General features: G+C 35.4%; 53 protein-coding genes (1 of these 53 running past the window's edge). 22 read left to right on the top strand and 31 right to left on the bottom strand.

Features of this window, described 5'->3' with window-relative positions; all coding sequences use genetic code 11:
• The first annotated feature begins 430 nt into the window (after positions 1-430).
• The 4 genes from udk to scpA are packed head-to-tail and all read left to right on the top strand — an operon-like array spanning position 431 to position 4,932.
• A complete protein-coding gene (udk, locus tag ACZIX2_RS06895) occupies positions 431-1,039 on the top strand; it encodes a uridine kinase (protein ID WP_463339357.1) in 609 nt (202 codons plus the stop codon).
• Between the two features lie 18 nt (positions 1,040-1,057).
• Positions 1,058-1,387, top strand: coding sequence for an FtsB family cell division protein (locus tag ACZIX2_RS06900; protein WP_463339358.1), 330 nt, complete (start codon positions 1,058-1,060; stop codon positions 1,385-1,387).
• Between the two features lie 12 nt (positions 1,388-1,399).
• Complete coding sequence (locus ACZIX2_RS06905) at positions 1,400-2,767, top strand: methylmalonyl-CoA mutase subunit beta (protein ID WP_463339359.1); 1,368 nt, start codon at positions 1,400-1,402, stop codon at positions 2,765-2,767.
• A gap of 38 nt (positions 2,768-2,805) precedes the next feature.
• Positions 2,806-4,932: a methylmalonyl-CoA mutase gene (scpA, locus tag ACZIX2_RS06910; protein ID WP_463339360.1), complete on the top strand. Its 2,127-nt coding sequence runs from the start codon at positions 2,806-2,808 to the stop codon at positions 4,930-4,932.
• A 70-nt stretch (positions 4,933-5,002) separates the two neighbouring features.
• Here the strand turns inward: scpA and ACZIX2_RS06915 are convergent, their stop codons facing one another.
• From ACZIX2_RS06915 to dapF, 5 genes are all read right to left on the bottom strand, one after another.
• On the bottom strand, positions 5,003-5,662 hold the full coding sequence (locus tag ACZIX2_RS06915) for a peptidoglycan-binding protein LysM (protein ID WP_463339361.1): 660 nt from the start codon (positions 5,660-5,662) through the stop codon (positions 5,003-5,005).
• A gap of 71 nt (positions 5,663-5,733) precedes the next feature.
• Positions 5,734-6,651 (bottom strand): DUF2279 domain-containing protein, encoded by a 918-nt coding sequence (locus tag ACZIX2_RS06920; RefSeq protein ID WP_463339362.1) that lies wholly within the window; start codon positions 6,649-6,651, stop codon positions 5,734-5,736.
• Position 6,652: 1 nt separating this feature from the next.
• The gene (gene mltG / locus ACZIX2_RS06925; protein WP_463339363.1) at positions 6,653-7,684 is read right to left on the bottom strand and encodes an endolytic transglycosylase MltG; all 1,032 of its coding nucleotides are present in this window, start codon (positions 7,682-7,684) and stop codon (positions 6,653-6,655) included.
• Positions 7,685-7,694: 10 nt separating this feature from the next.
• On the bottom strand, positions 7,695-8,228 hold the full coding sequence (locus ACZIX2_RS06930; protein ID WP_463339364.1) for a GNAT family N-acetyltransferase: 534 nt from the start codon (positions 8,226-8,228) through the stop codon (positions 7,695-7,697).
• Positions 8,229-8,240: 12 nt separating this feature from the next.
• Positions 8,241-9,023 carry a diaminopimelate epimerase gene (gene dapF / locus ACZIX2_RS06935; protein ID WP_463339365.1) on the bottom strand — a complete coding sequence of 261 codons (783 nt, stop codon included), beginning with the start codon at positions 9,021-9,023 and terminating at the stop codon, positions 8,241-8,243.
• A gap of 135 nt (positions 9,024-9,158) precedes the next feature.
• On the opposite strand from dapF, the gene ACZIX2_RS06940 reads away from it, so the two are divergent.
• Together ACZIX2_RS06940 and ACZIX2_RS06945 are read left to right on the top strand one after the other, a co-directional pair.
• Positions 9,159-10,559, top strand: a complete 1,401-nt coding sequence (locus tag ACZIX2_RS06940; protein WP_463339366.1) for a S1C family serine protease — start codon at positions 9,159-9,161, stop codon at positions 10,557-10,559.
• Positions 10,560-10,844: 285 nt separating this feature from the next.
• Positions 10,845-12,293 carry a glyceraldehyde-3-phosphate dehydrogenase gene (locus tag ACZIX2_RS06945; RefSeq protein WP_463339367.1) on the top strand — a complete coding sequence of 483 codons (1,449 nt, stop codon included), beginning with the start codon at positions 10,845-10,847 and terminating at the stop codon, positions 12,291-12,293.
• 216 nt (positions 12,294-12,509) lie between these two features.
• Here the strand turns inward: ACZIX2_RS06945 and ACZIX2_RS06950 are convergent, their stop codons facing one another.
• Positions 12,510-12,968, bottom strand: a complete 459-nt coding sequence (locus tag ACZIX2_RS06950; RefSeq protein ID WP_463339368.1) for an Lrp/AsnC family transcriptional regulator — start codon at positions 12,966-12,968, stop codon at positions 12,510-12,512.
• 203 nt (positions 12,969-13,171) lie between these two features.
• On the opposite strand from ACZIX2_RS06950, the gene ald reads away from it, so the two are divergent.
• On the top strand, positions 13,172-14,302 hold the full coding sequence (gene ald / locus ACZIX2_RS06955) for an alanine dehydrogenase (RefSeq protein ID WP_463339369.1): 1,131 nt from the start codon (positions 13,172-13,174) through the stop codon (positions 14,300-14,302).
• Positions 14,303-14,398: 96 nt separating this feature from the next.
• Entirely contained in the window at positions 14,399-14,599 is a 201-nt protein-coding gene (locus tag ACZIX2_RS06960) for a hypothetical protein (RefSeq protein ID WP_463339370.1), read from the top strand.
• Positions 14,600-14,706: 107 nt separating this feature from the next.
• Here the strand turns inward: ACZIX2_RS06960 and ACZIX2_RS06965 are convergent, their stop codons facing one another.
• The 12 genes from ACZIX2_RS06965 to ACZIX2_RS07020 all read right to left on the bottom strand — a co-directional run bounded on the left by ACZIX2_RS06965 (position 14,707) and on the right by ACZIX2_RS07020 (position 25,388).
• Positions 14,707-15,282: a hypothetical protein gene (locus ACZIX2_RS06965; protein ID WP_463339371.1), complete on the bottom strand. Its 576-nt coding sequence runs from the start codon at positions 15,280-15,282 to the stop codon at positions 14,707-14,709.
• Between the two features lie 119 nt (positions 15,283-15,401).
• On the bottom strand, positions 15,402-16,043 hold the full coding sequence (locus ACZIX2_RS06970; protein ID WP_463339372.1) for a hypothetical protein: 642 nt from the start codon (positions 16,041-16,043) through the stop codon (positions 15,402-15,404).
• Between the two features lie 260 nt (positions 16,044-16,303).
• Positions 16,304-16,894, bottom strand: coding sequence for a hypothetical protein (locus ACZIX2_RS06975; RefSeq protein WP_463339373.1), 591 nt, complete (start codon positions 16,892-16,894; stop codon positions 16,304-16,306).
• Between the two features lie 60 nt (positions 16,895-16,954).
• Entirely contained in the window at positions 16,955-17,686 is a 732-nt protein-coding gene (locus ACZIX2_RS06980; protein ID WP_463339374.1) for a hypothetical protein, read from the bottom strand.
• Between the two features lie 289 nt (positions 17,687-17,975).
• Positions 17,976-19,397: an SDR family oxidoreductase gene (locus ACZIX2_RS06985; protein WP_463339375.1), complete on the bottom strand. Its 1,422-nt coding sequence runs from the start codon at positions 19,395-19,397 to the stop codon at positions 17,976-17,978.
• Positions 19,398-19,526: 129 nt separating this feature from the next.
• The gene (locus ACZIX2_RS06990; protein WP_463339518.1) at positions 19,527-20,210 is read right to left on the bottom strand and encodes an SDR family NAD(P)-dependent oxidoreductase; all 684 of its coding nucleotides are present in this window, start codon (positions 20,208-20,210) and stop codon (positions 19,527-19,529) included.
• A gap of 6 nt (positions 20,211-20,216) precedes the next feature.
• Complete coding sequence (locus tag ACZIX2_RS06995) at positions 20,217-20,501, bottom strand: TIGR03643 family protein (RefSeq protein WP_463339376.1); 285 nt, start codon at positions 20,499-20,501, stop codon at positions 20,217-20,219.
• 14 nt (positions 20,502-20,515) lie between these two features.
• Entirely contained in the window at positions 20,516-22,000 is a 1,485-nt protein-coding gene (locus tag ACZIX2_RS07000; RefSeq protein ID WP_463339377.1) for an FAD-binding domain-containing protein, read from the bottom strand.
• Position 22,001: 1 nt separating this feature from the next.
• Positions 22,002-23,306, bottom strand: coding sequence for a DASH family cryptochrome (locus ACZIX2_RS07005; RefSeq protein ID WP_463339378.1), 1,305 nt, complete (start codon positions 23,304-23,306; stop codon positions 22,002-22,004).
• The gene (locus ACZIX2_RS07010) at positions 23,261-23,416 is read right to left on the bottom strand and encodes a DUF2256 domain-containing protein (protein WP_463339379.1); all 156 of its coding nucleotides are present in this window, start codon (positions 23,414-23,416) and stop codon (positions 23,261-23,263) included. Before ACZIX2_RS07010 ends, ACZIX2_RS07005 begins: the two co-directional genes overlap by 46 nt.
• On the bottom strand, positions 23,413-24,726 hold the full coding sequence (locus tag ACZIX2_RS07015) for an ABC1 kinase family protein (protein WP_463339380.1): 1,314 nt from the start codon (positions 24,724-24,726) through the stop codon (positions 23,413-23,415). Before ACZIX2_RS07015 ends, ACZIX2_RS07010 begins: the two co-directional genes overlap by 4 nt.
• Complete coding sequence (locus ACZIX2_RS07020; protein ID WP_463339381.1) at positions 24,726-25,388, bottom strand: TetR family transcriptional regulator C-terminal domain-containing protein; 663 nt, start codon at positions 25,386-25,388, stop codon at positions 24,726-24,728. The genes ACZIX2_RS07015 and ACZIX2_RS07020 overlap by 1 nt, the downstream gene beginning before the upstream one ends.
• Positions 25,389-25,505: 117 nt before the next feature.
• Here ACZIX2_RS07020 and ACZIX2_RS07025 point away from each other — a divergent pair, with 117 nt between their 5' ends.
• The 8 genes from ACZIX2_RS07025 to ACZIX2_RS07060 all read left to right on the top strand — a co-directional run bounded on the left by ACZIX2_RS07025 (position 25,506) and on the right by ACZIX2_RS07060 (position 33,844).
• On the top strand, positions 25,506-26,417 hold the full coding sequence (locus ACZIX2_RS07025) for a TIGR01777 family oxidoreductase (protein ID WP_463339382.1): 912 nt from the start codon (positions 25,506-25,508) through the stop codon (positions 26,415-26,417).
• 209 nt (positions 26,418-26,626) lie between these two features.
• The gene (gene dctA / locus ACZIX2_RS07030) at positions 26,627-27,904 is read left to right on the top strand and encodes a C4-dicarboxylate transporter DctA (protein ID WP_463339383.1); all 1,278 of its coding nucleotides are present in this window, start codon (positions 26,627-26,629) and stop codon (positions 27,902-27,904) included.
• A gap of 137 nt (positions 27,905-28,041) precedes the next feature.
• Complete coding sequence (locus ACZIX2_RS07035) at positions 28,042-29,457, top strand: APC family permease (protein WP_463339384.1); 1,416 nt, start codon at positions 28,042-28,044, stop codon at positions 29,455-29,457.
• Between the two features lie 161 nt (positions 29,458-29,618).
• Complete coding sequence (locus ACZIX2_RS07040; protein WP_463339385.1) at positions 29,619-30,239, top strand: MBL fold metallo-hydrolase; 621 nt, start codon at positions 29,619-29,621, stop codon at positions 30,237-30,239.
• A gap of 86 nt (positions 30,240-30,325) precedes the next feature.
• Complete coding sequence (locus ACZIX2_RS07045; RefSeq protein ID WP_463339386.1) at positions 30,326-30,880, top strand: Crp/Fnr family transcriptional regulator; 555 nt, start codon at positions 30,326-30,328, stop codon at positions 30,878-30,880.
• A gap of 78 nt (positions 30,881-30,958) precedes the next feature.
• Positions 30,959-31,726 (top strand): MBL fold metallo-hydrolase, encoded by a 768-nt coding sequence (locus ACZIX2_RS07050; protein WP_463339387.1) that lies wholly within the window; start codon positions 30,959-30,961, stop codon positions 31,724-31,726.
• A 340-nt stretch (positions 31,727-32,066) separates the two neighbouring features.
• On the top strand, positions 32,067-32,849 hold the full coding sequence (locus ACZIX2_RS07055; RefSeq protein ID WP_463339388.1) for a DUF2490 domain-containing protein: 783 nt from the start codon (positions 32,067-32,069) through the stop codon (positions 32,847-32,849).
• A gap of 338 nt (positions 32,850-33,187) precedes the next feature.
• Entirely contained in the window at positions 33,188-33,844 is a 657-nt protein-coding gene (locus tag ACZIX2_RS07060) for a lipocalin family protein (protein WP_463339389.1), read from the top strand.
• Positions 33,845-33,975: 131 nt separating this feature from the next.
• On the opposite strand, the gene ACZIX2_RS07065 is transcribed toward ACZIX2_RS07060, so the two are convergent.
• Together ACZIX2_RS07065 and ACZIX2_RS07070 are read right to left on the bottom strand one after the other, a co-directional pair.
• Positions 33,976-36,186 (bottom strand): heavy metal translocating P-type ATPase, encoded by a 2,211-nt coding sequence (locus ACZIX2_RS07065; RefSeq protein WP_463339390.1) that lies wholly within the window; start codon positions 36,184-36,186, stop codon positions 33,976-33,978.
• A 113-nt stretch (positions 36,187-36,299) separates the two neighbouring features.
• On the bottom strand, positions 36,300-36,860 hold the full coding sequence (locus ACZIX2_RS07070; RefSeq protein ID WP_463339391.1) for a helix-turn-helix domain-containing protein: 561 nt from the start codon (positions 36,858-36,860) through the stop codon (positions 36,300-36,302).
• A 199-nt stretch (positions 36,861-37,059) separates the two neighbouring features.
• Here ACZIX2_RS07070 and ACZIX2_RS07075 point away from each other — a divergent pair, with 199 nt between their 5' ends.
• A complete protein-coding gene (locus tag ACZIX2_RS07075; protein WP_463339392.1) occupies positions 37,060-42,225 on the top strand; it encodes an AAA domain-containing protein in 5,166 nt (1,721 codons plus the stop codon).
• Between the two features lie 15 nt (positions 42,226-42,240).
• Here ACZIX2_RS07075 and ACZIX2_RS07080 read toward each other — a convergent pair whose 3' ends face one another.
• From ACZIX2_RS07080 to ACZIX2_RS07110, 7 genes are all read right to left on the bottom strand, one after another.
• Positions 42,241-43,536: a cryptochrome/photolyase family protein gene (locus tag ACZIX2_RS07080; protein ID WP_463339393.1), complete on the bottom strand. Its 1,296-nt coding sequence runs from the start codon at positions 43,534-43,536 to the stop codon at positions 42,241-42,243.
• On the bottom strand, positions 43,536-43,997 hold the full coding sequence (locus ACZIX2_RS07085) for an SRPBCC family protein (protein ID WP_463339394.1): 462 nt from the start codon (positions 43,995-43,997) through the stop codon (positions 43,536-43,538). The genes ACZIX2_RS07080 and ACZIX2_RS07085 overlap by 1 nt, the downstream gene beginning before the upstream one ends.
• A gap of 192 nt (positions 43,998-44,189) precedes the next feature.
• Positions 44,190-44,630 (bottom strand): sterol desaturase family protein, encoded by a 441-nt coding sequence (locus ACZIX2_RS07090; protein ID WP_463339395.1) that lies wholly within the window; start codon positions 44,628-44,630, stop codon positions 44,190-44,192.
• A 26-nt stretch (positions 44,631-44,656) separates the two neighbouring features.
• Positions 44,657-45,496: a phytoene/squalene synthase family protein gene (locus ACZIX2_RS07095; protein ID WP_463339396.1), complete on the bottom strand. Its 840-nt coding sequence runs from the start codon at positions 45,494-45,496 to the stop codon at positions 44,657-44,659.
• 80 nt (positions 45,497-45,576) lie between these two features.
• Complete coding sequence (locus tag ACZIX2_RS07100) at positions 45,577-47,046, bottom strand: phytoene desaturase family protein (RefSeq protein ID WP_463339397.1); 1,470 nt, start codon at positions 47,044-47,046, stop codon at positions 45,577-45,579.
• 83 nt (positions 47,047-47,129) lie between these two features.
• On the bottom strand, positions 47,130-48,026 hold the full coding sequence (locus ACZIX2_RS07105; RefSeq protein ID WP_463339398.1) for a MerR family transcriptional regulator: 897 nt from the start codon (positions 48,024-48,026) through the stop codon (positions 47,130-47,132).
• Between the two features lie 63 nt (positions 48,027-48,089).
• The gene (locus ACZIX2_RS07110; RefSeq protein ID WP_463339399.1) at positions 48,090-49,049 is read right to left on the bottom strand and encodes an ion channel; all 960 of its coding nucleotides are present in this window, start codon (positions 49,047-49,049) and stop codon (positions 48,090-48,092) included.
• A gap of 154 nt (positions 49,050-49,203) precedes the next feature.
• Here ACZIX2_RS07110 and ACZIX2_RS07115 point away from each other — a divergent pair, with 154 nt between their 5' ends.
• Positions 49,204-50,091 carry a dienelactone hydrolase family protein gene (locus ACZIX2_RS07115; RefSeq protein ID WP_463339400.1) on the top strand — a complete coding sequence of 296 codons (888 nt, stop codon included), beginning with the start codon at positions 49,204-49,206 and terminating at the stop codon, positions 50,089-50,091.
• A gap of 21 nt (positions 50,092-50,112) precedes the next feature.
• Complete coding sequence (locus ACZIX2_RS07120) at positions 50,113-50,958, top strand: sulfurtransferase (protein ID WP_463339401.1); 846 nt, start codon at positions 50,113-50,115, stop codon at positions 50,956-50,958.
• 48 nt (positions 50,959-51,006) lie between these two features.
• On the opposite strand, the gene carB is transcribed toward ACZIX2_RS07120, so the two are convergent.
• Positions 51,007-53,859 carry a carbamoyl-phosphate synthase large subunit gene (carB, locus tag ACZIX2_RS07125; protein WP_463339402.1) on the bottom strand — a complete coding sequence of 951 codons (2,853 nt, stop codon included), beginning with the start codon at positions 53,857-53,859 and terminating at the stop codon, positions 51,007-51,009.
• A 119-nt stretch (positions 53,860-53,978) separates the two neighbouring features.
• On the bottom strand, positions 53,979-54,140 hold the full coding sequence (gene rpmH / locus ACZIX2_RS07130) for a 50S ribosomal protein L34 (protein ID WP_008464848.1): 162 nt from the start codon (positions 54,138-54,140) through the stop codon (positions 53,979-53,981).
• Between the two features lie 165 nt (positions 54,141-54,305).
• Between rpmH and ACZIX2_RS07135 the strand changes: the two genes are divergently transcribed.
• Positions 54,306-54,821, top strand: coding sequence for a DUF2892 domain-containing protein (locus ACZIX2_RS07135; RefSeq protein WP_463339403.1), 516 nt, complete (start codon positions 54,306-54,308; stop codon positions 54,819-54,821).
• Between the two features lie 35 nt (positions 54,822-54,856).
• On the opposite strand, the gene ACZIX2_RS07140 is transcribed toward ACZIX2_RS07135, so the two are convergent.
• Entirely contained in the window at positions 54,857-55,537 is a 681-nt protein-coding gene (locus ACZIX2_RS07140) for an alpha/beta hydrolase family protein (protein WP_463339404.1), read from the bottom strand.
• 225 nt (positions 55,538-55,762) lie between these two features.
• Between ACZIX2_RS07140 and ACZIX2_RS07145 the strand changes: the two genes are divergently transcribed.
• Positions 55,763-56,047, top strand: a complete 285-nt coding sequence (locus tag ACZIX2_RS07145) for a GNAT family N-acetyltransferase (RefSeq protein WP_463339405.1) — start codon at positions 55,763-55,765, stop codon at positions 56,045-56,047.
• Between the two features lie 38 nt (positions 56,048-56,085).
• Here ACZIX2_RS07145 and ACZIX2_RS07150 read toward each other — a convergent pair whose 3' ends face one another.
• Entirely contained in the window at positions 56,086-57,363 is a 1,278-nt protein-coding gene (locus ACZIX2_RS07150) for a hypothetical protein (RefSeq protein ID WP_463339406.1), read from the bottom strand.
• A gap of 163 nt (positions 57,364-57,526) precedes the next feature.
• Here ACZIX2_RS07150 and ACZIX2_RS07155 point away from each other — a divergent pair, with 163 nt between their 5' ends.
• A protein-coding gene (locus ACZIX2_RS07155; protein WP_463339407.1) for a TolC family protein crosses the window boundary here: on the top strand, positions 57,527-57,671 show its 5' portion. It continues 1,256 nt past the right edge of the window; 145 of the gene's 1,401 nt are visible here — the first part of the coding sequence; the start codon lies at positions 57,527-57,529; the stop codon falls past the right edge of the window.

A 57,671-nucleotide genomic window follows, 5' to 3' on the forward strand; every position in this document is an offset into this window, starting at 1 on the left:
GTTTTTATATTCGGCATGCTAACATGGATGACACTTGAAATTATTTACGATTGGGAAGGCACAAAAAAAAGTTTTATTGAAGGATGGCAAGCCGCTGAAACCAATCAAAAATAAAATAACATCAAACCTGTTGTCCATCTTAACAGGTTTGTTTGTATTTACCTATAAAAAACCTGTCAAAAAGTGCTTTTTTGAAATAAAAGTCACATACTCCACTTTAGTTTCACTACAAACTTCGGTACTCTATAACAAAGAATACCACTCCACCAGGGGCTAAAAGGCAAAAATTGACCTTCTCGTAATCATCACAAAAAAAGCCTAAACACACCAAAATAGATAGTAGAACAATCCTTAAAAAATAGTCTCTAAAAAGAAATTCGTATCTCTTTAAATTCTTATTTTTGTATCAAAGATTCAAAACAAAAATATCATGCTCATTATTGGAATTGCTGGAGGAACGGGATGTGGAAAAACAACGGTTGTTCATCAAATTATGAATCAGTTACCTGATGCCGAAGTTGGCATTATTTCTCAAGATTCATACTATCGTGAAAACAAAAACATGAGCTACGAAGAGCGCGCTAATATCAATTTTGATCATCCTAGAGCGATAGACTTCGAATTGCTAGTAACCCATCTCAATGCATTAAAAAAAGGAGAAATCATCCACCAACCGGTTTACTCTTTTGTAAAACACAATCGAACGGATGATACAGTAATTACCCATCCACGAAAAGTAATGATTGTGGAAGGAATTTTAATTTTCACCAACCCAGAATTGAGAGATTTATTTGACATCAAAATATTTGTTCATGCCGACTCTGACGAACGTTTGATTCGAAGAGTACGAAGAGATATTACCGAAAGAGGTCGTGACATGGAAGAAGTTTTAAGTAGGTACCAACACACTCTTAAACCCATGCATGAACAATTTATTGAACCTACCAAAGCGTATGCCGATATCATAATTCCGAATGACAAATTCAACACCGTTGCTATTGATGTGGTTCGGGCTGTAATCAATCAAAGAATCCTTTAATTCCTTGTATAAAAACCTATGACAAATCCCTATAAAGAAAAAAAATGGTTTCAGTTACTGAGCAATAAATACATTTGGATCAGTGTGTTTTTTGTCATTTGGATGACCTTTTTAGACAATTATTCGTTTTTTGACCATCAGGAGTTGGATAAAGAAATTGAGAAACTAGAAGAAAATAAAAAATACTATCAAGAGGAAATTAAAAAAGACCAACAGAGCATTCAACAATTAAAAAATTCTGAACAAATTGAAAAATACGCTCGTGAAAAATATTTTATGAAAAAAGAAAATGAAGATATTTATATTATAGAATTCGAAAACGATAGCCTAACTGACCCATTACCTTAAACCAAATACATTATGGCCCAAAACTTGTTTGAAGATTTCCTTCCTGTTTCAGCCAAACAGTGGAAACAAAAAATTCAATATGAACTCAAAGGTGCCGATTACAACCAAACCGTGATTTGGAATACAGCCGAAGACATTCAAATCAAACCCTTTTACAATTCAGAAGACAGTAGTAATCCGCTACAAACCCACAAACCAACCTCTGGATTTTCGATTTGTCAAAATATTTTTGTCCACGACTTGAACAAATCTATCACTCGAGCTCAAGACGCTTTGAATCGAGGGGCAACTAGCCTTTGTTTTACTATTGAAAACGAGACCTTAGATGTGGAAAAATTGCTCAACTCCCTTCCTTTACAAAACATCGTCGTCTATTTTCATTTTCAATTTTTATCAATCGATTTCGTTAAAAGAATTGAGGCTATTGCCAAAATAAACCAAGCCCGCATTTATTGTAAAATTGACCCAATAGGTCACTTAGCCAAAGACGGAAATTGGCTCAATACTTCTGAAAAAAACAATTTTGAAACATTAGAAAAGATCTTTCACTCCACAGAAGCCCTGTCTATTTTAAGTATCGATGGCAGTCTGTATCAAAATGCTGGTGCAACTATTGTACAAGAATTAGCGTATGTTATAGCTCATTTCAACGAGTATTACCACCATGTAACTAGTTTAAAAAACAGCGTAGTCTTTAACATGGCAATTGGTAGCAATTATTTTTTTGAAATTGCAAAATTCAGAGCACTCAGGATACTTTTTGACACATTACAACAAGAATATGGTTCAAAAATAGACTTTCATCTTTTGGCCACTCCTTCCAAAAGAAACAAAACAATTTATGATTACAACGTAAACATGCTTCGAACCACTACAGAATGCATGAGTGCGATTTTGGGTGGAGCCGACACCATTGCGAATTTACCATACGATGTCTTATTTCACAAAGACAATGAATTTGGTGATCGTATTGCGCGAAATCAATTGTTGATTTTGAAAGAAGAAGCTTATTTTGACAAAGTCAACAATCCGGCTGATGGAAGTTATTACATAGAAAGCATCACACAACAACTGGCAGAAAAAGCCTTGCAATTGTTTAAAGAGATCGAAAAAAATGGAGGTTTTTTAAAGTTACTTCAAGAGGGAATTATTCAAAAAAAGATACATGAAAGTGCTGATAAGGCTCAAGAAACATTTGACACTGGTAAAAATGTATTGGTGGGCACCAACAAGTACCCTAACAAAAACGATCAAATGAAGAATGATTTACAACTCTACCCCTTTGTAAAAATTAAACCCAGAAAAACACTTATTACTCCCATCATTGAAAAACGTTTAGCGGAAAAATCCGAACAAGAGCGTCTCAATTTAGAGCAATAACAATTCATTTAAACAGCAATGCTTATAACTTTTTCGCCATGAAAAGAAAAGATATCCAACAGTTACAAATAACTCCTTCGGAAAAAGAAGATCCAAATTCCATCGGTCCTTCTTTCATTGCGGCTGAAGGCATAGAGATTCCCGAATTTTTTACAAAACAACACTTGAAAAACCTAAGCCATTTGGACTTTGGAGCGGGTTTTTCGCCTAATCTTCGCGGGCCATATGCCACAATGTACGTGCGCAGACCTTGGACAATCCGTCAGTATGCTGGTTTTTCAACCGCCGAAGAAAGCAATGCTTTTTACAGACGAAATCTGGCGGCTGGGCAAAAAGGACTATCTATTGCCTTTGATTTGCCTACACACCGTGGTTACGATTCAGATCATGAAAGAGTAGTTGGCGATGTAGGAAAAGCAGGTGTAGCCATAGATACCGTAGAAGACATGAAAGTGTTGTTCCAGCAAATTCCGTTAGACGAAATGTCGGTTTCCATGACCATGAATGGCGCCGTTTTGCCAATTATGGCGTTTTACATTGTGGCTGCTGAGGAACAAGGTGTGCGTCCTGAACAGCTCTCTGGTACCATTCAGAATGACATCTTGAAGGAATTTATGGTTCGAAACACCTACATTTACCCCCCTACTCCTTCGATGAAAATAATTGCTGATATTTTTGAATACACCAGCAAGAAAATGCCTAAATTCAACTCCATTTCAATTTCAGGTTACCACATGCAAGAAGCTGGAGCAACTGCCGATATTGAACTTGCCTATACCTTGGCCGATGGTTTAGAATACATTCGAACCGGTTTAGCCACCGGTATGTCTATTGATGATTTTGCACCTAGATTGTCTTTCTTTTGGGCCATTGGAATGAATCATTTTATGGAAATTGCTAAAATGAGAGCAGGCAGAATGTTGTGGGCCAAATTATTAAAACAGTTTAATCCACAAGATGAAAAATCATTAGCCTTACGAACTCATTGTCAAACCTCTGGATGGAGTTTAACCGAGCAAGATCCCTTTAACAATGTAGCTAGAACTACCATAGAAGCTGCAGCCGCTGCTTTTGGAGGAACACAATCGTTACATACCAACGCCTTGGATGAAGCCATTGCCCTGCCAACTGATTTTTCTGCACGTATCGCAAGAAACACACAAATCTATTTACAAGAAGAAACGCTTATCACCAAGACAGTAGACCCTTGGGGAGGTAGTTATTATGTAGAATACCTTACCAACGAAATAGCCGAAAAAGCATGGCAACTCATTCAAGAAGTTGAAGCATTAGGCGGAATGACCAAAGCCATTGAAGCAGGTATTCCCAAATTAAGAATTGAAGAAGCAGCTGCTAGAAAACAAGCACGTATAGATAGTGGACAAGATCGAATCATAGGAGTGAATCAATTCCGTCTCGAAAAAGAAGATCCATTACAAATTCTAGATGTTGACAACCAAATGGTGAGACTACAACAAATTGAACGCTTAAAAGAGATTAAAAACAAAAGAAATAATATTGCCGTTCAGCAAGCCCTTGCCTTATTAACCGAATGTGCCGAAACTAAGAAAGGTAATTTACTCGAATTGGCTGTAAATGCAGCAAGAGCAAGAGCAACTTTAGGCGAAATTAGCGATGCCTTAGAAAAAATATACGGAAGACATAAAGCCCAAATTAAATCTTTTAGCGGTGTGTATAGTAAAGAAATAAAAAACGATGCCTCCTTTGAAAAAGCCAAAGCTTTGGCCAACACATTTGCCAAACAAGAAGGCAGAAGACCTCGAATCATGATTGCCAAAATGGGACAAGACGGTCATGACAGAGGCGCAAAAGTTGTAGCTACAGGTTATGCCGATGTTGGATTTGATGTGGATATAGGTCCATTGTTTCAAACACCAGAAGAAGCAGCCAAACAAGCTGTCGAAAACGACGTACATGTTTTAGGCGTTTCCTCTTTGGCCGCTGGACATAAAACACTTGTCCCCAAAGTCATTGAAGAATTGAAAAAACATGGCCGAGAAGACATCATGGTAATTGTTGGAGGTGTGATTCCTGTTCAGGATTATCAATTTCTATTTGACGCAGGAGCGGTTGCCATTTTTGGCCCTGGAACCAAAATTAGCGAAGCAGCTATTAGTATTTTAGAAATTTTAATTGGAGAATAAATCCAACCTACACATTTAAAATAAAAAAAAAGCCATGAACGATCATGGCTTTTTTACATAATTAACTAATCTAATTAGAATGCACAGTTGCATTACTTTTTGCTACAATAACCGAAGTATCATAACCTCCAAATGCTTTAAGATAACTTCTAAGCGAAGTACCAAAGGCATCACGGAAATACCTTTTCCCATTGTATTTAAAAAATTTCTTAACCGAACCTGCTCCAGCTAAATGTGCCGCAGCCAAAATACCTGATTCTGTTACTAAAATCCCATCTATTATACTTCCTTCATGTTTTTCGATAACAGATTTTAATAAATGTTTGTTTTTAGACAATAGGGCTATAAAAGCTTTTTCTTGTAATTCCGGATTGTTTAAAAATTTCTTTGGACTGTGCACACCAACTTCACGAAGTGTTTCCACACCAAATTGATATTTCCCTAAATACCCAAGCGAATTAACGGTTTTATATCTACCTCTTGATTCTTTATGGGCAACGGCTTCCTTAAAAGCAACAAATAAATTATTAGTAAAGGGAATGTCTGATTCAGACGTCTCATTCAAAGCAAATGCGGTTTGCATTGTGTCTTCAACTACCAAAGAAACCTTTGGACTTAGGCTCTTTTTATCGTTCTTAAAACTTAAGCTCATAAAGGTAACTATCCCAATAAGGCTTGCAAAAAAATACCATTTCCTCCTCATAAATTGATTTTCTTCACCAACTGTCACTTAGTGAAATTTCTATGTGCAAATTTACCCCCTTTAAATAAATTAACTGAATATCAGCACGTTAAAAAAAATCAAAAATAAACATAATACGCTTTAAAGCCTGATTTGGTGCTGTATGAGAGCGTAGGTGCGGGAAATTTTAGGGTGTTAAATAGCGAAAAAAGGGTCTTTATCGTAGAATTTTTAGTAGGTATTTTCGTTAAATCTATATCAAAAGAAAGATAAAACTGTCGTTGTCTTGCAAAAATTGGGTCGAAATTGCTATCTGTAAGACCTGTATAGGGTCGAATCATTCCATCGGCACCATACCCCAACGCAACATTCAACCATTTTGGAAGGATTTTAGATTGATAAAACGAGGCAAGATTGATGGACATCCAATACGTTTGACCATTATAATCTTTCAATAATTGTTCGGCAAAACTACTCCCTAGCTGATGGCCATTCCATTTCGCATAAGAAGTGGGATGAAAAGAAAATTTGGGCACAATGCGTTGTTCTTGCCAAAGTAATTCTTGAGAAACAAACAAAGCTGTTCCCAAACCATTGGCCAAAATATCTCCTGGTGAAGCACCCCATTGTTTCGAAAAACCATCCATCACTTCAACAACCGAAAGAAATGCAAATCCTAAGGTTGCACCATAAATCAATTGGTCTTTTTTGGAAACTCCGCTCCAATGCAACACTTCGGCCCCCATTCTCCCTATTTGATACGATGAATACAAATGTCCCATTTTGTCCATTTGCAACCATTCATTAGAATCATTTATGAAATGAAAATTGGACTGTGGGTAATCGGCATACCAAAGTTGATGAAGTCCCACCAAAGTAGCACCTCCAAGAGCAGCCTTTGCAAACACAACCTTATTACGCCTTGAAACATCAAGGGAATCAGAAGGGGTAAAAAACGATTTTGGAGCTTCCTGCGACCAAAGGTTACAAGCGCTCCAAAATAAAAATATAATTCGTAATAAATGGTGTATCCCCATTTTATCGGTTTACCCCTTGACTGTTAATCCAATCAGAATATTTTTTAGCATTTACATTATGTGCGGCTAAAGTCTCTGCAAACTCATGGTACCCAAATCGATCTACACTCGCACAAAAGTAAATGTATTGATGCTGCTCTGGTGATAAAACAGCTTCGATGGCCGTGATATCTGGCATAGCAATAGGTCCTGGAGGCAATCCAATATTTTTATAGGTATTGTAAGGTGAATTCAAAAACAAATCGTTGTATAAAACGCGTTTTATCACTTGATTGAAATCGTTGCTTTTTTCTTTGAGTGCAAAAATCACAGTCGGGTCTGCTTGCAAGGGCATTTGTTGTTTCATTCGGTTCAAATACACTCCTGCGATACGTGGTCTTTCGTCTTTTTTTACAGATTCTTTATGCACGATAGAAGCCAAGATCGTAGCGGTAATTGGAGTCAATCCTTGTTTTGCCGCTTGCTTTACTCTTTGATCATTCCAAAAAGCATGGTATTCTTTGATCATTTTTTTGCGGAAATCTTGTGCAGAAATATTCCAATATACCTCATAAGTATTAGGAATAAACATAACAAAAACATTTTTTTCAGTAAAACCATTTAGTTTAAGGAATAAAGAATCTTTAAAAGTAGCTAAAAGTGTCAAGCTATCCGGTTCAATTTGCGAAGCTACTCTACCTGCAAAATTTTCCAAACGCTCTTGATTGTTAAACGACAAGCGCACCGGGTCATTTTGGCGCATAGCCTTTATTAATTGATAGGTATTCATCCCTTTTTTTAATAAAAAACGTCCAGGCTTTACGTTTTCAGGATAACTTGTTTTGGATGCAATGGTTTTGAAACGATCCAAATTGGCAACATTGGGTGTCAACAATTTTAAAACATCGTCATAGTTTGCTCCTGTAGGTACATAAACATAGACTTTCTCTTCGCTAAATTTGGTATTAGCACTAAAGAGTTGGTAACTAAAATAGGCTACAACTAATGCCGCCACTGTAGCTACTCCTGTTGCAATGATTTTCTTAAGATTCAAAATAAAAAAATTAAAATTTGTGATTAATCAATTGAAAAATAGCTTCGTCTTTATAAACACCATTGACCAGCAACCAATCTTTTTTGACGCCAATTTTTTCGAAGCCAAATTTAGTAAAAAGTGCTATACTTGCTGAATTATCTACACCAATATTTGCGTAAAGTTGGTGCAAATTAAGATCATAAAATGCATAACGAATTATAAGCTCAAGCGCCTCAGAACCAATTAACTGATTTCTTTGGTCTACAGATTGAATAACAATTCCCACTCCAGCTTTATGATTTTTGGGATCAAACTCGAACAAATCTATCAAACCTAGGGCCGGAAAATCCTGCTGCTGACAAATGGCCAATCGCAATTGTTTGGCTTCATAAATATCTTGATGCGCGTTTTCTAAATATTGTCTAATTAAAAAACGACTGTAGGGCGTTTGTGTATTGCTCACTTCCCAAATACTTTGGTCGTTTTCCATCACATAGACAAATTCCAAATCATTGGGCTCTAATGCTCTCAGATAAATGTTTTTTCCGTGTAAGGTATTCATAAACTAATGAAATTAAATTTCAATTTGCCCATGAAACACCAATTGAGCAGGCCCCTTCAAAAAAACATTGGAATACTTTTGATCGAAAACATCAAATGCCACCTCCAATACACCACCTTCCACTGGCAACGTTAAAGCTGTTGCCTTGGTCTTTCCTGTAGCATGCATAGCAATGGCAACAGCAGTAACTCCAGTGCCGCAAGCCAAAGTTTCGTCCTCTACCCCACGCTCATATGTACGAACAGCAAAGGTGGTTTCGTCAATAGGTTGAACAAAATTGATATTACTACCGGCCTTTCCGTACAATTCGCTATAACGCAAAGCTGCCCCTTTTTCTTTAACGGGGTAATTTTTCAAATCTTCTACCAGTTGCACATGATGAGGAGAACCTGTATTAAGAAACACATAGTCAGGTGTAATTTTTATTTCATGAACATCAATCATTTGAAGCGAAACAATTCCATCAGCCGCAACAGTAGCATGATGTACACCATCGGTAGCGATAAATGTTGTCACTTGATCAATGACATTCAATTGTTTTGCAAAAGCTACTAAGCATCGACCTCCGTTACCACACATCGAACTTTCGTTGCCATCTGCATTATAGTAAACCATTTTAAAATCGTGTTCGGAATCATTCTCTAACAAGATTAAACCGTCGGCTCCAATTCCAAAGCGACGATCGCACAACTTTTCAATTAATGCCACATCTTCTTTTGGAAAAAACAAGCTTCGATTATCTATCATCACAAAATCATTTCCCGTGCCTTGATATTTATAAAAATCAATTGTCATTTTCTTTATTTTTAGGCTACAAAAGTACGATTTTAAATGAAAAGTTAAACAATGTTAAAGTGAGTTAAACTCTTTTTACAAAATGGATTATCCTGTATTTTTGTAACTAAATAACTAATAAAACTAAATTGTATTATGAGAAAATATTCATCTTTATTCTTGGTTTCATTACTAAGTGGTGCAACTACCTTAGGGGCCTACAAACTATTATTTGACGAAAATGGAATTTTCGCTTCACGCTCCAAAAGCATTGTAAGCGTAGCCCCTGAAAATTATTCTAAAAATGTAGGATTAGCTGCCGAAGCGGTAGATTTTACCGAAGCAGCCGAAAAAACCGTACATACAGTAGTGCACGTAAAAAATGTATCTAGAAAAATGGTGAGCAATCCTATATTAGAGTATTTTTATGGTTATGGCGGAGGACAACAACAAGAACAAGTGGGAACGGGTTCTGGAGTTATCATTTCCGAAGACGGGTATATCGTGACCAATAACCACGTAATTAAAGACGCAACCGAACTCGAAATTACCCTTAATAACAAAAAAACATATCCTGCAAAACTAATTGGTACCGATTCCAAAATGGACATCGCTTTGTTAAAAATCAATGCCGATGAAAAATTGCCCTACACGGTATTTGCCAATTCTGATTCGGTAAAAATTGGCGAATGGGTTTTGGCAGTTGGTAATCCCTACAATTTAAACTCAACGGTTACCGCTGGAATTGTTTCGGCTAAAGCTAGAAATCTAGATGCCCGTGGGATTCAATCTTTTATTCAAACGGATGCTGCAGTTAATCCCGGAAACAGTGGTGGAGCCTTGGTTAATACTCGAGGTGAGTTAATCGGTATTAACACCATGATTTCTTCTCCAACAGGAAGCTATACTGGATATTCATTTGCAGTGCCTTCTAACAATGCCCGAAAAATCATTGAAGACCTGATGGAATTCGGAAATGTGCAACGAGGGATTCTAGGCGTTGAAGGAGGCGAATTGAACAGTAAAGCCTCTAAACAATTGGGTGTAAACGAAACCGAAGGATTTTACATCAACAAAGTAACCAAAAATTCGGGCGCAGAAAAAGCTGGTTTACAAAAAGGAGATATAATTGTCAAAATTGACAATCAAAACATCGCCACTTTTGCTGATTTATCTGGCTATATCAATACCAAACGCCCCAATGACAAAGTACAGGTAAATTATATTCGCGATGGCAAAAACAAAACCGTAGCCGTAACTTTGAGCAAAAACGAATATTTTAGTTCCGAATTCAGAGGTATCGAAGTAGAGAACATTGATGCTGCCGACAAAAAGAAATTCAAAATTGATTCCGGTGTAAAAATCAAAGCCATTACCAACGAACGCTACTTGCCTTATGCTGAAGAATTGCAAGGTAGCATTATCCTTAGCATTGATAATCTCAAGGCCACAAATGTGGAAACCGTTTCTAGAATCATGAAAAACAAAGAAGAACAACAAAGTATTCGTATAGAAATGATCAATAAAAATGGAGAAATTTTTAGAATCATTATCTAATGTAACTAGCACTTACCACCGCTAGCACTCATTTGAACCAATCTTAATTTTAGTTTTATACAACCCTTTCAAAGTAATTCGCTTTGAAAGGGTTTATTTTTTTAAAATCATCACCATTCTGCTTCAACGACTAAACATAAAATTCAATTTGTCGCTTTTTTTTAAAAAAACCATAATAATACATTTTTAACTAAAAAAGAACAAATTTATTTTACGAAATCGATTGAAATAAAATACTTTTGCACAATATTTAAAAAACACAACTTTTATTTACTAACAACCAAAATGAACACAACTAAAATTTACGAAAAAGAAGTCAAAATTCAAACCAAGAAAAGACGCTCCGGAGTAGAACTCATTAAAACCATAAGCGATTTGTGGTACGACAAATCCATCGAACTGGTCTTGTTTAGAAATCATCTCATTGACCGTAACGTGAGTGAAATTATCAACTTACACGATTATGCTGGAGAATTTGTAGGCAAACCGATTTCCATTTCCGATTCAGCAAACATTGCCAGTATCATTCTTTCTTTAGATTTACCTCCCGCAAAAATTGATATTGGAAAATTGACTTACGAATATGGATTACTTCAAGACCAATATCCTGACGCACGTCATTTTGTTATCCATCAATTGAAAGAAGCAAAGTTTACCGAAGAAATCCAACCCAAAGATGTTGTGCTTTATGGTTTTGGAAGAATTGGACGTTTGCTAGCCAGAGAGTTGATGTCCAAAACAGGGAAAGGCAATCAAATGCGTTTGCGAGCCATTGTTACTCGAGACAAAAATGACGCGATAAGTTTAGAAAAAAGAGCCTCGTTACTTCGTTACGATTCTATACACGGCGATTTTAACGGATCGGTTGTAGCCGATATAAAAAACAACGCCTTAATTATTAACGGCACCACGGTACATATTATAACTGCCAATGCCCCTGAAGATATTGACTATACAAAATATGGCATTAATCAAGCATTAGTTATTGACAATACCGGCGCTTTTACTACTGAAGATGCACTAAAAAGACACTTAACTTCAAAAGGAACCGATAAAGTCTTGCTAACGGCTCCAGGCAAAGGGGTCCCTAATATTGTACACGGAGTAAATCATAACGATTACAACCCAGACGAAGTGTCCATTTTTTCGGCCGCATCATGTACTACCAATGCCATTACTCCAATTCTCAAAGCGATTGAAGATACTTTGGGAGTCGTAAAAGGACATTTAGAAACTATTCATGCCTATACCAACGATCAGAATTTGGTAGACAACATGCACAAAAAATACCGTCGTGGTAGAGCCGCAGCCTTAAACATGGTTATTACCGAAACAGGTGCTGGTAGCGCAGTAGCCAAAGCTTTACCGTCATTAGAAGGAAAACTAACTTCAAACGCCATTCGAGTTCCTGTTCCAAATGGTTCCTTAGTGGTTTTGAATCTGGAAGTCAACACCGCAACTTCTGTTGAAGGCATCAACAATATCATGAAAAAATACGCTTTAGAAGGCGAATTGGTAGAACAAATCAAATACTCCTTAAACAACGAATTGGTTTCATCAGATATTGTAGGAACAACTGCTCCATCAATTTATGATAGCAATGCTACTATAGTTTCTAAAGACGGAAAAAACATCGTGCTTTATATTTGGTACGACAACGAGTACGGCTACAGCCAGCAAGTAATTCGATTGGCCAAATACATTTCGAAAGTTAGACGTTATACGTATTATTAATAGACAAATACCAACGTTAATTATAATTCAACAAACCATCAAGAGGCAACTTTTGATGGTTTTTTTTAAAATCATATTTTGAGAAAGTAGCACTTTTAGCACCCGCAGCGCATTTAACCGCAAGACTCGCAAAGATTACGCAAAATTCTCAAAGACTTAAACAATAAACTACAAACAACAAACTATAAACAACAAACTATAAACAACAAACAATTTTTAAATCGGTAACACCGTGGTACTTTTCACTTCCGAAATAATAAAAAAACTATTGATCAAGGTCACTTCAGGCAAAACCGAAAGTTTCTTTTGATGAAAATGATGGTAGCTTTCCATATCCGGCAATACCACTTTGAGTAAATAATCAAAACTACCCGAAATAAAATTACACTCCACAACTTCGGGCAAATTCCGAATCGCTTCATTAAAAGCTTCCGAAATATCAAAAGTTTGTTTCACCAAGGTCACTTGGCAATAAACGGTGAGATTTTTGCCTAACTTCTTTTTATTCAACACCGTGACATACTTCTCTATAACCCCTTCTTTCTCAAGACGTTTCACTCGATCATGCACCGGTGTAAGAGACAAGTTAATTTGATTGGCAATATCTTTTAACGTCAAATGTGCGTTGGATTGCAAAAGACGTAAAATTTTTCTGTCAGTTTCATCAATATTCATAGTTCCAGAAGGATTAAGATAGACCCCTTTTTTAGATAAATTTTCTTTAAGGAAACAAAAAAACGTTTGCGTAAAGAAAAAATTTATGCTAATATAATCAATAAAAATAATTTTTTCCTATTTTAAATTGATATGCAAAAACATTTTCTTTTTAAGATACTTTTATACCATAAAAATCAAACCCACAATTAAATCAAAATCATATGATAATCGGAGTTCCAAAAGAAATCAAAAACAATGAAAACCGTGTAGCCTTAACACCTGCTGGCGTAGCCGAATTTAAAAAACAAGGACATACCGTATATGTGCAAGCTAGTGCCGGAGTAAATTCTGGATTTAGCGATCAAGCATACGAAGCAGCAGGAGCACAATTGTTACCTACTATCGAAGCGGTTTATGATATTGCCGAAATGATTATTAAAGTAAAAGAGCCTATCGCTTCTGAATATCCTTTGATTAAAAAAGACCAATTATTATTCACCTATTTCCACTTTGCTTCTTCTGAGCCGTTAACACACGCTATGTTAGAGCGCGGAGCCGTTTGTTTGGCATACGAAACGGTAGAAAAAGCAGATCGTAGTTTGCCTTTATTGGTGCCAATGTCGGAAGTAGCAGGACGTATGTCTATCCAAGAAGGAGCTAAATATTTAGAAAAACCAATGCAAGGAAAAGGAATCCTTTTGGGTGGTGTACCAGGAGTTCCTCCAGCAAACGTAGTAGTTTTAGGTGGTGGAATCGTAGGAACTCAAGCTGCAAGAATGGCCGCTGGATTCGGTGCCAAAGTAACCATTATGGACGTAAGCTTACCACGTTTAAGATACTTAGCCGATGTAATGCCAGCTAACGTAGTAACTCAAATGTCAAATCATTACAACATTTGCGAAGCGATCAAAACTGCCGATTTAGTAATTGGTGGTGTATTGATTCCAGGAGCCAAAGCGCCTCACTTAATCACTCGCGATATGCTAAAATTAATGAGCCCTGGAACCGTAGTAGTAGACGTAGCCGTAGACCAAGGAGGTTGTATCGAGACTTGTAAACCAACCACTCACGAAGACCCAACGTTCATCATCGATGATATTGTTCACTATTGTGTGGCTAATATGCCAGGTGCGGTGCCTTACACTTCAACTTTGGCGTTGACCAATGCGACTTTGCCTTACGCATTACAATTGGCCAACAAAGGATGGAGAAAAGCCTGCGAAGAAAACAAAGAATTAAAATTAGGATTGAACGTAGCCAACGGAAAAGTAGTATACCGTGGCGTTGCAGAAGCTTGGAACTTGCCGCTACACGAAGTAGAAAGCGTGCTAGCCGAAGAAGCGGTTTGCTAATACCTTGCAGTTAATACCAATAACTTATTTAAAATAGTCCATTTTGTCAGTTCGAGCGCAGTCGAGAACCCACGTTACATCTCGACTGCGCTCGATATGACAAGAATACAATTTGACTATATTGAAATAGTATTGGTTATAAAACACAAAATCCGTCCAGTTGCAAAACCAGACGGATTTTTTTATGCTTATTTGGGAGCGGAAAGAATAGGCTTTTTTGTGGTCATCGTCCTGCTCTCCGCTATATCTTTGCTTTTTAACCCAAAAAGCAAAGGATGCCGCTGCGATCAGGGCTAAAAGCTGAGAAATGGCTTTCTTGGAGGCATTTATACAGAAACACTTGAATAAAGATTAATCTCCTATCCCATTAAACAAGAGACTTGAAAAAAGCTACTTTCTTTAGGCTAATCCAACGGGAAAGAATAACCAAAGGCAAAAGCACCATTAAATTGCTCAGCAGCATCGTGAATATAATAGGTAAATGCAATATCAAAATTATGTTTACGCCCTAGAGCCAAACCAAAACTTAAAGGCACATGCATCAAAACGCCGCTTTTTTTAATATTAAATTCTGGTGTAATTGTTTTGAAGGAACCCAGAGAAGCCCCTAGACCCAATTCAAAATAAGGTGCCACCCAAGGAATTGGCACTGCCAACCGAGCTTTTCCTCCTAGAAAAAAAGCCTTTGAAGTAACCTGAAAATCTTCTGGAAATTGTAGGTCGGTGTTGTCATCTGGAGAGGTAAATACAAGACCTGCATAGGGTCTTATTCCGAACCACTTAGTTATATTGTGCACATACTCTCCTTGCGCATAAAACCCAGAACCACTAACACCGATATCTGAGTTAGGAAAGCTATACCCAATACCCAACGCAGCATTAAGATAGCGCCCCGGTCGCAATTGCGCTTGGGACGAAAAAGAAAAAAATAAAAAGGCGAATGCCAATAGGACTCGTGTGGGAAAAAACAAAAACTTCATTTTGAGTTGAATTCTAGAGATGGGGTTACTATATTTATTGATTTTTTTGTGGGCGCTATAGACATAAGCGGGATGCTCGCACTATCTAGCATACAACATCAAATACAAATTTCAATTCGTTAGTATGGACTTTTTGCTGTTATGGCATTTGCAGGCAATTGAAACTCTTTGCTATCCAACTTCATAACTTTCACTTCTGTTGCAAGGCTAGTCATTGTAAATTGTGCATTGTCCACCACTGATTTTAAGGGTAACGATTTTGCAACTTTTAAGTATTCGTACCAGTTTCCATAGAGATGTCCTGCGAACAATGAAACATCTACCCCAAGATTTGAATTGAAGTAATATTTTTGTATGCCACTTTTACAAGTCAGAACCATTTCATCGCATTGGTAACCAAGAATTTCTGTTACACCCTTGTTTACTTCTACTTTTAAAACCTCATCCGAGTTAGATGCTCCATCATTCCAAAAAATAGTTTCAGAATTTGAGAATTTATTGTAAAGTTTATTGTCTTTATTGATGTAAAGCTGCCATTGGAACATTGTCCCATTAACACTTGATTTGTAGTCCCCATCTTTAATGATGTAGGTCTGAGTTGAACCCAGCATTGAAGTAAATTGTTCACTGCTTACGTTTGGAAGCTTACTAACGTAGGTGTTTTGGTAAACGATTTTACCTTGAAAATTTTGTCCGAAAACTGCTGCTGTTAGAACAGTCAGCATTATTGTCAATAGTTTTTTGATTGAGTTGTATGACATTTTACTTGTTGTTTTTAATTTAGGTTTGATTATACATAACTTCATAGCAGATACCCTACTATTATTCACATTTACTACCTTTTTCTTTGTTATGACTACGACTAATGATTTGGAAAGGGATCAAGTTTTGCACGAGCGGGTCGCTTACGCAGGCAGTGGGAAAAGAATAAAAACTTCATTTTAAGCGATTCTAAAGAATCAATGTAAACATAAAGACTTACTTATCTCAAAAACTTGACAGTACAAACAAAACCTATACTCTACAAGGTATATCCTATTCGAAGTGAAAAATCAGGTGTATGTTGTAGTCGGTTTTGACCAACCCCATCCACACTTTGAGCCGTACCATTAAAATAGTATGGTTTTAAAAACACCACTCTAAATCCATATCCAACCGCTGCTTCATATGTTATATGTTTTCCTAGTGCGCGTTTAATTCCCCAAGTTGGAATAATAGATAAGTCGGCTGTTTTAGTAACTTTTTCGTCTAAATTAATCACAAACCAATCAGGATGATAACTCGATTTTAGAGAGAGATAATTACCACTATTTTTAGCTATTGGTTTCCCTTCAGAACTTCTTTTGTCTAAATTGTAATAATATCTGGGTTCCAAAGTGATCACAGGTTGCAATATAAAACCGGCGCCATCATAATGATCACCTAGAGCTACATCATATTCTAAACCAATTTCGGTTCTCAAAGCTAAACTATTGGTTAAACGAGACTCATTGTGTAGCCACACACCCGCAAACCCAGTTTGAACTCCAAAAATAGATTTTTCCACACTTGCAGACTGAGAATAACCGCTTAGACAAAGCGCTAAAATAACAACATTTACTATATACTTCATTTTCCTAATTATTTATAAAATTTAATATTAACACCTCCAACAAATTCTGAGAAAATAAATTTATTTCATTTCAACAAATTCTTTCATACCCATGTAGTTCTCAATGATATTCATTTCAGGGCGACCTATTACAACCCCCATTTTTACAGCACATCTCACAAAATATTCTTTCCCTTTTTCAATATTGATAGTTACCTGCTCTTTGATTTCTAAAACACCATATAAAGTTTGAGAACCGAATTTTTGCGTTTTATAAATAAACTTTTCTCCGTTTCTTAATCTTCCCACAATAGAATCCTTGCTGTCCTTAATTTTATACCCTAAAAGCGATCCAAATGGAGAACTTGGTCTGTAAAAATGAATCAGAGCATAATCCGCATTTTCTGGAAGCCTTGATTTGTTTTTTGCTTTACGTATTTCCAATATCTTAGCCAAAGCATCGTTGTCCATGTTTCGATACATTTTAGCTTTCATCCTAAAACAAGTACTTCCAAGAGCACTCGGTTTTTTGATTTGAATAATTTGAATAATGTTTGCTCCAGCATCTCTAGCTGAAGTTGTTGCATCAGATAATACTTTATTAAAGCCACAATCGGTAGTAAAACCAGAATCCCCAATTTTGACATCACCAATAAATTCTGATTTATCAGGTAAAACATCGGTTTTTTCTAATACTATAACTTGATTTTCATCGCTAAGTTTTTGATAATTTTTTGATACTAACTTTGTAGAAACACTTGTTGAACAACTAACCAATAATAACAACGATGCTAAACAACATAACTTTTTCATATTTAAACACTAATAATGAATACTTTAATCAATAAAACAAAACCCTTATATTTAGAAAAATTTATTAACTTTTCACTTACCAAATATATTCCTTTTCGAATTGAAAACATAAAAAAATTCTGAATTATTTTTTCACAATAAAACAGTAAAAAAAAGCTTTAGAGAGACTCAAACCGTTTCCTCTTGTTAATAGCAACACATAAAAAAATCCGTCTAGCAGCACTACCAGACGGATCTTTTTATGTATTATATTATTTTTTGAATGGCTCAAAACAGCCGCATCAAAAGCTTACTTTTTAATGAGTTTATTAATCATCCCCTCAAAGATAAAACCGTGAAAAGGCAATACGGAGTACCAATACAATTTGCCCCAAAAACCATGAGGACGAAAGGTAGCCGCTTGATATAAAGTAGAGTTGATAATTTTAAATTCGAGCCAGGCTTCTCCGGGTACTTTCATTTCGGCATACAAAATGAGTTTGCCCTCTTTTTTGTTGGCATACAATACCCGCCAAAAATCCAACACATCGCCTGAATGAATTTTTCGTTGGTTGGTTCTTCCTCGACGCAGTCCTACCCCACCCACGAGTTTATCCAAAAACCCTCGGATTTCCCACAACCAATCGCCATAATACCAACCGTTGTCGCCACCTATTGACCAAATCCGGTCTATCGTATACTTCCGATTGATGATTTCTTTTTTTCTACGATCAATAAAACAGTTTTTCTTAGGAATTTTCATGTAATCTGATAAGTTTCCTGAAAATTGACCGCTTACCATGGCATCCTTCCAACTCGACACTATTTCATCATTATCGGTTTTAATCAACGCTTTGGCAACTGCCTCCTCATACCCCATGGGTTGCAAATTCAATATGGCATTGATGCGATTGTCTTTGCAAATCACCTCTACTTTCATGCTACTCACTAGCGCTGTTGCTAATTTGTATGAAGTAGAAGTCACAAAATACAACCAATACGAAGACAATTTTGGCGTCATTACCGGTACAGTATAAATGTAGCGTTTCAGCCCAGCGGCTTTGGCATACCCCAAAAGCATTTCTTTGTAGGTAAGTATATCTGGCCCACCAATATCAAAACTTTGATCGTAGGTTTCAGGGAGGTGCAAACTTTTGGTCAAAATAGTCAAGACATCGGCAATGGCAATGGGCTGACAGCGAGTATTGAGCCATTTGGGCGTAATCATAATTGGAAGTTTGGTAACCAAATCGCGTATGATATCAAATGAAGCACTTCCGGAACCAACAATTATCCCCGCTCGGAATGTGGTAATGGCATACAATCCGGATGTAAGTACTTCTTCTACGGCTTTTCTGGAAGCCAAATGTTTTGACAACTCGGTATCATTTACAATACCACTCAAATAAATCACTTGTTTGATTCGCGTTTGATTCATCCGATCCACAAAATTCATTGCTGAGGCACGCTCGAGTTGATCATAATTTTTATCAGCTCCAGACATGGAATGTATCAAATAATACGCTGCATCAATCTCATTGGGTATAGCCACCAAACTTTCTTGTTTCAAAAAATCAACTTCTATGACCTGTACATGAGGCGCAAGAGCGGGATCCAAATACAACCGATCCTTGTCTCGCACACAGCATATCACTTTATGCCCTTGATTGACCAACAAAGGAAGCAATCTTTTGCCCACATAACCCGTAGCACCTGTTAATAATACATTCATAACAATAGAATTTGAGGTAAAACGTTACTTAAATAACTACAAAAAAGACGATAATTCAAATAAAATCGACAGAATCAAATATATTATCGATAAAACCACTTCTAACATAACAATACAAACACTTAAATGTTAAATTTTAAAACTTACAATTCCATAGTCCATAGCAAAAATTTGTCCTGAAATGGATTGTGCTTCGTCCGAAACTAAAAAATGAGCCAGCTGCGCCACTTCTTCAGGTTTTAAATAGGCTTTCATAGGGTGACGTTCCACCATATTTTCTTTCATTCGATCATTTCTCAAAATTGTTCCCGCTAGAGTGGTATCGGTAATGGTGGGCGCAATCGCATTGATACGCACTACCGAAGCTAATTCTGCCCCCAACGATTTAACCAAGCCCTCAACGGCTGCCTTGGCCGAGGCTACACTGGCATGAAACGGCATCCCGAGTTTAGTTGCCACCGAACTGAAAAGCAATACAGAAGGAGATTGACCTTTTTTTAATAGCGGCAAATATTTCTGTATGGCTTTGACGGCTCCAATGACGTTAATTTCGAAATCGTTTCTAAAATCTTGTTCACTCAAACTACCAATAGGTTTCAGATTGATAGACCCCGGACAATAGATCAAGGTATCTACTTGCTCAATTTCCGGAAGGGGGTCTTTCAAAATATCCACCGAAAAATGAGTCAAATTTGGATGTGTCAAATCGGGAGCTGTTCTGCTAATATTAAAAACACGATTAGACGCCAACTCGTGCAGTAGAATTGCGCTGCCAATTCCTTTACTACCGCCTACTATTACTATATTTTTCATCATTTCTTAACGTTTAGAAATTTTATTATTCGTGATTTGTCGTTGAAGGCTGCATTTGAATCGGCCCAATTTAAAATCTCGTAACTTTTCGTGTTTGGTGTTTCTTCCATGCACTCTACTACGCCAAAGTTTGAAACTACTGAGTCGCAAATGGGTTCTCATAAGTTGAATCACTTTTTGCTCGTTCAATCCAAATTGACGGTGAATCGCTTCAAATGGGGTACGATCTTCCCAAGCCATTTCTATGACTCTGTCTATTTCAATATCTTTCAATGTATCACTTTGGTTCATAGTATTCCTAGTATTTATTCAGTTGGATTCATTTCTACAAGACTGTGCAGTTTCAAAATTCGAGAAGATTCTTCAACTACAAGTGGCGATTTTTTCATTTTCCATAAATAATCGCTCGCGAATTTTCTGGTACGCTCTAAATTTACAATCGGTTTAGGATAATTTTTCCCTAATTCAAAATGGTGAAACTTTTGATCTAATACGGTCATTTTGTATGGCTCGTGAACAAAAGGTAAGGGCAAATCTTGTAACTCGGGCAACCATTGTTTCAGAAATGCACCATCAGGGTCATGCTCTAGACTATTCTTAGCCGGATTATAAATTCGCAATAAATTCACCCCTGTTTCACCCGCTTGCATTTGCAACTGTGGAAAATGGATTCCGGGTTCAAAATCTAAAAATTGTTGTGATAAATGCCGAGATGCAGCTTGCCAAGGTTGCCATAAATTAAGTGTAAAAAAAGAAACCAATAAGGCACGCATTCTGAAATTAAGATATCCAGTGGTATTCAAACATCGCATGGCGGCATCTACCATTGGAAATCCTGTTTGTCCGTTTTTCCATGCTTCAATATAGATAGGATTGATTTTTTTCTTCAACTCATGATATCCCTTATTGATACTTTCAAATTCCATGACCGATTCCATTTCAAATTTTTGTATGAAATGGGCTTGCCAATGTAATCTGGAGATAAAAGAATCTAATGCTTTTGGATTAGAACATGTTGGTTTAAAATACATCGCCTTTTGCCACACTTCTCTAACCGATAAATTGCCCCAAGACAAATAAGGAGACAAGCGACTACAGCCCCTGCGACCCAATAATGGTTTGGATATATGACGGTTGTAATTTACATAACGCTCTTGGAAAAACGTATTCAAATAGTTGTTGCCCATCACCGTACCCCCTTTTTGAAATATGGAATCAGGATAAGTTTCTAACGATACGCTCTCTAAGGAATTGGCTAAGGTTTCTAAATGTTCGGGAGACAGAAAAGAATTCGATTTGGGTAAAAATTCAAATAAAGGTGCATTCATATATTCCTGCCATTGTTCTTCCCAATGGTTGCGGTTTTGCAACCCTCTAAATATACCATTGTTAATATTCTCCACCCAATCGATTTGATTGTTTTTACAAAAACGTCTAAAGGCTTTATCGCGTTCATAGGTAATTCTAATGCCGGTCTCTTGATGAGAAAAAACTCTTTTAATACTATAATTTTCAAGTATTGTGTTGACAACTTGAATCACCTCACCTTCAACCGCTAATACTTCTGTGTTATAGGGTTTCAATTGTTCGTTGAGACAAACAATTGATTGCTTGATAAAATTCCAATGTCTTGCGCTATAATGCGGATCGTTTTGCAACGATTTTTCAAAAACATACAGTAATAGTGTTGGTATATCATATTGCAAAGCCCTATAAAGTGCCTCATTATCATGAAGACGAAGGTCTCTTTTGAACCAGACTATATTGATATGTTTTTTGCAAGTATTCATTTTAAAAATATTTTTGATCTAACCACATTTGTTGAAACTTCGAATTTTTATCGTACTGTTGTGCTTGTAGAGCCACATTGAATTTTCGGTCACGTGGGTCGTTGCCTACCCCTGAAAGGTACATCCAGTTTCCATAGTTACTGTGAACGTCATAATCTAGTAAAAACGACTCAAAATAAGCTGCACCAATCCTCCAATCTAAACGCAATGTTTTGGCAAAATAAGAAGCTACATTTTGTCTCCCTCTATTACTCATCCAACCTGTTTTCTGTAATTCTAACATATTTGCATTAACAAAAGGTTCAGATGTAAAGCCATTAATCCATTGTTGTATGGCTTTTTTATCTTTTGACCAATGGTAGTTTTTATTTAAAATGCCTTCTAATTTAAAAATGGCATTTCCATATCGCAACGAAAGGTATTTGAAGTAATCCCTCCAAATCAACTCAAATAGCAACCAATAGGTAGATTCATTGGCTTCAATTTCATTTTCATAGCGTTTAATTTCCCAATAAATAGTCTTTGGCGACAAACATCCGTTGGCTAACCAAGGTGAAAATTTCGAGCTATAATCGGTTCCTATTAATCCGTTGCGCGTTTGTTTGTACTGACTTATTTTTTTAGTCTTCCATAGATATTGTTCCAATCTATCTAATGCTTGATTTTCGCCTCCTCGAAAAGGGAAAGCTGTTCTTTGATCTTCATCAAAAGCTAAAAAACCCAGAGTCTCAAGAGTTGGTATTTGAGTTAAAACATTTAATTTGTTCGATTCGGGCATAACACCTAACTTATTAATGACAGGGACCAAAGCTTTCTTTTCACATGTATTTCGAAACTGAGTAAAAACTACTGGTATCTCCGTTATCGAAAAAGGAATCAATTCTGGCGGGAATAAAAATTGATGATAGGTCGAAATAAATGAAACTGTTTTACCACACTTATCCATTACTGCTTTAATAACCTCAATTTCTTCACTAGTCCATTCTTTTTGATAATAAACCGTAGTTGGAACAGTTGCATCAATTAAATTTGGAATAACATTCGCCGGGTCATCATAATATACCAAAAGAGTTATCCCTATTTTGGTCAAATTATCACGCAATTCCGTTACCGAATCGATAATAAATTGTGCTCTAAAATGTGCGGTTTTTTTAAATCCAAAGCGAGTAGTTTGAAATAGTTTAGGCTCAAAACAATACACTCCAATAACTCTGTCGTTCTCGGCCACAGCCTTTTGCAACGATGGGTTATCAGTAATTCTTAAATCATTTTTGAACCAAACGATTCCTTTTTGTTTCTTTTGCATTTTTCACTACAATATTTAACTTCTTCCCAAACGCTTTCCCATTTTTTTCGCCATACGAATGGTCGTTGACACACTATACAAACCTTAGTTGGCAAATGTGCTTTTTTCAATGGTTTATATATTTTTGAAAATGATTCACTTCAATGTTAGCTTTTAAATCAAACATTAAATTATACAATCCGAAAAAGGTTCGATTCATATAGATAAAATGCTTAGATCCTCGATTACCATTCATTTTTCTAAGATTAGTATCCTTTGAAAATCGCTCACCTAATTGTGCTATTTCATTAAAGAACTTTTCGTTAGAAAAATCAAAATGGTCTGTTTGAAAAGGCAAAGTAAACAAGGACAATAAATCATAAAACATAGCCGAGAAATAATCAATTTCTTCGGGTGTATCATCGCTTCTTAAAATTTCCAATTGATACAACTTTTCATGAAAAAGAGGTTTGCTATTGAGAATTTTAGGATTGACCAATTCAAAATAAGGAAGGTAAAAATCATTCGGTATGCTTTTCATACAACCAAAATCGATAGCTATCAATTTATTATCATCACTTACTAAAAAATTGCCCGGATGCGGGTCGGCATGCACTTTTCGCAACACATGCACTTGATACATATAAAAATCCCAAAGCGCTTGTCCTAGCTTATTGGCAAGGTCTGCATCAAAATTGGTAGCCGTGAACTCCGATAAATGCTGCCCTGACATCCAGTCCATGGTAAGAATTTTATCGGTTGAAAAATCTGGGTAATACTCCGGAAAAAGTAAATTTTCAATCTTGCTACACGCTGCAACCACCGCCTGACTTTGTTGTAATTCAAGCTGATAATTGGTTTCTTCTATCAATTTATCTTCTACCTCTTTAAAGTATTTATCCGAATCGTTTCCTTGAAGGTTAAACATTCGAATGGCTATAGGCTTAACCAAAGCCAAGTCCGAAGAAATACTATTGGCTACACCAGGGTATTGAATTTTTACCGCTAGTTTTTTGCCATTTTTATGAGCCAAATGTACCTGCCCAATACTAGCTGCATTTACCGAAATAGGATTGAAATCGTCAAAAATCTCATACGGCGTTTTTCCAAAGTTATTCTTAAACGTTTTGAGTACCAAAGGAGCCGAAAGCGGAGGAACGGAAAATTGCGAAAGAGAAAATTTTTCTACATAAGCCTGAGGCAGAAAATTTTTGTCCATACTCAACATTTGGGCTACTTTGAGGGCACTGCCTTTCAAACTTTTCAACCCATCATATATATCTTCGGCATTGTTTTCGTTCAATTTGTCTCGGTTCAAATCAGCATTCACCATTTTTTCTCCGTAATATTTGAGATAGTTTACGCCAATTTTGGCACCCGTTTGCACCAGTTTAGTAGCGCGCTCAATTTTCGAGGTAGGGATATAATCTATTGTTTTCATTAGGCTTGTCGTTGTATTTTTTCTTTAAAAAGGAATTTCCCAAGATCCATCAAGCTCTCAATGGGAGTGATTTGCATCAATTCAAATGCTGCTTTTATAGACTTCTCAATCAGCAAATCGGTTTTTTCAAAACCAGCAGAACGGTCTTCCATCCAAAACTTTAAGATTACTAAAAACTGTATCCACAAGGATTCGCTGGTTGCTTTCTCTTTAAAATTTTGCAATTTTTCTATTGAAATTTTCCATTCTTCGGTAGTAATCTCCGAGATATACTTTTTGAATTTTTGGCGAAATCCAGCCAAAAGCATCACATTTTTTAACTGATTTTTATGTTGATGCAGCGCATATAATACATAACTTCGGTTGGCCGTAAACAGTTCGAATACGGTAAAATAAAAACTTAAGAGTTTTGACCTCATGTCATAATGAGGATATTCTGGGTTCTTTTCCAACAGTTCTAGGGTCATCTCAAAAAACTGTTGAAAAATTGCATCATCAATACTATCAATGGTACCAAAGATTTTATAAAATGCTGATTCCGTAAAATCATGGTCTTTGGCAAACTGATAAACTGATTTTGGTTTTTCATTATGCTCAAGGACATATGCCATATAAAGTGAGATCAAATGTGCTTTGGTAAGCTCGTTTTTTTTAGTTGCCATGATAATGAGTGTTTTATATTGAAAACAAAGATACAATTGTTTAACTTAATATTAATAAAGTTAAACAAAAAATAATCCTAAATTTGATACAAATAATTTTGACACCAAATAAAAGACATGAATAAAAGAGTATTACTTACTGGAGGCACTGGTTTTATAGGCAAGTATTTGACTAGTTTTTTAATTAGAAAAGGATACTCGGTAGGGATTTTGACTAGAAATCCAAAAGAGAACACAGACAAAATCACCTATTACAAATGGGATATTGCTTCTAAAATGCTGGATCCAAAAGCTATTGAAAACTCAGACTATATCATTCACTTAGCCGGCGAATCAATTGCGCAACGATGGACCAACAAGCATAAACAAGCCATTTTGGATAGTAGAGTACAATCTACCGCATTGATTGCAGCAGCCTTACAGCAAAATCCTTCCCAAATAAAAGCATTCATTTGTGCCTCTGGCATTGGAATTTATGGTGCCTTGAATGGCGAAGGCATTTGCACGGAAGACACCCCTGCGGCCAATGATTTCTTAGGCAAAGTTTGCCAAGAATGGGAAGCTTCTGCCGATGCAATTGGGGCATTAGGTATTCGAACCGTAAAAATCAGAACTGGATTGGTAATAGGGAAAGATGCGGGTTTTTTACATAAAATACTCCCCTCTTTTCGTAGAGGTTTCGCTGCTATATTAGGCAAAGGCACTCAATACATGCCATGGATTCATCTACACGATTTGTGCGCTATGTATATTGAAGCCCTAGAAAACGAAGCATTGGAAGGCCCATATAACGCGGTGATCGAAGACAGTACCACCAACACCTCTTTCACCAAAACTTTAGCAGGTATATTGGGTTATTCCGTTTGGTTGCCAAGAGTACCCGAGTTCTTTTTAAAATCGGTTTTAGGAGAAATGGCACTTTTAGTACTCACCGGGCGAAGAGTTTCGAGTAATAAAATACTAGCCACTGGATTTCGTTTTCAATTTAAAAACTTAGAAACAGCATTGCGAGATTGTATTCATAAATAAAGGTTGATTGTTGAAAAAAACCGTGAAAAACCTCATGTCCAAAACTACTTTTAGCATGGGGTTTTATTATGACTTAGGGTCGAGAATATAATTAATCAATTAGTAAAAATTCAGTCTAACAAAGGATTAGACACTACTAGTTTTGGTTCAAAAAAGAGTTAATTTGGCAAAAAAGTATATCTTTAGCCAACTAAAACCATTGCAACCCTATGTCTTTTGAAGTTCATTCCACGACTACCTTACCCAAACCTTGGTATAAAGCCTTGTATTTTCAAGTTCTCATAGCTATTTTAATCGGGATTTTATTAGGACACTATGCTCCTGAAAAAGCCATTCATTTAAAAGTCTTAGGCGATGGGTTCATTGCTTTAATCAAAATGATTATTGCCCCGGTAATATTTGTGACGGTTACAACTGGAATTGCCTCTATGGGCGATCTAAAAGTAATGGGTAGAATTACTACAAAAGCATTCGTTTACTTTATCACCTTTTCGACTTTGGCTTTAATCATTGGCATGGTGGTTAGCAATGTCATTCAACCAGGTGCTGGCATGCATATCGATGCTAAAACCTTAGACCCAAAATCGATTCAAGACTATATCGATGCCACAAAAGAACACAATTTATCAAATTTTGTTTTGGATATAATACCCAAATCTCTCATGAGTTCACTCACGGGCGATAGTATTTTACAAGTCCTATTTGTTTCAATAATGTTTGGAATAGGTATCACCTTAACAAGTGAAAAAAGCAAACCTGTATTGGACTTTTTACACGCTTTGTCCCATCCTATTTTTAAAATTGTGGAGTTGTTGATGAAACTAGCTCCTATTGGTGCTTTTGGAGCTATGGGATTTACTGTGGGTAAATTTGGTTTGGCTGTTTTATACCAACTGGCTGGATTGGTCCTTACTTTTTATCTTACTTCAGCCTTTTTTGTACTTGTAATTCTAGGTCTCGTTGCCTATTACAACCAGTTTAATATTTTTAAATTATTACGTTACATCAAAGAAGAATTATTTTTAGTATTGGGTACCAGTTCTTCCGAATCAGCACTACCTACTGTCATGAAAAAATTAGAAAAAGCGGGCTGTGCCAAACAAGTGGTGGGTTTGGTAATCCCAACGGGCTACTCTTTTAACTTAGATGGCACCAATATTTACATGACACTTGCTGCTTTATTCATTGCGCAAGCTTGCGATGTAAATTTGCCTGTAGAGAAACAAATTCTGTTATTACTAGTCGCCATGTTAAGCTCGAAAGGAGCCGCTGGTGTTTCTGGAGCGGGTTTTATTACTTTGGCAGCTACCTTGGCTGTTGTGCCAGATATTCCAGTAGTAGGGATGACTTTAATTCTTGGTATAGACAAATTCATGTCGGAATGTAGAGCGTTAACCAATTTTATCGGCAATGCTGTAGCAACAATTGTCATCGCGAGATGGGAGAATCAATTGGACCCACAAGCCTTAGCCAAGGCCCTAAAATAATAGCACACTAACAAGTAATTACCCCTCAATAATCTAATTGAATATCAAATTTCAGGAAGTAAAACCACCAACCTTCACCTATCTGATTTTTTATATTTTTAAAACTACATTTACACAAACAGAAATTAATTACAACTATGATCAAAGACAACCAACCCGAAGATTTTAAACGTGAACTCGGCCTATTAGACGGGACTATGCTAGTGGTAGGATCCATGATAGGATCTGGAATTTTTATTGTAAGTGCCGATATTGCCCGACAAGTAGGCTCCGCTGCCTGGCTGACAGTGATTTGGTTAATTTCGGGACTTATCACCATGATTGCTGCTGTAAGTTATGGCGAATTGAGTGCTATGATGCCCAAAGCAGGCGGTCAATATGTGTATTTGAAAGAAGCCTATAACAAATTAATAGCCTTTTTGTATGGCTGGAGTTTTTTTGGGGTTATTCAAACCGGAACCATTGCTGCGGTGGGTGTTGGTTTTTCTAAGTTTGCGGCTTATTTGATTCCTGCCTGGAGTGACGAAAATATTTTGCTGGAGATGGGGAGTTTTCAACTCAATGCAGCACAAATTGTGTCCATTATCACTATTATATTCTTAACATATCTCAATAGTCGTGGGGTAAAAGACAGCAAAACTTTGCAAACCGTATTGACCATAATTAAAATTTTATCGCTTTTTGGGTTGATCATTTTTGGCTTTCTACTGGCTGCCAAATCAGAAATTTGGAATCAAAACTGGGCGGATACTTGGAATACCAAATCTTTGGATGTGGCCAGTGGCGAATGGAAATCCATTTCAGGTCTCGCACTATTAAGTGGTATTTCAATGGCTATGGTGGGTTCATTATTTTCGAGTGATGCTTGGAACGGTGTGACTTTTATTGCTGCCGAATTAAAGAACCCGAAACGCAATGTAGGATTGAGTTTATTTTTAGGCACTTTCACCGTTACCATCATTTATGTTTTGACCAATTTGATGTTTCTGGCTGTAATCCCATTGCAAGAAATCGCTACGGCCAAATCGGACAGAGTGGCTGTTGTAGCATCACAATATACTTTTGGAGAATGGGGTACGGTAATCATCGCTGTAATGATTATGATTTCGACTTTTGCTTGTAACAATGGTTTGATTATGGCCGGATCGCGAGTGTATTATACCATGGCCAAAGATGGTTTGTTCTTTAAAAAAGCCGCGCAATTAAACGAAAAAAGTGTTCCTGGATGGGCGCTTTGGGCACAATGTATTTGGGCTTCGGCCTTGTGTTTGACCGGTAAATATGGTGATTTGTTGGATTTTGTCATCATTATTGTACTGATTTTTTATATTTTGACCATCTATGGTATTTTTATTTTACGCAAAAAAATGCCCGATGTCGAACGTCCTTACAAAGCGTTTGGCTATCCTTTTTTACCGGGCTTATACATCGTTATGGCAACGGCTATATGCATTGCGCTTTTGTTTACTAAATTCTCCACTTGCGGTTGGGGAGTACTAATTATGCTGGCTGGAATTCCTGTGTACTTTATTTCTCAACGCAAACGAGAGTAAGACATTCAAAAAAACTAAATCTAAAATTCCAAATTCCAAGTGCTGATCAATCATTTGGGATTTGGAATTTTTTATTGATTTCAATCAAGAACCTTCCGCTACCAAAACCCTAAATTTGTAAAACATTTATTGTTAGCGCTATGTATCCTATACAAAAACTTATGCTTGACGGAGAAATTCCGATGAATTGTTATGTTTTGGAAAGAAATATGGAATGCTTTATTATTGATCCAGGCTACCAAAAAGAAATCATACAAAACTACATTGCACAAAAAGGGTATACCGTAATAGGTATTTTACTCACGCATGCTCATATAGACCATATCGAAGCTTTGGATTGTTTTCCGGTTCCCATTTATGTTCACGAAAAAGAATACGAAATTTTAATAGACACCGCCAAAAATGGTTTTGATTTCTTTGGTAAAAAACCGCAATATAATTTGGCCAATTTAGAAATCATTTGCATCAATGAAAAAAGCACCCTGAGCATTGGAAACGAAACGATACAAGTACTACTCACTCCTGGACATACCATTGGTAGTGTGTGTTACTTGATTGGTCATGATTTGTATGCAGGCGACACGCTTTTTGAAGCAAGTGTTGGAAAATGGGATCGGCCAACGGGAGATTTAAACACTTTGAAAAAAACCATTGTAAACCTTATTAATTCCCTCCCTGATCATGTGTTGGTCCACCCAGGTCACGGTCGTAGTACAACTATAGGTATCGAAAAGCAAATTAATAGTTTTTACCACCAATGGAGTTTAGAACAAAATTTGTAATTTTATTCTAATTCATTAAAAAACAACACACTATTGATTTCCTTCAAACGTTCCAAATAAACTAGTTCATAGCCAAGACTGATCAATTGATTCACTTTTTTAGTTCCAAATTCCCTTTTAACCAAGAAGGATTAGAAGAATTTGTCGCCTCGTTTACTTCAAAAACCTTTCCCAAAGGAACAATACTTTTAATGAACGATAAAGTAGATTCAGAACTCCGTTTTCTTGATCATGGCCATGTGAGAGAATATTATACCTCAACCCAAAAAGAAAAAAATATTAATTTTCACACAGAACCTGAGTTCATTACAGATTTCTTTTCTTTTACTAAAGAGCAGCCCACCAAAAGAAATCAAGAAAGTCTAACCGAAGTGACCATCCGAAGCCTGTCCAAAGAAAAATGCCAAGCCTTGATTCAAAAATACCCTTGTGGCGCCCATTTTATTGAATCTATTTTTCAAGATTTAATTCAAAAAAAAGAGACTGAGGAATTCAATTTTTTCAAAAGTACAGCAGAAGAACTTTATAGCGAATTGGTAAAAACCAAATCCAATTGGATTCAACATATTCCGCAATACCACTTGGCTTCTTACTTAGGGATTCAACCCGAGACCTTAAGCCGAATTAAAAAACGACTGTAATTTATTGATTTCAGTCAATTTACAACTCCAAAACATTTTGCAATTTTATAGTATTGTTTTACTAAAAACTACACTACTATGAAAATCCACCACTTGCGAAATGCTACACTATGTATAGAAGTGAACAACCAAGTAATTTTGGTTGATCCTATGTTGGGGAAAAAAGGAACAGCCGGGCCGACATTTACGTTGTTTCGATTCAAACCCCTTCGAAATCCAATTGTAGATTTGCCGCAAAATGCAATGGACATCGTATCCCAAACCACGCATTGTTTGATTACGCATTTGCATCCTGATCATTTAGACAAAGCCGGTGAGGATTTTTTGAGAACCAAACAAATTCCTATCATTTGTAGCAGTAAAGACCAATCAGCGTTAAAGAAGAGAGGACTTAACGTAACCCAAACCGTTGAATATTGGAAAACCTCAGCGTTTTTAGGAGGAACCATTCAAGGAATTCCTGCCGTACATGGCTATGGTTTTATTGCTAAACCTATGGGGCATGTCATGGGATATTACATCGAATTTACTAGAGCGCCTTCTTTGTATTTGAGCGCCGATACCGTTTACACCCCCGATGTTCACCGAGCACTCACCGAATTACAACCCAAAATAGCTGTTGTTGCCGCTGGCAGCGCCCAATTAGACCTCTTTCAGCCCCTTTTGATGCGTATGGAAGAGATTTTGAAATTTGTCAAAACAGCACCTCATAAAGTCTTGGCCAATCATTTGGAAGCTGTCAATCATTGCCCTACTACAAGAAAACAACTTCAATATGAAATTGACCAATTGGGAGTAAAAGATAAAGTTTTCATCCCAAAAGATGGTGAAAATATAAGCTATTAAAATTACATTTTACATCCCCAAAAGTTTTGGAAGATGATCCAAAATCCATTGCGTATTGCATTATGGATTTTGGATTTTTTTTTTTGATTTTAGTCAATAAAAATTGTTCATCATGCTTTTTTTTATACATGTTTAAGAATAAATCAACAAAAAACGAATGGATATCGCACAAAGTCTGAATGACACAAATAGAATAAATATTTTGGTTAGCAAATGGTTTTGCAAATGCAACTACAAGGCTTATTTTTGTTACAAACCCATTAAAAAACAGCTAACCTCTAGCACAAACAAAACCAAGGGGTTACAGCAATAAATAACGAATTTCAAAACAAGATTACTCATGAAAAACACTAATAAATTATTTTTAACGCTAATTTTATTGATCAGTTTACAATTTTCCTTTGCGCAAAATAACCGAATCAATACGCACAACAACATTGGATGGTACAATTATTTTGGCACTTTTAAAGTATCCGAAAAAGTTGGCATACACACCGAGTACCAATGGCGTCGAGACCAATACATCACCAATTGGCAGCAGAGCCTTTTGCGAGTGGGAGTCAATTACAATCTGAACCCAAGAGTACAGTTCCGACTTGGATACGGATGGATTGAAACTTTTCCTTATGGAGAATTTCCTCTAAACGGAATGGGAAAAGACTTTACGGAGCATAGAATTTTTGAAATGGTGCAACTTTCTCACAAAGAGGGCAACATAGACTTTTCGCACCGTTTCATGCTCGAACAACGCTTTGTGGGCAAATACAACGCTATCACAAGTACTTCAGAAGATGCTTTTCCTCGTTTGAACCGATTCCGATATATGGTTCGACTTCAAATGCCGTTGAAAGGACAAGAAATCAAAGACAAAACACCATATGTCGCCCTTTATGATGAGCTTTTCATTGGTTTTGGAGAAAATGTAAACGCCAATGTTTTTGACCAAAACAGAATTGGGGTACTATTGGGCTATCGGTTCAATAAAAATGTGCGAGTTGAAGGCGGCTATCTCAATCAAACCGTACAATTGGGCAGACAAATCAATGGTAAAAATGTATTTCAAAACAACAATGGTATCATTTTGAATACAAATTTCAATTTTGATCTAACCTCAAAAAAATAAGTCCTCAGGCCTAAACTTGGATTAGTTTTAGGCGCAAGACACACAATATTTCTCACTTCATATATTCCAAATTCCAAATAGTAGCAGCACTCTTGGAATTTGGATTTTTTTATTGGTAGCGAAAGGTATCTCTTCCTCTAAAATATTTTATAAAAGCTTTTACTATTATAGTGCCATTTCAATGGTTTTCTCATTTCTTAAACTAGATTATTTAGCCCCTACTTGGTCAACTTTAATAAAATTAAAATACACCTTTTTTTACAAAAAAAATAGTAATTTTAGTTACTAAAACGATTATACATAACTATTCAAAATTTTCAATCAAATACTATTATAACATGAAAAACATCTTTAAACTTCAACAATTAATACTACTTATTGCTTTAATAGTAAGCTCATGCTCCTCCCTAACCAAACAAGTTGACAAAAGAATTGATCCCAATTTAGTTGGTGTCTGGGAAGGATCTGAAACTGACCAACAAGTAAAAGGAATAAAAAAAGAATGGAAAATGACACGTAAGGAAGATGGTACCTTTACACTTTTGTTCAAAACTACCAATCAAAATGAAGTTGAAGAATTTACAGAATCAGGTAAATGGTGGGTACAAGGAAACAAATTTCATGAAATACATGAAAATTCAGGAAAAACTGATGTTTACAACTATACTGTTTTAAATAATCAAGAAGTAAAATTTGAAATGGTAAAAACTGCTATGGAATTTAATGAACCTAATTATACTTTTATAGACAAAAGAGTAAATGAAAATTCTAGTCCAATTACAACAGATGGTTTATCTATAGCCAATGCTATCAAAGTGAAAAGTGTTCCAGAAGAATACCAGTATGTAAAAAAGAATTGCATTAATTGTAAACTTTTGGGTCAAGCCTTATTATACAATAACAATAAACCGTACGACAAATTAAGCCTTAAAAATGAAAAAGGCGAAGAAGTAAATTATTATTTTGATATTTCTTCTTTCTTTGGAAAATGGTGAGATCATCTAAAGATATCTCGATGGATTACAATTTCCACTTAAGCATGCCTGTTTAAATTTTAAATTCCAAATTCCCAATAGTAACAGTACTCTTGGTATTTGGAATTTATTTTTTAAAAAATTTACTGCACCTACAACTTTTTCAATTTCAATCGTAAACTGTTGCTTACTACACTTAGGCTACTGAGTGCCATAGCTGCACCCGCGAGCATCGGGTTGAGTAAAAAGCCATTGAACGGAAATAAAATACCTGCTGCGATTGGAATCCCAATCTCATTGTAAATAAAGGCCCAAAATAAATTTTGGTGTATCGTAGCCACAGTAGCTTTAGACAAGCGAATCGCTTGTGGAATCTTATGTAAATCGGAGGTCATTAGCGTCATATTGGCCACATCCATGGCTATAGCGCTTCCTTTCCCCATAGCAATACTAACATCGGCTTGGGCCAATGCGGTGCTGTCGTTAATTCCATCGCCCACCATGGCCACTGTTTTGCCTTGAGCTTGTAATTCCTTGATGAAATCGGCTTTTTGTTGGGGTAAAACTCCGCCTTGGTAATGACTAATTCCCGTTTGTGTAGCCATCGCTTGTGCGGCTTTTTCAGCATCGCCCGTTAGCATATAGACTTCGACCCCCATCTGTTGCAACTCCCTAATCGCAGCCACAGAAGTTGGTTTTACCGCATCCGAAATGGCCAAGAGGGCTAAAACGCTAGTCGAGTTGGCTAACCCAATCACGGTTTTGGCTTCGGTTTCCCAAATGGTAGTCTTTTGAAAAAAGTCTGCGCTTATTTCGATTTGGTTGGCTTTTAAAAAAGAGGGATTCCCTACAAAATACTCCTCACCTCCTACTTTGGCGCGAACGCCTTGGCCAGTAACACTTACGAAATTCGATATAGCAACCGTTGGAACTCCCTGTAAAAAACGAACTACAGCTTCCGCCAAAGGATGCTCGGATTGCGATTCTATACTCAACAAAATAGAACGCAACTGAGGATCGGTACTACTCCACAATTCATCCGTAACTTTGGGTTTTCCTTCGGTGATGGTACCTGTTTTATCTAGTACGATGGTGTCTATCTTTTGTGCCAATTCTAAACTCAAGGCATCTTTGATAAGGATTCCGTTTTCGGCACCTTTTCCTACGCCAACCATAATGGCTGTTGGAGTTGCTAATCCCAAGGCGCAAGGACAAGCAATCACCAAAACAGTGACCAAAGCCATAATTCCTTGGGTAAATCCATTTTCACCCCCTAAAGTCCACCACAAAACAAAGGCTAATACAGCAATTGCCATAACCACAGGCACAAAAATACTAGCGATGAAATCAACCTTTTTTTGGACTGGTGCTTTGCTTCCCTGAGCTTCTTGTACTGTTTTGATAATATGAGCTAAAAGCGTTTCAGATCCCACTTGAACCGCACGAAAAACCAAACTACCTTTTTGGTTCAACGTACCAGCCCAAACTTTTTCGTTTGTCATTTTGAGAACGGGAATGGGTTCTCCGCTTAACATACTTTCATCCACATAAGAATCGCCACTAATTACAATACCGTCAACAGCAATACGCTCGCCGGGTTTTACTAGCAGTCGATCTCCAACTTTGACTTGAGTAATGGGAATTACTTTTTGCTGCTCATTGTCTAGCCACAAAGTGACCGTATTCGGTTGCAAAGCCATTAACTTTTTAATGGCGGTAGAAGTATTGGATTTAGCTTTTTCTTCCAACCATTTGCCCAATAAGATAAAGGCTATCACCACGGCAGCCGCTTCAAAATAGACGTGTCCGTGCAATCCTTTTTGATGCCAATAGTCAGGGAACAATGTATTGAAAACACTAAAAATATATGCAACTCCAGTACTCAGTGCCACTAAAGTATCCATATTGGCCGTACGATGACGCGCTTGCTTCCATGCATTAATAAAAAAACGGTTTCCTAAACCAAAAACAATGGGAGTTGCTAACACCCACATAATTTCGTTGGCATAGGGCATTTCCATAAAAAACATACCGATAATTACAATAGGCAAAGCCAATAGTATAGCCCAAATGGTTTTGTTTTTTAAAGCCGTAACATTTTTTTCTTGCAGCTCCGCTAGCGTTTGGGTGTCGCTAGTTTCCTCCTCAATAAACAAATCATAGCCTGACTCCTGTACAGCTTTTTGCACTTCGGATAGGGTAATGACTTTGGGGGAAAACTCAAGAGAAAGTAGCGCAGAAGCATAATTAACTTCGGCTGAAACTACACCGTTTAATGCTTGAACCGTAGTAGCGATTCTATTGGCGCAAGACGCACATCCCATTTGTAAAACAGGAATTTGTTTCTTTACTGTGGTACTCATAAGGAACTGTTTTAAATTACAGTACAAAATTAGAGGCAATCTAAATGTGAAGTATTACACAATTATCCTAAAGAATTACAACAATTTCGGATCTTGAACTATCAAGACTTTGCTTACACTTGATCTAAAGGAATCCGTCGTTCGGTACGAAGATTTTTGAAATAACTCGGTGTTAATCCTGTTACACTTTTGAATTGATTGCTCAAATGGGCCACACTTGAATACTGTAACCGAAAGGCAATTTCACTCAAAGTCAATTCGTTGTACACTAATAACTCTTTTACTTTTTCAATCTTTTGTGCGATGAAATATTTCTCAATTGTGGTCCCCTCGAGTTCAGTAAACAAAGTAGTAATGGATTTATAATCACAATCCAATTGGGTGCTCAAATAGTCAGAAAGAGTGTTTTTGAGTGCCGAATTTTGATTTTGAACCAAATCAATAATCAAGGTTTTTACTTTTTCAACCCCTTGCTTTTTTTGGTCTTCGATGATTTCAAAACCAACCTTATGAAGTGTTTCAGCTACACGCTCTTGGTCGTTTACAGAAAGTTCCCTTTCAAAAACTACTTCTCCAAGAGCAATTGAAAGCGGCTTAAAACCAATCTTTTCCAACTCGGATTGCACCACCATAATACAACGCTGGCACACCATATTTTTGATAAAAAGTTTCATTTCTGTAATTTTTTGTAAAAGTACAAAATATACAACTGTTTACTTTAAAATTCCTGCTTTGTACGTAGCGATGGCACGATCTCTTGCAATAGTATTATCATCTATTAATTAATAATAAATTGAATAAATTTTATTTTAAAGATAGAACAGAAATAAAAAACAAAAATGTAAATTTGAGGAAATCGTATAATTTATATAAATGAGTGTTCTTAATCAATACCTATCATTCTTAAAAGATTACAAAAAACTACTTGAAAGAGGAATTAAAGATGTTTTTAACTCAACAGTATCTGATAACTTTATTTGGATTGATGAAGTTGAAAGATTAATTAAAGAAGGAATTTGCGAATCAAATTTGGTTACTATTTTTTCTAATAATTTACTCAAAAGAAATTTAATTTTTTCTCTAACAAAACCCTATAAACCAAATATAAAAATACCTAAAAGCTTTCAAGGAGTAATAATTTTTGATGATTTCAAAAACAAATTTGAAAGTATCGATGAGGCTAATTTTGAGCTTGAAAATTTTAAAAATTCAATCGAAGGAAAAATTGAAATAGAAAAACTCAACAATTTTAAAAAAAACAAAGAATTATATTCAAAACTATATAGAGCATATAACGATATTAAAAATGACTCAAATATTGAAATTAGTTTGAGTATCGGACTAATACAGTATTCAAGAACTAATAGCAAAGGAAATTTATCTAAGATAAATCAGCATTTATTTCATTTTCCACTATCTATTGATATAGATTCTGAAAACGTAATTAATATTTCCTTTTCAGACATAGAAAACCCTTATGTTGATTTTTTCTTTTTAAACAATATACCAATTGAAAAAAAAGTTCTATCAAATATTATAGACAGATTCGAGGAACGAATTAATATTTATGGGTTTGAATATGTATATGAAGATGATTTTAAAGATTTAATTGAGAAAGCAATTCAAAAAATCTCAAGTAATACTGAATTTGAAAATACTATTAATAAACCTATAAAGGATTATTTTAGAGAAGACTATTTTAAAATATTCTATTCTCCTGCAATCAATATTAAACAACGTAAACCACGTTTCTTTGAAAAATTAACTGATTCAATTATAAAGTACAATGATGAGAATGAAATAGAAGCAAAACTATTTAATCTTTTAGTAAGAAATCCTCAATCAATAGGGAGTAATTCTTACACAAAACCCAATTATTTTATAGATGAACTTTTTGAAAACCATAAATCTAAAGCCAAAAACCTAAATGGAGAAGAAGATTTTTCAGTTTTTTTCCCACTTCCATTCAATAAAGAACAAAAACAGATTTATGAAAATTATTTAAAAAACAGATTGACGGTTGTAACAGGACCTCCAGGAACAGGAAAATCACATACAATTGTAAATATACTTTGCTCTCTGTTAGCACAGGGAAAAAGAGTACTTGTTACAGCTCAAACAGATAAGGCTTTAGAATCTTTACTTGATAAAATTCCTGAAACTTTTGATGATTTGATTTTTACAAAAATTCAATTGGAAACCAATCAAAATCGGTTTTCTTTAGAAAAAAGTATTGGCAATATTTCAAAAATTCTTTCGGACAACTTTTATTTAAATGTTGAGACAAAAATTGAAGAGTTAGACAATTTAAAAGCTGAATATGTAAAATTAAAATCGGAAATTATTCGGGCTCTTGAAAAAGAATATACTCATATCAAAATCAATGATTCATTTGAAAATTTAAGAGCTTATCAAATTGTTGAAAAATTTGAATTGAAAGAATCAGAAGAATGGAATTGGATTCAAGATGAATTATCAAATGAAGTCATATCTAATTTTGAAGTTACTAAAAGTGAGATTTTAAAATATAAACAATTAATTGGAACAGAAATTCGGTATAATAATTCAATAAATATTGACATTTCATCAATATTGAAAAATTTAGAAAGTTTTGATTTTAAAAATTTCATATCTATACAAGAGCAATACATCAAGCAATTAAATTATTTGGGATTAAATGAGCATTCCAAAGATAAAGTGTTAAACATTAAGTTAGAAAATATTGCAAAAGTTGCAAATGAATTTTCTAACTCGGATATCGTTCTCAAAAACATCAAGGAATTAGAGAATCTACAGAATCAAATAAATAATAGGTTTACTCAAGAAAATATTACGATCAATAAATCGTTTAGTAATCTCACTGAAAATGGCACAAAATATCTTTTAGACATTGAAACTTACTTGTCATTTGCTGAAAATGGTAAAGCTGGGCTTTTAACAAAGCTTACCAATTCTAATTTCAAAAAAGTTTCATATTTAGAGCAATTTACAGTTAACAGTAAAAAGTGTAATACTAAAACCGAAATATTACAATTAAAATCGGCAATTGAAAACCTAATTATCATCAGTAAAAATTTTACTTTCTTAAAACAGAATGGTTTTTCGTTTTCTTATGACGACAACTCCAATCTGTATGAAAAGAGCTTGGTTTTAAATGAAGTTTTAAAGAAGGTAGAAACAAACAAGGAAGTTGTTTCTAAAATTCAATTCAATGCGGACTTTATTAATTTTTCAGAACACACTCAAATCAATTTGTTTGACATAGACAATTTATCAAAAAAAGCAATATCATTTAAAGACGACATTGATAAGTTAGGAAGAATAAATTATCAATTAATTGAGAAACTTGAAGTATTAAAAAACATTGATTCAATAATTGAACAATCTTCATTAAAAAATGACTTCTCAAAGTTTTTACCTGTTAAAAAAATTGATGATGCCGAAAATTTTGAGTTGTTAAAAAATAAGTTTTTAGAGATAGGTAAAAAACTTGAAATAGAACAAAGATTTCTCGGCTTAAAAAAGTATTTGAGAGATTTACTTCCGAATACTTTTGATTCACTTGAAAATATTCCTAATCATTATATTTCAAAAGAAAATTTTGAATATGCTTCTGCCAATAGGTTCATTAAAGAAAACGAATTTATTGATTTACAAAAATGTAAAGAAGAATTATCATTTATCAACAAAAAAATATTCCAAGTAAAATGCAATATTTTATTTGACCTAGCAAAGTCAAACTTTAAAAGCAAATTTGACAGTAATGAAATTGATGTTTTTATAAATTTGCTAGAAGAATATAAATACAATTTATCTCAAAGTGTTAGAAAAATTCGTAATCAAACTCAATATCAAATTCTAACACGTAAGAATAGTATTGATATTAGCAAGAGGTTATCTTGTTGGGTAATGAAATTTAATGATGTTTTAAATTCGGTAGGAAGTGAACCTGAAATTTTTGATTGCGTTATTGTTGATGAAGCAAGTCAATTAGACTTTAACAGTCTTATCTTAAGCTATTATGCGGAGAATATGATAATTGTTGGAGACGACAAACAAACATCTCCAAGTAGTCTTACAGGAGCTGATGGAAACGATTTTGAATCAATTAAAAATAAACATCTCAAGTTTTTAGGAGCTAATGCAATTCACATAAAAAGTGATAACAGCTTGTTTATGCTTTCAAAAATGGTTGCAGGAACTTCTAACTTAACTCTTAGAGAACATTTTAGATGTGTTCCTGAAATCATTGAATTTTCAAAGAGAGAGTTTTACGATAATTCATTAAGACCTCTAAAACAGATTAATTCAAATAGATTAAATCCGAAAGAAGCATTTCTAGTAAAAGATGCTTTTACCGAGGACAAAATTGTTTACAAAGAGATTGATGAAATCAAAAAGTTTTTACAACGAATACTAAAAGAAGACCAATACGCTAATAAATCGATTGGTGTTGTAAGTTTAGGATTGACAAAACATACTGAAAAGTTAAAAGATATAAAGGAAGATTTAGCCAATGAATTTGGAAAGGAAAAAATAGATAAGCATAAACTTATCATAGAAGATTCTCCAAAATTTCAAGGAGATGAAAGAGATGTAATGATTGTTTCTCTTGGAGTAGCATTAGATTTTCAAAAATTGAAAGAAAATCAAAATGCCAAACCACGAGCAATTATAAGTGACCAAGATGAATTTAAAAAAATTAATGTAGCATTAAGTCGGGCGAAAGAACAAATGATTTTATTTCATTCAGTTGAGCATAACAATTTACAAACAAATGACTTTAGAAATAAAATATTAAGTTTCTTCAAAGATGAAGCAAAACCAATCTCTCAATTACAAATTGACAACAATAATATTGAAAGATACCGACACAATGTGCCTGAACCATTTGACAGCTGGTTTGAATGTGATATTGCAAAAGGACTCATTGAAAGAGGGTATAGCTATATAGAACCTCAATACAAAGTAAAAGAAAATGAAACATTTTATAATCCAAGAACTAATACCGAAAGTTGGGTCAACTTTAAATTAGATTTAGTTGTTCATAACAACGGAAAAATGATTGCAATTGAATGTGATGGAGACCCTTTCCATTCACTACCTGAAGATGTAGCTTACGATATTGAAAGACAAGAGTTTCTAGAACGTGTTGGATGGAAAGTATATCGTGTACTTTATTCAGCATTCAAAAGAAGTCCACAAGATGAAATGCAAAAAATTATAGATTTTATTGACAAAAACACGAAAACAGATAATAAAACAGTTATTGATAAAACAATTGAGTTAAATGAAGTATTTATCGATAAAATTGAGTTTAACAATAATGAAGAAATACCTGAATATGTTTTGCCAAAACATAAATCATACATTGATTTTTTAGATGAAAAGGTTCATTTACCCAATTCCTCTGTCATATCTAATGAAAATTCAAAAAACTATAAACACAGATCATTCATTGATTATTTGGAAGAAGATTTGGAAGAAGCAGATCAGCTAGATCTATTTTCTTATGATAGTAAAGTTCTTTGCTACTTTAATCTTTTCAGTGATAACACATACAAAATACAAGAGCGTCCAGATGAAAAAAGTTTATTTTCATTACCTATCAAAGAAAAATTTAAAAATGGGTTTCTTCTTCAATGCTATGACAATGGACATATAAACAAAGTTTATGTAAGTTCTATACTAGAAAAGAGAATGGACTATCATTATTCAAATGGTAAAAATCCAAAAGCTAACATTATTTATCTTAAATTGATTGAAGAAGATGCCATAATTGCTTTAAAAATAAAGCGAGGTATAGAAACAGTTTTTAAAGCTCATAAAACTGAAAACATTTCAAACAGAGAACTTTTACATTTACAAGGATACAAAGTTGTTTATCAAACGGCTGAAAATATTGAATACAAAATTTTACCAAACAACATTTATGAAGATATAAGACGATTAGTATTCACAAGTTTTAATGCCGAAGGTAAGTCTGTAAATAATAATTATTACAGCTCTGAATGGAAAATAATAAAAAGATTTTTCTAAGTTTAGAATAATATTTTACTTTAATATTCCTGCTTTGTACGTAGCGATGGCACGATCTCTTGCCATTGCGTGGTCCACCATGGGTGCGCCGTAACCTAAATCAAATTCAGGGATCCATTTTCGGATGTAGTGGCCTTTGGCGTCAAATTTTTGCAATTGAATATCAGGGTTAAATACCCTAAAATAAGGAGCGGCATCACAGCCTGTACCAGCTGCCCATTGCCAATTGCCCACATTGGCAGACAAATCATAGTCTAAAAGTTTTTGAGCGAAATAGGCTTCGCCCCATTGCCAAGGCAATAACAAATGTTTGCACAAGAAACTAGCCACCACCATACGCACGCGATTGTGCATATAACCCGTAGCATTCAATTCACGCATACCCGCATCTACCATTGGGTAACCCGTGGTTCCGGAACACCAGCGTTGAAAATCGGCTTCATCTTGACGCCATTGTATACCGTCGTAGGCAGATTTGAAATTGTGTTGGACAACTTTAGGGAAATGATACAAAATTTGCATAAAAAATTCTCTCCAAATGAGTTCGCTCAAGAAAACGTCATTCTTACGTGCGGCCCAATTCACTAATTTTCTGATACTAACTGTCCCAAAACGCAAATGAGGCGATAGATAAGAAGTCGTATCTAAAGCAGGAAAATCGCGGGTTTCGTGATAATTTGCAATTTTAGTCAAATTGTGGGGTTTGACTTTGATGGTACTCGTTTCAAAACCAATAGCAGACAAGGAAGGAAATACGAAGGCACTAGTCAACCAATTTTCTGAAAAAACGCTCGTATCGTGCTCCGCAACGGGTGCTATCGTTTTGTATTTTTCTAGCCATTTGTTTTTATAGGGCGTGTAAACGGTGTAAGGCAAACTGTCGGCTTTGATGATTTCGGTTTCTTCAAATATGACTTGGTCTTTGAATGCCTGAACTGTTACGCCATTTTTATCTAACAAGTGGGTAATCTGTTGGTCTCTGTTTATGGCATAGGGTTCGTAATCTTTATTGAAAAAAACTGCTTTGATCTCAAATTCGGTTATTAATTGTTGCCAAACTTCGTTAGTTTTTCCTTTTTTTACTAAAAGAGAACTCCCAAATTCGGCTAACTGTTGATTGATTTTCGATAGTGATTCATAGATAAAAGTGACTCTAGCATCGTCTTTGGGCAAATGTTCCAAAATGGCGTCATCAAAAATAAAAATAGGAAGCACTGGATAGCCACTTTGCAACGCCTGGTACAAGCCTAAATTATCTTCTAACCGCAAATCGCGACGGAACCAAAATATAGAAACAACGGAGGGTTGCATTACTTTTTATTAAAAATTGCGTCTACAGCTTTCTCTCTGTATGAAAAAATCGTATGGAGTTTCTCTTGAACCACAAGCGTATTCATAATGCGTCCCAAAAAACCAAGGGGCAACGCATAATGTACTACATCGGTCATTTTGATTCCGTTTTCCGTTTCTTCAAAAAAATGTTTGTGGTGCCATAAAGTATAGGGGCCAAAACGCTGTTCATCTATAAAATAGATTTTGTCTTTTACCGCTGTGATGATGGTCATCCAACTTAATTTTATTCCGAGTAAAGGAGAAACCTTGTACTGTATGACTTGCCCAGGATATGCTTTACGACCATCAAAATCTACGATTTGAAAACCCATATCTAAGGGCGTGATTTTTTGAAGATTTTGGGGACTAGAGAAAAAATCCCAACATTCATCTAGAGTCGCATTGATATATTGTACGGTTTCTAATTTATATACTTTCATAATGTGTGCTATAAATGATGTTGATTTCCTGCGTGAGGGGTAGTAATGGAGCTCTTTTTAATTTTTTTATAGTTTAGGGTTTAAACCCTAGGCTATAAAAAAATTAAAAAAGCGGGAATGGATGACCCGACCCCCGAAAAAATTATTATGATTGAAAAAAAAACTTGAATCGGGGGGCACGCCCAAACAAATCTATATTTTATAATACTTGAATGGAACGAAGAGCATGCCGAAACACTCTCCATGTTCTTTGCCTAAATGCTTGTGATGCACTTTATGAGCCTTACGTAAACCAATTAAATACTTATTATTGGTGTATTTGAACCATTTGAAACGCTGATGAATTAAAACATCGTGAATTAAAAAGTAGCAAATGCCATAAAAAAGTATGCCTAGACCGATGAAAAATTTGTAATTGAGACCGCCCTCTACGCCATAATAAAAAAGTACTATGCTTGGAATGGCAAAGATGACAAAGAAAATATCGTTGCGTTCGAACATGTGAGCATATTTGGGTTGGTGGTGATCGGCATGAAAATACCACATAAAACCGTGCATCACATATTTATGTGTACACCATGTAACACATTCCATAAAAAGAAAAACCCCTAAAAAAATAGAAAAATATAGCATAAGACAAATTAATTTTGAGTAGTAAATTAAACCATTCGGAGTTTGTACGTCACAAACGATTGCGCTAATAAACCTGCTTTTGAATAATTGGACACTCGAATTCTTGATGTGCCAATTTTATGGCAGGGTGTATTTTCGAGTTTTCGAAGCAATTTTTTATAATACACATAAGCGGTAAACACTCCAAACTTTGCTTCTAGTGGTAATTTTTTGATCCCTTGACGTGCTACATTAAAATCTTCTTTGATTTCGTCAATAATCATTTTTTTTGATTTTTCATCAAAAGAACGTAAATCCACCCCTGGGAAATAGTTGCGATTCAGCACCAAATTATCATCTTTTAAATCACGTAAAAAATTCACTTTTTGAAAAGCAGAACCTAAGCGCATCGCCTCATCTTTGAGAGCGTTATACTTTTCTTCGTCGCCTTTTACAAAGACTTTTAAACACATTAACCCCACGACATCAGCAGAACCGTAGATGTATTCTTGATACTCGGATTGGGTTTGATAGTCTGATTTTACCAAATCAAGTTTCATACTTTTCAAGAAAGCTTGAATCAAATCGTCAGAAATGTTATTTTCTTTGACTGTTACTTGAAAAGCATTGAGAATTGGATTCAAACTAATGCCGTCCTGATACGCTTGATAATAAGCGGTTTCAAATTCATGAATCAATTTTTCTTTGTCATAGCCATGAAAAGAATCCACTATTTCATCGGCAAAGCGCACAAAACCATAGATATTGTAAATGTCTCTACGGATGCTGGGTGCTAACATGTAAACGGCAGTTGAAAAAGAAGTGCTATAATTTTGGGTTACTAATTTACTGCACTTAAAAGATACTTCATCAAATAATTGTTTCATAATGTAAATTCTATGGTTCAATGGTTTATGTTCAATCCTTCACAATTTCAAGTTTCAACAAAAGAAATTTGGTTTAAAATTTATGATGCTGCTGAAAATTGATGTTCTATTAATTCTGACACTAACTTTCCAGAAATTAATGCAGGTGGCACTCCTGGACCTGGTACAGTTAACTGTCCGGTAAAAAATAAATTATGTACTTTTTTACTTTTCAGTTTGGGTCTTAAAAAGGCGGTTTGCAGCAATGTATTGGCCATACCGTAAGCATTCCCTTTATAGGAATTATACTCTGAAACAAAATCGTTTTTACAAAACGATTGTTTAAATATAATATTTTTTTTCACAGATTGTTGCGTAAGTTGCTCAAAACGAGTGATTATTTTTTCAAAATACTGTTCACGCAATTCTTCAGTATCCTTAATTCCGGGGGCCAAGGGCACCAAAAAGAAAGCCGATTCCATTCCTTCTGGAGCCGTGGATGGGTCGGTCAACGAAGGGAAGTTGGCATAAAACAAAGGCTCTTTTGGCCATTGTGGTTCATCGTAAATGTCTTTGGCATGTTGATAAAAATCGACATCAAAAAACAAGGCGTGATGTGTAATATTTTCAATTTTTTTATCGAATCCGACATAAAAAAGTAATGAAGAAGGGGCAAATACTCGACTATCCCAATACGATTCTGAATAGGCTCTGAACTCAGGAGACAACAAGGTTTCTGTATGATGATAATCGGCACCACTTACTACTACATCTGAAGGTATTGTTTGACCATTGACAACTATAGCTTTAACCGTTTTATCCTCTACTACAATATTCTCTACGGCTGCATTGGTTACAAAAGTCACTCCTAACTCTATTGCCAATGCCTGCATGGCCTTTACCACATCAAACATTCCTGTTTTAGGGTGCCAAGTTCCTAAACCAAAATCGGCAAAATTCATAAAATTATAGAAAGACGGTGTATCCGAAGGTTTAGCTCCAAGAAACAAAACAGGAAATTCAAGAATCTGAATCAGTCTTGGGTTTTTAAACTTTTTACGAACATCTCTACTGATGTTGCTAAAAAATTGCCCTACCCTTGTAGCCGTTTTGGGTGTAATCAATTCCAAAGGAGAAACACCTGGACGATACACCAAGTCCTTGATGGCAATATCATAATTTGTTTTGGCTTGTGCCATAAATTCTCGTAGCACCTTGCCACTACCCTTTTCAATTGACTCAAAGGTAGTCACGATGTCTTCTAAATTATCGGCTATGGCAATGAAATCATTCACTCCAAAATACACTCTATATGCCGGAGACAATTTAATCAACTCATAATAATCTGTGGTTTTTTTTCCAAAATCGGCAAAAAAGCGTTCAAAAATATCAGGCATCCAATACCAACTGGGCCCCATATCAAAGGTAAACCCATGTGCTTTTAGCTGTCTTGCTCTTCCACCTATGGTAGCATTTTTTTCAAAAACAGTTACCTGATGTCCTTGTTTTGCAAGATAACAGGAGGCCGCCATGGCAGAAAAACCGGAACCTATAATTGATATTTTTTTCATTGTTTGAAGAATTTGGGGATTTGAACTTATCTTTTGAAAATTAAAACCACATGGGCTAAATCTTTAAATCGGATGGGCTGGTGTTAAATGGCATCTACCAATTCTGATATGGAATCAAAAACTCTTGTGTTTTCGGATAATTTATCAAGTTGAATGTTTTCTGTTAATCGTCCTATAAACCATAATTTCGAATCATCTCCAAGTAATTCATTTTCCATAGCTTCTACATAGGCTTGCACACCCTCTCGCTCTGGCTGTACAGTCATATAGGTGACGTAAATAATTGGATCAAAATTGTTTTTTACAACTTTTAAGTTATCTATTGGCATGCTTTCTCCAAGATATACCGCTTTATATCCTTTAAGCAAGATTTCATAATGAACATACATCAAGCCTAGCTCATGAATTTCGTTCATTGGCAACGACAACACATATACTTTATCATTATATAGTACTGGCTTAGTTTGTTCTTTTTCGATGTTTATTAATAATTTTTGCTTAATCAAATAACTAATAAAATGCTCATGCGCTGGTGTGATGGTATCGGTTTGCCACAACACCCCTATTTCATTCATTAGTGGCACAAAAACTTGCATAAAAACCTCCTGAAATGTTTTCTTGGTCATCAACCAATTGTATGTTTGAAAAAACAAATCTTGATCAAAATTCATCATCGCAATTTTAAAATCACTAATTGCATGATTTTTTGCGTTTTTAGAACTGGTGATTTCTCTAACTAATGACGGAATTTTATCTTCAGAGTAGGTTGCAATTTTTGAAATTTTATAGCCATAATCATGAAGTAATGTGATGTTTAATAGTTTTTGCAAACTATGAAGATCATACAAACGAATATTAGTATCCGTACGCATGGGTTGCAATACATTGTATCTTTTTTCCCAAATACGAATAGTATGCGCTTTTATACCCGAGAGATTTTCTAGGTCTTTAATGCTGAATACATTTTTAATATTGTTCATCGTTTTTCATATTTTATTAAACAAATGTAAAACAATTTTCTTTATGTACAACAAAAAATACAATTAAAGTTCTACTAACTCATGATCATTTATTTGATTGAGATACAACACGGTTTGAGCATGTTTTTTACTACTCTCGAACATCGATTTAAACTTGGCCCCATGAACAATTTCCGAAAACAAATAGGACGTTCTTTTGGCTACAGTGGTACTATACATTTCATCAAAAGTGGTCACAAACACCAAGATTTCGCCATGTCTGTTTTTAAAATCATCCGGCGAAAATTGATAAAACGGACTATCTTCATTAATTGGATGCACAACCGTCCAACTTAACACCAGCGTGTTTATCGTATTGATTTCTAAATCTAAATTGTAAAATTTCGTAGTAGACACACCGTTTTCTTCCACATGCAATCCTAAATTTGCTTGCACTTTAGCATTCAAATAATTGGTATTTTTGAAAGGCGCCATTCTAAACATCAGAGCAGTTCCATTTTTGTAAGGTGCAATGATAGCATTATGAGAAAATTTCAAATAAAGCCTCGGATTACTAAATCTTCCAAAGAACAAACCCGTTACAATAGCCAAGCTCATCAAACCAAACAAAGCTTCTAATGCCGCAAGAGCACTTGTTACAAATCCCGTTGGACTAATATGACCATATCCAACTGTGGTAAAAGTTTGCGCGCTAAAAAAATACGCCTGTCCAATTTGATCCCATGGATTAGACGAGGTGTGAATCCCATTCAAATTCTCAACACCTATCACAAAATACAAACCAGCAAAAACAAAATTTATTCCCACATAAAAAATAAAAATCAGCCCCAGAAATTTCCAAGTTGGCAAATCCAACAACACATGATACCAACTCTGCCTTTCAAAATATGATAAACCCATACGAAGCACTCTAGACTTCCCGTTTTTATTCATAAATCGTTTATTGGTATTGCTAGCATTAGAACCAAATCCCGTATTAACAATAGGAATCAGTTTAGAGTTGATTTTTTCAAAAAGCGCCATTTAACTTAAATTCAATTGGATATACTATAAAAATACTTAATTTAACTTTGATTTTCACAGTGCATTAACTAAATAAACAAAAAATAACTATTTTTAACCAGGTAAGACAGAATCAAACTTACACCCAAACAACATAATACATAAAACCAGGAAGATGAAAGAAATCAACAAGGCCGAAATTAGCCAAGAAGTTTATGATTTATACGATGATTACGCCCACAACAGAATAGAAAGAAGACAATTTATTGAAAAACTATCTCTATTTGCGGTAGGCAGCCTTACGCTTCCCACTTTATTGCAGTTTATATCGCCAAATTACACCACGACACTTTTAATAGACAAAAACGACCCTCGAATACAATCCGACTATATTCAATACCCTTCTCCTAAAGGCGGTGGCACTATCAAAGGATTGCTCTCGAAACCTATAAACAAAAAGAAAAAACTTCCAGGAATCATTGTGGTTCATGAAAACAGAGGCCTAAACCCTTACATTGAAGATGTCGGAAGAAGAGGCGCTTTAGAAGGCTTTATTACTTTGGCTCCAGACGCTTTGAGTCCTCTAGGAGGTTACCCAGGCAATGATGACGCTGGTAGAGAATTACAAAAAAAACGTAGTCGAGAAGAAATGTTAGAAGACTTTATTGCCGCTTACGAATTCTTAAAAGAACACAAAGACTGCAACGGACATGTGGGAGTCGTAGGATTTTGTTTTGGCGGATGGATTGCTAATATGATGGCGGTTCGAATTCCAAAACTAGGAGCAGCCGTACCTTTCTACGGAGGACAACCCAATGCCGAAGATGCAGCTAAAATAAAAGCACCTCTTTTGATACAATACGCAGGTTTGGACACACGAGTTAACGAAGGTTGGCCTGCTTATGAAGCCGCACTAAAACAAAACAAAGTAGATTACACCACGTATATTTATCCTGAGGTGAATCATGGTTTTCACAACAATTCAACTCCTCGTTACGATGAAAAAGCAGCTACTTTGGCATGGGATAGAACTATAGCATTTTTCAAAAAACACCTTAAATAATCCATTCTAATTACTTTCTAAATGAACGAAACGCTTAGCCCAATTATAGATGCGCATCAACTTCTTGACTTATACAACAAAGAACCCTTCACACTTGTGGATGCATCTAATGGACCAAATACTAGACAAAACTATTATCATAAGCATCTTGACGGAGCAATTTTCGTTGACAGTAATACCCAACTAGCTACTATAGAAGAAGATGTTGCCGAAGGAGGGAGACATCCTTTGCCTAGTATAGAACAATTCGCTACTACTTTGGGAGAATTAGGCATCACACCAAAAACACATGTTGTAGTTTATGATGATAAAAACGGGGCAAATGCAGCTGCAAGATTTTGGTGGATGCTAAAATCCATTGGACATATCAAAGTTCAAGTACTCAATGGAGGGATTCAAGCTGCCGAAAAATCGGGCTTCCCAACCAATGCCAATCTTGTTGCAATTACTAAACAAGAAAAATACCCTTGCAAATCTTGGCAATGGCCTTTATCTTCAATTGAGGAAGTTACAAAAGTAGCTCAACTACCTTCATATACAGTAATTGATGTTAGAGAAGCTTTTCGCTATAACGGAGAAAGCGAACCCATAGATCTTGTCGCTGGACATATTCCTGGAGCCATCAACATTCCTTTTTCACAAAACTTAGACGAAAACCAACTGTTCTTGTCTCCTTCCCTTTTAAAAGAAAAATATCAAAATCATGCCACTACTATCGACAACACCATAATTCACTGTGGATCTGGCATTACAGCCTGCCATACAATACTTGCATTTGCCATTGCTGGACTCCCCATTCCAAAATTGTATGTTGGCTCTTGGAGCGAATGGAGTAGAAACAACAAACCCATTGTTACCAAAAAGTAATCAATAAAAAAAGCCCCTTTCGGGGCTTTCATTTTTAGCGATATTGAATTATTTACTCAAATACATTTTTCTTCTAGAATACAATTCATAGAATTGATCATCTTTTAGATCATCAATAAATAAAATACTCTCACCAGTTGATTTCATTTCTGGCCCTAAAGCCTTATTAACATTTGGGAACTTACTAAATGAGAATACTGGTTGTTTGATGGCAAACCCATTCAATTGCGGGTTGAAATCAAAATCAGTCACTTTATTTACACCCAACATTACTTTTGTAGCATAGTTTACGTAAGGCTCACCATACGCTTTTGCGATAAACGGAACCGTTCTAGAAGCTCTTGGATTGGCTTCGATGATATAAACAGTGTCATCTTTAATAGCAAACTGAATGTTTATTAAACCTACTGTTTTTAATGCTAAGGCAATTTTATGAGTATGATCTTTAATTTGTTGCATCACAAATTCTCCCAAATTAAAAGGAGGCAGTGTAGCATTACTATCACCAGAGTGTACTCCACAAGGCTCGATATGCTCCATGATACCAATGATATACACATTTTCACCATCACAAATCGCATCTGCTTCTGCCTCAATAGCACCATCTAAGTAATGATCTAACAACAACTTGTTACCTGGAATAGTTTTCAATAAGTTAATTACATGCTCTTCTAATTCTTCTTTGTTGATTACAATTTTCATCCCTTGACCTCCAAGAACGTAAGAAGGACGAATTAACAATGGAAAATCTAAAGAGTCTGCCAATTTAGAAGCTTCATCTGCGGTTTCAGCGATACCAAATTTCGGGAAAGGAATATCAAGTTCTGTCAACAAATCAGAGAAACGTCCTCTATCTTCAGCTAAATCTAGTGCCTCAAAACTTGTTCCAATAATTTTAATGCCATACTTAGATAATTTTTCAGCCAACTTCAAAGCTGTTTGCCCACCTAACTGAACGATAACTCCTTCTGGTTTTTCGTGTTGGATGATATCGTAAATATGTTCCCAAAACACAGGTTCAAAATACAATTTATCGGCAGTATCAAAATCTGTAGAAACCGTCTCCGGATTACAATTGATCATAATAGTTTCAAAACCACATTCTTTAGCAGCTAAAACTCCGTGAACACAAGAGTAATCAAATTCGATTCCTTGTCCAATTCTATTAGGCCCTGAACCTAATACTACAATTTTCTTTTTATCAGTAACTATACTTTCGTTGTGAACAAAACGCTCTCCATTGGCCGTTTCAATTTCAGCTTCAAAAGTGGAATAATAATAAGGAGTTTGCGCTTTAAATTCTGCCGCACAAGTATCAACCAGTTTGAAAACTCGGTTAATTTTCATTTTTTCTCTCAATTGATGCACTTCACTTTCCAAGCATCCCATCATGTGAGCTATTTGTCTATCGGCAAAACCTTTTTGTTTGGCTTCTAACAACAATTCTCTTGGCAAAGTATCCACTTTATAAGTAGAAATTTCTTTTTCTAATACAAAAAGCTCTTCATATTGTTTCAAGAACCACATGTCAATCTTGGTAATCTCATGAATACGACTCAAAGGAATACCCATGGCAATAGCGTCATAAATTACAAACACGCGATCCCAACTAGCAAAGGTGAGTTTCTCGATGATTTGTTCGTAATTTTTATATCCTTTACCGTCAGCTCCAAGACCATTGCGTTTGATTTCTAAAGACTGAGTCGCTTTGTGTAAAGCCTCTTGAAACGAACGTCCGATTCCCATTACTTCACCAACGGATTTCATTTGAAGCCCTAAAGTTCGATCTGAACCTTCAAATTTATCAAAGTTCCAACGTGGTATTTTCACAATTACATAATCCAAAGTAGGCTCAAACAAAGCCGAAGTAGACTTAGTAATTTGATTTTGCAACTCATCTAATGTATAACCTAAGGCTAATTTTGAAGCAATTTTTGCAATTGGATAACCTGTAGCTTTTGAAGCTAAAGCAGAAGAACGCGATACACGAGGATTGATTTCAATAGCCACTATATCTTCTTTTTCATCAGGTGAAACTGCAAATTGTACATTACATCCTCCTGCAAAATTTCCGATAGAACGCATCATTAAGATGGCCATATCACGCATTTTTTGGAAAGTAGTGTCTGACAAAGTCATTGCAGGAGCAACCGTAATAGAGTCTCCAGTATGAATTCCCATAGGGTCCATGTTCTCGATAGAACAAATGATTACTACGTTGTCATTTTTATCTCTTAAAAGCTCTAATTCGTACTCTTTCCAACCCAATAAAGCTTTATCAATCAACACCTCATGAATGGGTGAAGCTTCTAATCCACGAGTTAACAAAGCGTCAAAATCTTCTTTTTTATGCACGAAAGCAGCTCCTGTTCCTCCTAGAGTAAAAGAAGGACGTATTACTAAAGGGAAACCAAATTCTTGCGCAATTTCTTTTCCTTGTAAGAAAGATGTTGCTGTTTTGGCAGGTGCCGTAGGAACATTGATTTTTTGCAATAACTGCTTAAATTGTTCTCTATCTTCAGTGATATTAATAGCATTAACATCTACACCAATCATTTTAACGCCAAAATCTTGCCAAATACCTTTTTCATCAGCTTCTAGACATAAATTCAGAGCGGTTTGCCCTCCCATAGTAGGTAAAACGGCATCGATTTGAGGATGAGCTTTTAGAATTTCAATAATAGATTTGGTGGTAAGTGGCTTTAAATACACATGATCCGCCATCGATGGGTCGGTCATAATCGTTGCAGGATTTGAATTGATTAGAATAACTTCAATTCCTTCTTCACGAATAGAACGCGCAGATTGTGAACCTGCATAATCAAATTCGCAAGCTTGACCAATTACAATAGGACCAGAACCTATTATCAGTAGAGACTTAATGGAGTTGTCTTTCGGCATTTTATATAATTTGTGTTGTTATTTTTTAAAAAAAATCAGAAAAAATCTGAGAGACGTTGGGGTATAAAAAAAAGGCGATACTAATAATAAGTAACGCCTTTATGTTTTCTAAGAATACATTATTTTTTGTGTCTAGGCTCGCTAGAAACAGTTAATTTATGTCTTCCTTTAGCTCTTCTACGCGCCAGAACTTTTCTTCCATTCGCAGATGCCATTCTGTCCATAAATCCGTGTTTATTTCTTCTTTTTCTTTTCGATGGTTGAAACGTTCTTTTGCTCATTGCTTTGTATCTTTAAATCTTAAATTATGTATCTAACTCTTTTGGATAAACCCTTATTCCAAAACCGAGTGCAAATATACAAAGACTTTTATTTTTAGCAAGTAGTTTTAAAAAAATATTTTCAAATCCTTTTACTATATTTGCAATCAAAAATTAACACCTATTATGTTTCACAGAAATATCAAACTTATTCTTGCCGCATTAATCATTATTACAGCTATTTGGCAATTTACAGAATCCAATATTGGAAACGGCATTTTCCTTTTGTTTCTAAGTGCCTTTCCTATTTTTCTTTATTACAAAAATGAATTTATACTATTAGCGTTTTTAAAACTTAGAAAACAAGATTTTCCTGGTGCTCAAAAATGGCTTTCTTATATTAAAAACCCTGAAACCGCTTTAGTAAAAAAACAACAAGGTTACTTTAACTACCTTCACGGTATCATGGTTTCTCAAACCAACATCAACCAAGCTGAAAAATATTTCAAAAAAGCTGTTGAATTAGGCTTATCTATGGACATGGACTTGGCCGTTGCAAAATTAAATTTGGCCGGTATAGCACTTTCTAGAAGACGCAAATTAGAAGCTACTAATTTACTGAATGAAGCCAAGAAATTAGACAAACAAAACATGCTTAAAGAACAAATCACTATGATGAAAGAGCAAATGAAAAAAATCTAAATGCTTTCTATTCTATAAAAAAGGCGATGCAACTACTATAGTTCATCGCCTTTTTTATTACCTCTCAATATGATATCCGGCAAATGCTCATTCAACCATCGGTACCGAAATAAGATCATAGCATGGGTGCCTCCGGGCACAATAATACTATTTGAAATGTATTGTATAGGAAACACCTCATCTTGATCACCGTGAATATGAATCACCTTAGAATCGACTATTTCTCTTTCCCAATGTACTACTTGCTCAATTGCCCAATCCAAATACCTAACATCTCTAACTGATAAAAATTTCTTATACAATTGCAATCGGCTATTTATTTTTTCTCCAAAAGAAAACCGTATCAATTGCTCCACATTTACGATCAACTTGGTTGGAATCAATTTATAGCCTTTGGTTGCTTTGGCTATTTTTAATCGTTTTGGAAATTCTCTGTTAGATTTCACACTTGATATAATAACCACTTTGAGTGGCTGTAAAAAAGTAGCCATTTCTTGTACCAAAATCCCACCAAAGGACACTCCTACCAAAACTGGGTTTTCATGAGTTACTTTTTGCGTCATTCGTTTCGCATATTGATCTAACTTTTCATTAGGCAAAGGTATTTCCCATTCTAAAAAAAACATTTCAAACTGATTGGGTGGCAATGCAATTCGTTCAAAAATAGCAGAAGAAGCTGCCAAACCTGGCATGAAATATACTGGAATGCGTTTCATCTAAAAGTATTCAAAATCCTGTACAATTTACCTTTTAAAGCAATACAAGTATCATTTTTAATGTTATTAAATTGCTTCCCAACAAAAATAGCATCAATCCACAAAAGAAGCAACTTCTTAATAAATACATTTTGCCATTTTTGTACCTTTACTATAACTTTTCTTGTACCTATTAAGCAACAATTTGTATCTCAGAAAATTCAACTTCAAAAAAACTATTCAATTATGGAAATTAAAGACAATGTTTTTGCCAGACAATTTGAAACCATGGTAAATGAAGGGCTGCTATCTGTAGAATACTCTTTGCAAGAAAAAAAGATTTTTTTAACAAAATTCAACGCGCCTGAGGGATTTTCTGACGAAAAAACCATCCATCTATTTTTCGAAACCATACTTAACAACATCAGCGAACGCAAATTGAAAGCCGTGCCTATCCAACCAAAAATAGTGCAATTTTTCAAAAAAAATCCTTCTTATAAAGAACTGCTACCTCCAGGTATTAGATTGTAAAATAAAAGCTGCCTAAATAGACAGCTTGTATTGCTTTGTTAATTTCTTCCTCCTCCACGACTTGCTCGATTCATACCTGAAGGACGAGAGAACGATCCTGATGAAGGCCTAGTAACTGGTCTTGAGATTGGCCTTGACACAGGTTTTGAAGCATTTGAACTTGGCCAAGATATTGGGTTATTAGTTGGCCGTGTTGAAGGCCACGTACTCGAACTTCCATAATTTGGCCTAGTTGACGGATAAGTTGTAGGTCTAGAATTAGTATTTCCTGGCCGAGTAACATTCGGATATGTATTTGATTGCGAACCTGGCCTTGTGGTATTTACAGGGTAGCGATTAGCAGGCAAGGTCACCGGTCGATTCCCATTTATAGGCCTATTCCCATTTATAGGCCTATTCCCATTTATAGGGCGATTAGTATTTACAGGTCGATTATTAAAGCCTGGACGAACTATTGGCGCATTAGGCCTTCTATATACTCTACCCTCATACGTTTTGTTATAAAGGTTATTCAACCTATTTCTTCTTACTACATTAGAATACACTCTACGGTTATAATAATACTTTCTATAGTATGGCGTACGCAAATATGGAGACCTTCTGTAATAATAATTTCTGTAAAAGTGACGATGATACCCCCAATAAGTTCTATAATAATACGGACGCCATGGTCTCCAATAAGAAGGGTAATACCCCCAATACCAAGGAGAACGCCATGGCACAAATAAGGGCGAAAACAAATAAAGCACTACAGGCCAAACACTTACCGATGTTCCTGATCTATAATTATCACTGTTGTTTGTTGTATAATTATTCGTTGTATTGTTATTTATAATAGTCGTATTACCATCAGAATATCCAGGATTTACGGTACCGCCTGCATTTCCATTTTGAGAAGGCTCTACAATATAATCTTTACCATACAATTCTTCATCCCCTATAACCTGAACAATGATTTCTCCATTTTTACTCTTATCCACTTCAATTACCGCCACATCTTGCTTGTCGGATCTATTTAGTGAAACTCGCAAGAGTATTAAAAAGGTATTGCCTTTTTTTTCACTTGACACCTGAATGTAATCGGTTTCATTATCATTATTCAAATCCAGATTATTAATTTTATTGTCACGATCATTTATAGATTTTTCAAACTCCTCTAGTGTTTTGGACTTTTGAAAAACATCTAAAACAGCGTATAAATTCAAATTATCCCCTGGCAACCCTAAAGCTTCTGGCTCATCATTGTTTTGAGAAAAAGCCACAAAACCCACAAGATTCAACACAACTATAGCAATATAGGACATGATTTTTTTCATAATTCTATTCTTTAGCGTTAATTTACTACTAAGATAGTAAAAAATTATAACAATTAAATTTACTAATAAAAGTTTAATATTAAACGAGTTACGAATATTTTTTAGTATTTTTAAGTCCTTTTTTATTAAAACACCCTATTCGTTCGAATCTATTCCACTCTATATGAAAATACTTTTCAACAATCGTGCCTATACTATTACAATTCTATTTTTATTTTGCTCAAATGTATATTCACAAATAAAAATCTCAACCACTTTAGACGAAGCAATAAACAAAGCTTTAGAAAAAAGCCTTTCACAAAAAAACA

Source organism: Flavobacterium riviphilum (assembly GCF_055231795.1).

What these genes read in the sequence shown, in the direction of transcription:
- ACZIX2_RS07005 (WP_463339378.1), bottom strand. Translation starts at nt 23,306, where the DNA reads ATGCAAAAGAAACAAAAAGGAATCGTTTGGTTCAAAAATGATTTAAGA.
- rpmH (WP_008464848.1), bottom strand. Translation starts at nt 54,140, where the DNA reads ATGAGCAAAAGAACGTTTCAACCATCGAAAAGAAAAAGAAGAAATAAA.
- ACZIX2_RS06940 (WP_463339366.1), top strand. Translation starts at nt 9,159, where the DNA reads ATGAGAAAATATTCATCTTTATTCTTGGTTTCATTACTAAGTGGTGCA.
- ACZIX2_RS07105 (WP_463339398.1), bottom strand. Translation starts at nt 48,026, where the DNA reads ATGAACAATATTAAAAATGTATTCAGCATTAAAGACCTAGAAAATCTC.
- carB (WP_463339402.1), bottom strand. Translation starts at nt 53,859, where the DNA reads ATGCCGAAAGACAACTCCATTAAGTCTCTACTGATAATAGGTTCTGGT.
- ACZIX2_RS06975 (WP_463339373.1), bottom strand. Translation starts at nt 16,894, where the DNA reads ATGAAGTATATAGTAAATGTTGTTATTTTAGCGCTTTGTCTAAGCGGT.
- ACZIX2_RS07120 (WP_463339401.1), top strand. Translation starts at nt 50,113, where the DNA reads ATGAACGAAACGCTTAGCCCAATTATAGATGCGCATCAACTTCTTGAC.
- dapF (WP_463339365.1), bottom strand. Translation starts at nt 9,023, where the DNA reads ATGACAATTGATTTTTATAAATATCAAGGCACGGGAAATGATTTTGTG.
- ACZIX2_RS07000 (WP_463339377.1), bottom strand. Translation starts at nt 22,000, where the DNA reads ATGAATACTTGCAAAAAACATATCAATATAGTCTGGTTCAAAAGAGAC.
- ACZIX2_RS07055 (WP_463339388.1), top strand. Translation starts at nt 32,067, where the DNA reads ATGAAAAACACTAATAAATTATTTTTAACGCTAATTTTATTGATCAGT.
- ACZIX2_RS06920 (WP_463339362.1), bottom strand. Translation starts at nt 6,651, where the DNA reads ATGGGGATACACCATTTATTACGAATTATATTTTTATTTTGGAGCGCT.
- ACZIX2_RS07100 (WP_463339397.1), bottom strand. Translation starts at nt 47,046, where the DNA reads ATGAAAAAAATATCAATTATAGGTTCCGGTTTTTCTGCCATGGCGGCC.
- ACZIX2_RS07070 (WP_463339391.1), bottom strand. Translation starts at nt 36,860, where the DNA reads ATGAAACTTTTTATCAAAAATATGGTGTGCCAGCGTTGTATTATGGTG.
- ACZIX2_RS06990 (WP_463339518.1), bottom strand. Translation starts at nt 20,210, where the DNA reads ATGAAAAATATAGTAATAGTAGGCGGTAGTAAAGGAATTGGCAGCGCA.
- ACZIX2_RS06970 (WP_463339372.1), bottom strand. Translation starts at nt 16,043, where the DNA reads ATGTCATACAACTCAATCAAAAAACTATTGACAATAATGCTGACTGTT.
- ald (WP_463339369.1), top strand. Translation starts at nt 13,172, where the DNA reads ATGATAATCGGAGTTCCAAAAGAAATCAAAAACAATGAAAACCGTGTA.
- ACZIX2_RS06930 (WP_463339364.1), bottom strand. Translation starts at nt 8,228, where the DNA reads ATGAATACCTTACACGGAAAAAACATTTATCTGAGAGCATTAGAGCCC.
- ACZIX2_RS07065 (WP_463339390.1), bottom strand. Translation starts at nt 36,186, where the DNA reads ATGAGTACCACAGTAAAGAAACAAATTCCTGTTTTACAAATGGGATGT.
- ACZIX2_RS06980 (WP_463339374.1), bottom strand. Translation starts at nt 17,686, where the DNA reads ATGAAAAAGTTATGTTGTTTAGCATCGTTGTTATTATTGGTTAGTTGT.
- ACZIX2_RS06960 (WP_463339370.1), top strand. Translation starts at nt 14,399, where the DNA reads ATGACAAGAATACAATTTGACTATATTGAAATAGTATTGGTTATAAAA.
- ACZIX2_RS07095 (WP_463339396.1), bottom strand. Translation starts at nt 45,496, where the DNA reads ATGAAACAATTATTTGATGAAGTATCTTTTAAGTGCAGTAAATTAGTA.
- ACZIX2_RS06985 (WP_463339375.1), bottom strand. Translation starts at nt 19,397, where the DNA reads ATGAATGTATTATTAACAGGTGCTACGGGTTATGTGGGCAAAAGATTG.
- ACZIX2_RS07015 (WP_463339380.1), bottom strand. Translation starts at nt 24,726, where the DNA reads ATGAAAACAATAGATTATATCCCTACCTCGAAAATTGAGCGCGCTACT.
- ACZIX2_RS07090 (WP_463339395.1), bottom strand. Translation starts at nt 44,630, where the DNA reads ATGCTATATTTTTCTATTTTTTTAGGGGTTTTTCTTTTTATGGAATGT.
- ACZIX2_RS06900 (WP_463339358.1), top strand. Translation starts at nt 1,058, where the DNA reads ATGACAAATCCCTATAAAGAAAAAAAATGGTTTCAGTTACTGAGCAAT.
- ACZIX2_RS07075 (WP_463339392.1), top strand. Translation starts at nt 37,060, where the DNA reads ATGAGTGTTCTTAATCAATACCTATCATTCTTAAAAGATTACAAAAAA.
- ACZIX2_RS07040 (WP_463339385.1), top strand. Translation starts at nt 29,619, where the DNA reads ATGCTTGACGGAGAAATTCCGATGAATTGTTATGTTTTGGAAAGAAAT.
- ACZIX2_RS06995 (WP_463339376.1), bottom strand. Translation starts at nt 20,501, where the DNA reads ATGAACCAAAGTGATACATTGAAAGATATTGAAATAGACAGAGTCATA.
- ACZIX2_RS07140 (WP_463339404.1), bottom strand. Translation starts at nt 55,537, where the DNA reads ATGAAACGCATTCCAGTATATTTCATGCCAGGTTTGGCAGCTTCTTCT.
- ACZIX2_RS07020 (WP_463339381.1), bottom strand. Translation starts at nt 25,388, where the DNA reads ATGGCAACTAAAAAAAACGAGCTTACCAAAGCACATTTGATCTCACTT.
- udk (WP_463339357.1), top strand. Translation starts at nt 431, where the DNA reads ATGCTCATTATTGGAATTGCTGGAGGAACGGGATGTGGAAAAACAACG.
- ACZIX2_RS06945 (WP_463339367.1), top strand. Translation starts at nt 10,845, where the DNA reads ATGAACACAACTAAAATTTACGAAAAAGAAGTCAAAATTCAAACCAAG.
- ACZIX2_RS07025 (WP_463339382.1), top strand. Translation starts at nt 25,506, where the DNA reads ATGAATAAAAGAGTATTACTTACTGGAGGCACTGGTTTTATAGGCAAG.
- dctA (WP_463339383.1), top strand. Translation starts at nt 26,627, where the DNA reads ATGTCTTTTGAAGTTCATTCCACGACTACCTTACCCAAACCTTGGTAT.
- scpA (WP_463339360.1), top strand. Translation starts at nt 2,806, where the DNA reads ATGAAAAGAAAAGATATCCAACAGTTACAAATAACTCCTTCGGAAAAA.
- ACZIX2_RS07145 (WP_463339405.1), top strand. Translation starts at nt 55,763, where the DNA reads ATGGAAATTAAAGACAATGTTTTTGCCAGACAATTTGAAACCATGGTA.
- ACZIX2_RS06905 (WP_463339359.1), top strand. Translation starts at nt 1,400, where the DNA reads ATGGCCCAAAACTTGTTTGAAGATTTCCTTCCTGTTTCAGCCAAACAG.
- ACZIX2_RS07135 (WP_463339403.1), top strand. Translation starts at nt 54,306, where the DNA reads ATGTTTCACAGAAATATCAAACTTATTCTTGCCGCATTAATCATTATT.
- ACZIX2_RS07060 (WP_463339389.1), top strand. Translation starts at nt 33,188, where the DNA reads ATGAAAAACATCTTTAAACTTCAACAATTAATACTACTTATTGCTTTA.
- ACZIX2_RS07035 (WP_463339384.1), top strand. Translation starts at nt 28,042, where the DNA reads ATGATCAAAGACAACCAACCCGAAGATTTTAAACGTGAACTCGGCCTA.
- ACZIX2_RS07110 (WP_463339399.1), bottom strand. Translation starts at nt 49,049, where the DNA reads ATGGCGCTTTTTGAAAAAATCAACTCTAAACTGATTCCTATTGTTAAT.
- ACZIX2_RS07050 (WP_463339387.1), top strand. Translation starts at nt 30,959, where the DNA reads ATGAAAATCCACCACTTGCGAAATGCTACACTATGTATAGAAGTGAAC.
- ACZIX2_RS07115 (WP_463339400.1), top strand. Translation starts at nt 49,204, where the DNA reads ATGAAAGAAATCAACAAGGCCGAAATTAGCCAAGAAGTTTATGATTTA.
- ACZIX2_RS06950 (WP_463339368.1), bottom strand. Translation starts at nt 12,968, where the DNA reads ATGAATATTGATGAAACTGACAGAAAAATTTTACGTCTTTTGCAATCC.
- ACZIX2_RS07150 (WP_463339406.1), bottom strand. Translation starts at nt 57,363, where the DNA reads ATGAAAAAAATCATGTCCTATATTGCTATAGTTGTGTTGAATCTTGTG.
- ACZIX2_RS07080 (WP_463339393.1), bottom strand. Translation starts at nt 43,536, where the DNA reads ATGCAACCCTCCGTTGTTTCTATATTTTGGTTCCGTCGCGATTTGCGG.
- ACZIX2_RS06965 (WP_463339371.1), bottom strand. Translation starts at nt 15,282, where the DNA reads ATGAAGTTTTTGTTTTTTCCCACACGAGTCCTATTGGCATTCGCCTTT.
- ACZIX2_RS07085 (WP_463339394.1), bottom strand. Translation starts at nt 43,997, where the DNA reads ATGAAAGTATATAAATTAGAAACCGTACAATATATCAATGCGACTCTA.